This window comes from Streptomyces sp. NPDC055815, assembly GCF_053616475.1.
The window spans coordinates 1-54,237 of sequence record NZ_JBSHDU010000058.1; the positions used below are offsets into that span (position 1 = coordinate 1).

At 71.6% G+C, this 54,237-nt stretch carries 51 protein-coding genes and 2 riboswitches; of the genes, 19 read left to right on the forward strand and 32 right to left on the reverse strand.

Translation table 11 applies throughout. The annotated features are described in order from the left end of the window. Window positions 1–95: 95 nt before the first annotated feature. Together ACWGN5_RS29760 and ACWGN5_RS29765 are read right to left on the reverse strand one after the other, a co-directional pair. On the reverse strand, window positions 96–461 hold the full coding sequence (locus ACWGN5_RS29760) for an Rv2175c family DNA-binding protein (protein ID WP_189802243.1): 366 nt from the start codon (window positions 459–461) through the stop codon (window positions 96–98). Window positions 462–504: 43 nt separating this feature from the next. Continuing rightward, window positions 505–1,719, reverse strand: a complete 1,215-nt coding sequence (locus ACWGN5_RS29765; protein ID WP_453520791.1) for an NAD(P)/FAD-dependent oxidoreductase — start codon at window positions 1,717–1,719, stop codon at window positions 505–507. A gap of 82 nt (window positions 1,720–1,801) precedes the next feature. Next, window positions 1,802–1,914, forward strand: a riboswitch (TPP riboswitch). Here ACWGN5_RS29765 and thiO point away from each other — a divergent pair. The 6 genes from thiO (at window position 1,912) to ACWGN5_RS29795 (ending at window position 7,987) form a co-directional block, all read left to right on the forward strand. Next, window positions 1,912–3,066 (forward strand): glycine oxidase ThiO, encoded by a 1,155-nt coding sequence (thiO, locus tag ACWGN5_RS29770; protein WP_453520794.1) that lies wholly within the window; start codon window positions 1,912–1,914, stop codon window positions 3,064–3,066. It overlaps the preceding riboswitch by 3 nt. Next, window positions 3,063–3,263, forward strand: coding sequence for a sulfur carrier protein ThiS (gene thiS / locus ACWGN5_RS29775; protein ID WP_453520797.1), 201 nt, complete (start codon window positions 3,063–3,065; stop codon window positions 3,261–3,263). The genes thiO and thiS overlap by 4 nt, the downstream gene beginning before the upstream one ends. Window positions 3,264–3,266: 3 nt before the next feature. Then, window positions 3,267–4,061 (forward strand): thiazole synthase, encoded by a 795-nt coding sequence (locus ACWGN5_RS29780; protein WP_453520800.1) that lies wholly within the window; start codon window positions 3,267–3,269, stop codon window positions 4,059–4,061. Between the two features lie 390 nt (window positions 4,062–4,451). Next, complete coding sequence (gene pknB / locus ACWGN5_RS29785) at window positions 4,452–6,347, forward strand: Stk1 family PASTA domain-containing Ser/Thr kinase (protein WP_453520802.1); 1,896 nt, start codon at window positions 4,452–4,454, stop codon at window positions 6,345–6,347. A gap of 6 nt (window positions 6,348–6,353) precedes the next feature. Then, window positions 6,354–7,214, forward strand: coding sequence for a deoxyribonuclease IV (locus tag ACWGN5_RS29790; RefSeq protein WP_453520804.1), 861 nt, complete (start codon window positions 6,354–6,356; stop codon window positions 7,212–7,214). Window positions 7,215–7,564: 350 nt separating this feature from the next. Continuing rightward, window positions 7,565–7,987, forward strand: coding sequence for a DUF4396 domain-containing protein (locus ACWGN5_RS29795; protein WP_453520873.1), 423 nt, complete (start codon window positions 7,565–7,567; stop codon window positions 7,985–7,987). Window positions 7,988–8,024: 37 nt separating this feature from the next. On the opposite strand, the gene ACWGN5_RS29800 is transcribed toward ACWGN5_RS29795, so the two are convergent. Further along, window positions 8,025–8,681 carry a sulfite oxidase-like oxidoreductase gene (locus ACWGN5_RS29800; RefSeq protein ID WP_453520806.1) on the reverse strand — a complete coding sequence of 219 codons (657 nt, stop codon included), beginning with the start codon at window positions 8,679–8,681 and terminating at the stop codon, window positions 8,025–8,027. Window positions 8,682–8,859: 178 nt separating this feature from the next. On the opposite strand from ACWGN5_RS29800, the gene bfr reads away from it, so the two are divergent. Beyond that, a complete protein-coding gene (bfr, locus tag ACWGN5_RS29805; protein WP_369143780.1) occupies window positions 8,860–9,336 on the forward strand; it encodes a bacterioferritin in 477 nt (158 codons plus the stop codon). A gap of 43 nt (window positions 9,337–9,379) precedes the next feature. On the opposite strand, the gene ACWGN5_RS29810 is transcribed toward bfr, so the two are convergent. Further along, a complete protein-coding gene (locus tag ACWGN5_RS29810) occupies window positions 9,380–9,628 on the reverse strand; it encodes a (2Fe-2S)-binding protein (RefSeq protein WP_369143781.1) in 249 nt (82 codons plus the stop codon). Window positions 9,629–9,750: 122 nt separating this feature from the next. Then, on the reverse strand, window positions 9,751–11,097 hold the full coding sequence (locus ACWGN5_RS29815) for a class II 3-deoxy-7-phosphoheptulonate synthase (protein ID WP_453520810.1): 1,347 nt from the start codon (window positions 11,095–11,097) through the stop codon (window positions 9,751–9,753). A gap of 161 nt (window positions 11,098–11,258) precedes the next feature. On the opposite strand from ACWGN5_RS29815, the gene ACWGN5_RS29820 reads away from it, so the two are divergent. From ACWGN5_RS29820 to ACWGN5_RS29830, 3 genes are all read left to right on the forward strand, one after another. Then, on the forward strand, window positions 11,259–14,063 hold the full coding sequence (locus ACWGN5_RS29820; RefSeq protein ID WP_453520812.1) for an N-acetylmuramoyl-L-alanine amidase: 2,805 nt from the start codon (window positions 11,259–11,261) through the stop codon (window positions 14,061–14,063). Between the two features lie 93 nt (window positions 14,064–14,156). Continuing rightward, entirely contained in the window at window positions 14,157–14,216 is a 60-nt protein-coding gene (locus tag ACWGN5_RS29825; RefSeq protein WP_382859564.1) for a trp operon leader peptide, read from the forward strand. Between the two features lie 104 nt (window positions 14,217–14,320). Further along, a complete protein-coding gene (locus ACWGN5_RS29830) occupies window positions 14,321–16,189 on the forward strand; it encodes an anthranilate synthase family protein (RefSeq protein ID WP_453520813.1) in 1,869 nt (622 codons plus the stop codon). Here ACWGN5_RS29830 and ACWGN5_RS29835 read toward each other — a convergent pair. The 4 genes from ACWGN5_RS29835 to ACWGN5_RS29850 form a co-directional block, all read right to left on the reverse strand. Continuing rightward, a complete protein-coding gene (locus tag ACWGN5_RS29835; RefSeq protein ID WP_453520815.1) occupies window positions 16,186–17,184 on the reverse strand; it encodes a 2-hydroxyacid dehydrogenase in 999 nt (332 codons plus the stop codon). The genes ACWGN5_RS29830 and ACWGN5_RS29835 overlap by 4 nt on opposite strands. 79 nt (window positions 17,185–17,263) lie before the next feature. After that, the gene (locus tag ACWGN5_RS29840; protein ID WP_453520876.1) at window positions 17,264–17,911 is read right to left on the reverse strand and encodes a response regulator; all 648 of its coding nucleotides are present in this window, start codon (window positions 17,909–17,911) and stop codon (window positions 17,264–17,266) included. Window positions 17,912–17,931: 20 nt separating this feature from the next. Next, window positions 17,932–19,143 carry a MacS family sensor histidine kinase gene (gene macS, locus ACWGN5_RS29845; protein ID WP_453520816.1) on the reverse strand — a complete coding sequence of 404 codons (1,212 nt, stop codon included), beginning with the start codon at window positions 19,141–19,143 and terminating at the stop codon, window positions 17,932–17,934. 33 nt (window positions 19,144–19,176) lie between these two features. Beyond that, entirely contained in the window at window positions 19,177–19,923 is a 747-nt protein-coding gene (locus ACWGN5_RS29850) for a lysophospholipid acyltransferase family protein (RefSeq protein ID WP_453520878.1), read from the reverse strand. A gap of 174 nt (window positions 19,924–20,097) precedes the next feature. Here ACWGN5_RS29850 and ACWGN5_RS29855 point away from each other — a divergent pair, with 174 nt between their 5' ends. Then, window positions 20,098–20,880, forward strand: coding sequence for an alpha/beta hydrolase (locus ACWGN5_RS29855; RefSeq protein WP_453520819.1), 783 nt, complete (start codon window positions 20,098–20,100; stop codon window positions 20,878–20,880). After that, window positions 20,873–21,511, forward strand: coding sequence for a hypothetical protein (locus ACWGN5_RS29860; RefSeq protein ID WP_453520822.1), 639 nt, complete (start codon window positions 20,873–20,875; stop codon window positions 21,509–21,511). Before ACWGN5_RS29855 ends, ACWGN5_RS29860 begins: the two co-directional genes overlap by 8 nt. A gap of 87 nt (window positions 21,512–21,598) precedes the next feature. On the opposite strand, the gene ACWGN5_RS29865 is transcribed toward ACWGN5_RS29860, so the two are convergent. The 6 genes from ACWGN5_RS29865 to ACWGN5_RS29890 form a co-directional block, all read right to left on the reverse strand. Further along, a complete protein-coding gene (locus ACWGN5_RS29865; RefSeq protein WP_453520824.1) occupies window positions 21,599–22,345 on the reverse strand; it encodes an endonuclease/exonuclease/phosphatase family protein in 747 nt (248 codons plus the stop codon). A 77-nt stretch (window positions 22,346–22,422) separates the two neighbouring features. Next, the gene (locus tag ACWGN5_RS29870) at window positions 22,423–23,364 is read right to left on the reverse strand and encodes an ROK family glucokinase (RefSeq protein WP_369143790.1); all 942 of its coding nucleotides are present in this window, start codon (window positions 23,362–23,364) and stop codon (window positions 22,423–22,425) included. Window positions 23,365–23,430: 66 nt separating this feature from the next. Next, window positions 23,431–23,910 carry a DUF5304 domain-containing protein gene (locus tag ACWGN5_RS29875; RefSeq protein WP_453520825.1) on the reverse strand — a complete coding sequence of 160 codons (480 nt, stop codon included), beginning with the start codon at window positions 23,908–23,910 and terminating at the stop codon, window positions 23,431–23,433. Window positions 23,911–23,954: 44 nt separating this feature from the next. After that, on the reverse strand, window positions 23,955–25,076 hold the full coding sequence (locus ACWGN5_RS29880; protein ID WP_453520826.1) for an ArsA-related P-loop ATPase: 1,122 nt from the start codon (window positions 25,074–25,076) through the stop codon (window positions 23,955–23,957). Between the two features lie 298 nt (window positions 25,077–25,374). After that, window positions 25,375–25,815 carry an SRPBCC family protein gene (locus ACWGN5_RS29885; protein ID WP_369143793.1) on the reverse strand — a complete coding sequence of 147 codons (441 nt, stop codon included), beginning with the start codon at window positions 25,813–25,815 and terminating at the stop codon, window positions 25,375–25,377. 90 nt (window positions 25,816–25,905) lie between these two features. Continuing rightward, window positions 25,906–26,673: a metallophosphoesterase family protein gene (locus tag ACWGN5_RS29890; RefSeq protein ID WP_453520829.1), complete on the reverse strand. Its 768-nt coding sequence runs from the start codon at window positions 26,671–26,673 to the stop codon at window positions 25,906–25,908. A gap of 255 nt (window positions 26,674–26,928) precedes the next feature. On the opposite strand from ACWGN5_RS29890, the gene ACWGN5_RS29895 reads away from it, so the two are divergent. Next, the gene (locus tag ACWGN5_RS29895) at window positions 26,929–28,725 is read left to right on the forward strand and encodes an AMP-dependent synthetase/ligase (RefSeq protein WP_453520831.1); all 1,797 of its coding nucleotides are present in this window, start codon (window positions 26,929–26,931) and stop codon (window positions 28,723–28,725) included. Between the two features lie 106 nt (window positions 28,726–28,831). Here the strand turns inward: ACWGN5_RS29895 and ACWGN5_RS29900 are convergent, their stop codons facing one another. Further along, window positions 28,832–29,974 carry a glycosyltransferase family 4 protein gene (locus ACWGN5_RS29900; RefSeq protein WP_453520833.1) on the reverse strand — a complete coding sequence of 381 codons (1,143 nt, stop codon included), beginning with the start codon at window positions 29,972–29,974 and terminating at the stop codon, window positions 28,832–28,834. Between the two features lie 18 nt (window positions 29,975–29,992). Here ACWGN5_RS29900 and ACWGN5_RS29905 point away from each other — a divergent pair, with 18 nt between their 5' ends. Then, on the forward strand, window positions 29,993–31,336 hold the full coding sequence (locus ACWGN5_RS29905; RefSeq protein ID WP_453520835.1) for a glycosyltransferase 87 family protein: 1,344 nt from the start codon (window positions 29,993–29,995) through the stop codon (window positions 31,334–31,336). On the opposite strand, the gene ACWGN5_RS29910 is transcribed toward ACWGN5_RS29905, so the two are convergent. After that, complete coding sequence (locus tag ACWGN5_RS29910) at window positions 31,297–32,643, reverse strand: MATE family efflux transporter (protein WP_453520838.1); 1,347 nt, start codon at window positions 32,641–32,643, stop codon at window positions 31,297–31,299. The genes ACWGN5_RS29905 and ACWGN5_RS29910 overlap by 40 nt on opposite strands. Before the next feature lie 101 nt (window positions 32,644–32,744). On the opposite strand from ACWGN5_RS29910, the gene ACWGN5_RS29915 reads away from it, so the two are divergent. Continuing rightward, complete coding sequence (locus ACWGN5_RS29915) at window positions 32,745–33,317, forward strand: PadR family transcriptional regulator (RefSeq protein ID WP_453520841.1); 573 nt, start codon at window positions 32,745–32,747, stop codon at window positions 33,315–33,317. Here the strand turns inward: ACWGN5_RS29915 and ACWGN5_RS29920 are convergent. The 5 genes from ACWGN5_RS29920 to ACWGN5_RS29940 all read right to left on the reverse strand — a co-directional run bounded on the left by ACWGN5_RS29920 (window position 33,274) and on the right by ACWGN5_RS29940 (window position 38,666). Next, a complete protein-coding gene (locus tag ACWGN5_RS29920; RefSeq protein WP_453520844.1) occupies window positions 33,274–34,488 on the reverse strand; it encodes a hypothetical protein in 1,215 nt (404 codons plus the stop codon). The genes ACWGN5_RS29915 and ACWGN5_RS29920 overlap by 44 nt on opposite strands. Before the next feature lie 25 nt (window positions 34,489–34,513). Further along, window positions 34,514–35,533: an NlpC/P60 family protein gene (locus ACWGN5_RS29925; RefSeq protein WP_453520846.1), complete on the reverse strand. Its 1,020-nt coding sequence runs from the start codon at window positions 35,531–35,533 to the stop codon at window positions 34,514–34,516. Between the two features lie 197 nt (window positions 35,534–35,730). Then, on the reverse strand, window positions 35,731–36,768 hold the full coding sequence (locus ACWGN5_RS29930) for an NlpC/P60 family protein (protein WP_453520881.1): 1,038 nt from the start codon (window positions 36,766–36,768) through the stop codon (window positions 35,731–35,733). Window positions 36,769–37,025: 257 nt separating this feature from the next. Then, entirely contained in the window at window positions 37,026–38,390 is a 1,365-nt protein-coding gene (locus ACWGN5_RS29935; protein WP_453520848.1) for an NYN domain-containing protein, read from the reverse strand. A 33-nt stretch (window positions 38,391–38,423) separates the two neighbouring features. Continuing rightward, on the reverse strand, window positions 38,424–38,666 hold the full coding sequence (locus tag ACWGN5_RS29940; RefSeq protein WP_055644001.1) for a hypothetical protein: 243 nt from the start codon (window positions 38,664–38,666) through the stop codon (window positions 38,424–38,426). Between the two features lie 159 nt (window positions 38,667–38,825). Between ACWGN5_RS29940 and ACWGN5_RS29945 the strand changes: the two genes are divergently transcribed. Continuing rightward, the gene (locus ACWGN5_RS29945; RefSeq protein WP_453520850.1) at window positions 38,826–39,560 is read left to right on the forward strand and encodes a rhomboid family intramembrane serine protease; all 735 of its coding nucleotides are present in this window, start codon (window positions 38,826–38,828) and stop codon (window positions 39,558–39,560) included. Then, window positions 39,557–39,838 (forward strand): Lrp/AsnC family transcriptional regulator, encoded by a 282-nt coding sequence (locus ACWGN5_RS29950; protein WP_017238849.1) that lies wholly within the window; start codon window positions 39,557–39,559, stop codon window positions 39,836–39,838. Before ACWGN5_RS29945 ends, ACWGN5_RS29950 begins: the two co-directional genes overlap by 4 nt. 71 nt (window positions 39,839–39,909) lie before the next feature. Here ACWGN5_RS29950 and ACWGN5_RS29955 read toward each other — a convergent pair whose 3' ends face one another. The 6 genes from ACWGN5_RS29955 to ctaE form a co-directional block, all read right to left on the reverse strand. After that, complete coding sequence (locus ACWGN5_RS29955; protein ID WP_453520853.1) at window positions 39,910–41,307, reverse strand: aminotransferase class V-fold PLP-dependent enzyme; 1,398 nt, start codon at window positions 41,305–41,307, stop codon at window positions 39,910–39,912. Window positions 41,308–41,490: 183 nt separating this feature from the next. Next, a riboswitch (SAM riboswitch) is annotated at window positions 41,491–41,606 on the reverse strand. A 75-nt stretch (window positions 41,607–41,681) separates the two neighbouring features. Continuing rightward, a complete protein-coding gene (trpD, locus tag ACWGN5_RS29960) occupies window positions 41,682–42,746 on the reverse strand; it encodes an anthranilate phosphoribosyltransferase (protein WP_453520856.1) in 1,065 nt (354 codons plus the stop codon). A 131-nt stretch (window positions 42,747–42,877) separates the two neighbouring features. Beyond that, entirely contained in the window at window positions 42,878–44,500 is a 1,623-nt protein-coding gene (gene qcrB / locus ACWGN5_RS29965; protein WP_453520858.1) for a cytochrome bc1 complex cytochrome b subunit, read from the reverse strand. Next, the gene (gene qcrA, locus ACWGN5_RS29970; protein WP_453520861.1) at window positions 44,497–45,549 is read right to left on the reverse strand and encodes a cytochrome bc1 complex Rieske iron-sulfur subunit; all 1,053 of its coding nucleotides are present in this window, start codon (window positions 45,547–45,549) and stop codon (window positions 44,497–44,499) included. Before qcrA ends, qcrB begins: the two co-directional genes overlap by 4 nt. Beyond that, window positions 45,546–46,355, reverse strand: a complete 810-nt coding sequence (qcrC, locus tag ACWGN5_RS29975) for a cytochrome bc1 complex diheme cytochrome c subunit (protein WP_453520863.1) — start codon at window positions 46,353–46,355, stop codon at window positions 45,546–45,548. The genes qcrA and qcrC overlap by 4 nt, the downstream gene beginning before the upstream one ends. 73 nt (window positions 46,356–46,428) lie before the next feature. After that, on the reverse strand, window positions 46,429–47,049 hold the full coding sequence (gene ctaE / locus ACWGN5_RS29980; protein ID WP_369143808.1) for an aa3-type cytochrome oxidase subunit III: 621 nt from the start codon (window positions 47,047–47,049) through the stop codon (window positions 46,429–46,431). Between the two features lie 202 nt (window positions 47,050–47,251). Here ctaE and ACWGN5_RS29985 point away from each other — a divergent pair, with 202 nt between their 5' ends. Further along, the gene (locus ACWGN5_RS29985; RefSeq protein ID WP_123451510.1) at window positions 47,252–47,653 is read left to right on the forward strand and encodes a response regulator transcription factor; all 402 of its coding nucleotides are present in this window, start codon (window positions 47,252–47,254) and stop codon (window positions 47,651–47,653) included. 22 nt (window positions 47,654–47,675) lie between these two features. Here ACWGN5_RS29985 and ACWGN5_RS29990 read toward each other — a convergent pair whose 3' ends face one another. The 4 genes from ACWGN5_RS29990 to ctaC form a co-directional block, all read right to left on the reverse strand. Beyond that, on the reverse strand, window positions 47,676–48,929 hold the full coding sequence (locus ACWGN5_RS29990) for an Ig-like domain-containing protein (RefSeq protein ID WP_453520866.1): 1,254 nt from the start codon (window positions 48,927–48,929) through the stop codon (window positions 47,676–47,678). A 122-nt stretch (window positions 48,930–49,051) separates the two neighbouring features. Further along, entirely contained in the window at window positions 49,052–49,450 is a 399-nt protein-coding gene (locus ACWGN5_RS29995) for a cytochrome c oxidase subunit 4 (RefSeq protein ID WP_086822830.1), read from the reverse strand. Continuing rightward, window positions 49,447–51,183: an aa3-type cytochrome oxidase subunit I gene (ctaD, locus tag ACWGN5_RS30000; RefSeq protein ID WP_453520869.1), complete on the reverse strand. Its 1,737-nt coding sequence runs from the start codon at window positions 51,181–51,183 to the stop codon at window positions 49,447–49,449. Before ctaD ends, ACWGN5_RS29995 begins: the two co-directional genes overlap by 4 nt. Beyond that, a complete protein-coding gene (gene ctaC, locus ACWGN5_RS30005; protein WP_453520871.1) occupies window positions 51,180–52,145 on the reverse strand; it encodes an aa3-type cytochrome oxidase subunit II in 966 nt (321 codons plus the stop codon). The genes ctaD and ctaC overlap by 4 nt, the downstream gene beginning before the upstream one ends. 458 nt (window positions 52,146–52,603) lie before the next feature. On the opposite strand from ctaC, the gene ACWGN5_RS30010 reads away from it, so the two are divergent. Beyond that, window positions 52,604–53,989 carry an aminotransferase class V-fold PLP-dependent enzyme gene (locus ACWGN5_RS30010; RefSeq protein ID WP_453520872.1) on the forward strand — a complete coding sequence of 462 codons (1,386 nt, stop codon included), beginning with the start codon at window positions 52,604–52,606 and terminating at the stop codon, window positions 53,987–53,989. The last annotated feature ends 248 nt before the right edge of the window (window positions 53,990–54,237 follow it).

Genomic DNA, 54,237 nt, shown 5'->3' on the forward strand with positions numbered 1-54,237 from the left:
GCGCGGGGGCCGGGGCGCCGGCCCGGTTTGGGGCCGGGGCGCCGCGACACCCGCGGGTGGTGTCTTCGGTGCGTCCGCGCGTCAGCGCGCGGACGTCAGATGGCGAGCGCCTGGGCGCGGCGCTTCACCTCCGTGCCGCGGTTCTCGTTGAGCGCCTGGGCGGGCGTGCCCGGCAGGCTCTCGTCCGGAGTGAAGAGCCACTCCAGCATCTCCTCGTTGGTGAAGCCGTCGTCCCGCAGCACGGTCAGGAGCCCGACGAGGCCCTTGACGATCTTGTCGCCCTGGATGAAGGCGGCGGGGATCTGCAGGGCGTTGTTCTCGCCGCGGCGCACGGCGATGAGCTGGCCTTCCTTGATCAGCTGTCGCACGCGCACCACGTCCACGTCGAGCATCTCCGCGATGTCGGGCACGTAGAGCCAGGCGGGGACGAGCGCATCGATCTTTACGTCAATCTCGGTCACAGGACAAGCCTGCCATCCCGGACTGACAGCCGGTAGTCGGGCCCTACCGGACTGCCGCCTTCAGGGGGACGGACGGGTCCGCGGCGCGCTCCGGGTCGACCGGGACGGCGGCCTCGATGAGCTTGCGGCCCTGGGCCAGGTCGCGGGGGCGGCCGACCGCGAGGAGGGCCACCGGCACCCCGGCGCGCAGCCAGAGCACGGACCAGGCCTCGTCGGCCGGGGCGCCGCGCCACAGCAGCTCGTCCGCGTGCGCGTGGTGCCCGGCGTACTGGACGAAGCGGCCGAACTGCTCGGACCAGAAGTACGGCACCGGGTCGTACGGCGCGTCGGCGGCCCCGGTGATCGACGCGGCGACCGCGCGGGGGCCCTGGAGCGCGTTGTCCCAGTGGTGGACGAGGAGGCGCTCGCCGTAGCGGGCGGAGGGGAAGGAGGCGCAGTCGCCGACGGCGTACACATCGGGCAGGGAGGTGCGCAGCCGGTCGTCGGCGGTGATGGCCCCGCTCGGGTCGAGGGCGATGCCGGAGCCGGTGAGCCAGCCGGTGGCGGGGCGGGCGCCGATGCCGACGACGACGGCGTCGGCGGCGAGCTCGCGGCCGTCGGCGAGGACGACACGGCCGGGCTCGACGGTGTGCACGCGCGCGTGGGTGAGGAGTTCGGCGCCGTTCGCCCGGTACCACTCGGCCATGGGGGCGGTGACCTCGGCGGGCAGGGCTCCGGCGAGGGGGCGGTCGGCGGCCTCGACGACGGTGACGGCGCAGCCCGCCTCGCGCGCGGCGGTGGCGAACTCGGCGCCGATCCAGCCGGCGCCGACGACCACGACGGAGTGGCGGCGCTCCAGGACGGGCCCGAGGCGCACGGCGTCGTCGAGGGTGCGGAGGAGGTGGACCCCGGGGACGCCCTCGGCGCCGGGCAGGGTGACGGGGTGGGCGCCGGTGGCGACGACGAGGGTGTCGTACGCGACGGGCCCGGCCTCGGTGTCGATCTCGTGGTCGGCCGCGCGCAGCCCGGTGACGTCCAGGCCGAGGCGGAGCTCGATGCCGAGGTCCTCGAAGTCGATCTCGAAGGCGGAGTCCTCGGCCTTGCCGAGGAGGATCGCCTTGGAGAGCGGTGGCCGGTCGTAGGGCTGGTGGGGTTCGGCCCCGATGAGGGTCAGGGGGCCGGTGAAGCCCTGCTCGCGCAGGGCGACGGCGGTCTGGACGCCCGCCATTCCGGCGCCGACGATCACCACGTGCTGCTGGGCCTGCTTCTGCTCGCTCACCCGACCACCTTACGCATCTGACGGACCGTCAGGAAGGGAGGGGTCTGTGGCCCGGTATCGGCGCGGGCTAGTCTGGCGGGCGTAAAGCACTCGCGGGAGCCCGGACGCACCGGGCTGAGAGGGAGGCTGGCCGGCCTCCGACCGTACGAACCTGATCCGGGTCATGCCGGCGAAGGGAGGGGCTGGACGCCCATGCGTTCTTCCGATGTCCTCGTGGTCGGGGGCGGCATCATCGGCCTGGTCACGGCCTGGCGGGCCGCGCAGCGCGGACTGCGCACCGCCGTCGTCGACCCGGACCCGGGCGGCGGGGCCGCACGGGTCGCGGCCGGCATGCTCGCCGCCGTCACCGAACTCCACTACGGCGAGGAGACCCTGCTCGGGCTCAACCTCGCCTCCGCCGCGCGCTATCCCGCGTTCGCCGCCGAGCTGGCGGAAGCCGCCGGCCACGACGTCGGCTACCGGGCCTGCGGCACCCTCGCCGTCGCCCTCGACGCCGACGACCGGGCCCATCTGCGCGAACTGCACGCCCTGCAGACCCGCTGCGGGCTCGTCTCCGAATGGCTCAGCGGCCGCGACTGCCGCCGCCTCGAACCGATGCTGGCCCCCGGCGTGCGCGGCGGGCTGCGGGTCGACGGCGACCACCAGGTCGACCCGCGCCGGCTGGCCGCCGCGCTCGTCACGGCCTGCGAGCGGGCCGGGGTGGTCTTCCACCGGGCGCTCGCGGAGCGCCTCTCCGTCGTCCGCGACCGGGCACGCGGGGTCCACCTCACCGGCGGCGAGGAGCTGACGGCCGACCAGGTCGTGCTCGCCGCGGGCAGCCTCAGCGGGCGGCTCGCGGGCGTGCCGGAGGAGGTGCTGCCGCCGGTCCGCCCCGTGAAGGGCCAGGTCCTGCGGCTCCGCGTCCCCGCCCCGTACGCCCCCTTCCTCTCCCGCACCGTGCGGGCCGTCGTCCGCGGCAGCCACGTCTACCTGGTGCCCCGCGAGAACGGCGAGCTCGTCGTCGGCGCCACCAGCGAGGAGCAGGGCTGGGACACCACGGTGACCGCGGGCGGGGTGTACGAACTCCTTCGCGACGCCCACGAGCTGGTCCCCGGCCTCACGGAGCTGCCGCTCACCGAGACCTGTGCCGGGCTGCGCCCCGGCTCCCCCGACAACGCGCCGCTGCTCGGCCCCACCGCCCTGCCCGGCCTGCACCTGGCCACCGGCCACTACCGCAACGGGGTGCTGCTCACCCCCGTCACCGGCGACGTCATGGCCGAGGCGCTCACCACGGGCGCCCTCCCCGACGAGGCACGCCCCTTCACCCCCCGCCGTTTCTCCCCTGTACGTCAGGAGCAGCCCGCATGAACGTGTCCGTGAACGGAGAGCCCCGCGTCCTGGCGGGCCCCGTCGCCCTCGACGCCCTCGTCGCGACCCTCACCACGGCCCCGTCCGGAGTCGCGGCGGCACTCAACGAGACGGTCGTACCGCGCGGCGAATGGTCCACGACGCTGCTGGGCGAAGGCGACCGGGTGGAAGTCCTCACGGCAGTACAGGGAGGCTGACGGATGTCCGACGACGTCTTCACCCTCGGCGGTACGGAGTTCTCCTCCCGCCTGATCATGGGCACCGGCGGCGCCCCCAGCCTCGACGTCCTGGAACGCTCCCTCGTCGCCAGCGGTACGGAACTGACGACGGTCGCCATGCGGCGCCTGGACCCGACGGTGCAGGGCTCGGTCCTCTCCGTCCTGGAACGCCTCGGCATCCGGGTCCTGCCGAACACGGCGGGCTGCTACACGGCGGGCGAGGCCGTGCTCACGGCACGGCTGGCGCGGGAGGCGCTGGGCACGGACTGGATCAAGCTGGAGGTCGTCGCCGACGAGCGCACCCTCCTCCCGGACGGCGAGGAACTCCTCGCCGCGGCCGAGACCCTCGTCGACGACGGCTTCACCGTCCTCCCCTACACCAACGACGACCCCGTCCTGGCCCGCAAGCTGGAGGACGTCGGCTGCGCCGCGATCATGCCGCTCGGCTCCCCCATCGGCTCCGGACTCGGCATCCGCAACCCGCACAACTTCCAGCTGATCGCGGAACGCGCCGGCGTCCCGGTGATCCTCGACGCCGGCGCGGGAACGGCCTCCGACGCGGCGCTCGCGATGGAGCTGGGGTGCGCGGCGGTGATGCTGGCGTCGGCGGTGACGCGGGCGCAGGAGCCGGTGCTCATGGCCGCGGCGATGCGGCACGGGGTGGAGGCGGGTCGGCTGGCGTTCCGGGCGGGCCGCATCCCCCGCCGCCACTTCGCCGAACCGTCCTCCCCCACAACGGGCCAGGCCCACCTGGACCCAGAACGCCCCGCGTTCTAACACCGGCCCGCCCCGTTGTGGGCAGGCGTTCCGCAAGGGGCGGAACGGGTGGGCACAACGGAACGGCGCCCTTGCCGGCGCCAGAGGCTTCCGCGCCTGGACCCGCACCCGGTGTGCACCGCCGCTCGGGGTGCGGGTCCAGGCTCGGAACGCGGAGGCGCCGCTGGAGCGCGCCGTCCCGTGTGCCCACCCGTCCCGCCCCAGCGGGACGATTGCCCACACGGCGGTGGGCCGGGGCGCCGCCCAGCCCGGGGGCGGGCCCACACGGGGCGGGGGCGCCGCCCAGCACGGGCGCGGGTCCCACACGGGCGCGGGGGCGTGCGTCACAGGTGCGCTGCAGTGGGCGGTGACGGGACCGGCACCCCGTACCGCCCTCGTAGACTCGTCGCCGTGGACACGACCCTTCAGGACCCCCTCGTCGGGCGGCTGCTCGACGGCCGCTACCGCGTCGACGCGCGCATCGCCGTCGGCGGGATGGCCACGGTCTACCGGGCCGTCGACACCCGCCTCGACCGCGTCCTCGCGCTCAAGGTGATGCACCCCGACCTCGCCACCGACGCCGCCTTCGTCGAGCGTTTCATCCGCGAGGCGAAGTCCGTCGCCCGGCTCGCGCACCCGAACGTCGTCGGCGTCTTCGACCAGGGCGCCGAGGGCGCGTACGTCTATCTGGCGATGGAGTACGTCGCCGGCTGCACCCTCCGCGACGTCCTGCGCGAGCGCGGCGCCCTGTCGCCCCGTGCCGCGCTCGACATCCTGGAGCCGGTGCTCGCCGCGCTCGGCGCCGCGCACCGGGCCGGGTTCGTGCACCGGGACATGAAGCCGGAGAACGTCCTGATAGGGGACGACGGCCGGGTGAAGGTCGCCGACTTCGGTCTCGTACGGGCCGTGGGCTCGGCGACCGCCACCACCGGCGCGGTCCTCGGCACGGTCTCGTACCTCGCGCCGGAGCAGATCGAGCACGGCACCGCCGACACCCGCGCGGACGTGTACGCCTGCGGTGTCGTCCTCTACGAGATGCTCACCGGCGGCAAGCCGCACTCCGGCGACACCCCCGCCCAGGTGCTCTACCAGCACCTGAACACCGACGTCCCCGCCCCCTCGGCCGCCGTCCCCGGGCTCGCCCCGGAGCTGGACGACCTGGTCGCGGCGGCCACGGCCCGCAACCCCGAGCTCCGCCCGTACGACGCCGTCGCCCTGCTCGCCCTGCTGCGGGAGGCCCGCGCCGGGCTCGGCGACGAGCAGCTGGACGCGGTGCCCCCGCTGGCGCGCGCCGAGGCCCGGGACACCGCCGAGGACCGGACGAGCGTGATCGCCCGCCCCGTACCGGCGGAGACCGAGCACACCAACCGGCTGCCCGCCCCGGAGACGCCTCCCGCCGCCAGGACCGCCCGCCGGTGGCCCCCTCGCGGCCCCCTCCTCGTCGTCGCCGCCGTCCTCCTCGCCCTCGGCCTCGGCGCCGGCGTCTGGTACATCAATTCCGGCCAGTTCACCCGCGTCCCCGCCGTCCTCGGCCAGTCCGAGGCCGCCGCGACGAAGCGGATCACCGACGCCGGTCTCGACGTCGGCGCCACGAAGCGCGATTTCAGCGACGTGTACGCGCGCGGGACGGTCATGGCCGTCGACCCGGCCCCCGGTGAGCGCGTCCGGGGCAACGCCACGGTCACCCTCACGCTCTCCCGCGGCCCGGAGATCGTGAAGGTCCCCAACCTCAAGAACAAGCCGCTCCCGGAGGCCAAGCGCGCCCTGGAGCAGGAGGGCCTGTCGCCCGGAGTGATCACCTACGCCTTCAGCGACTCCATCGCGCAGGGCGCCGTGATCAGCTCCGACCCCGAGCCCGGCACCGAGCGCAGCCCCGACTCCGCCGTCGCCCTCGTGGTCAGCAAGGGCTCCCCGATCGACGTGCCCGACGTCAGCGGCGAGACCGTCGCCGACGCCACGGCCGCCCTCCAGGAGGAGGGGCTCACCGTCAAGGTCGCGCCGGAGCGGATCAACTCCCCGGAGGCGGCCGGCACCGTCGCGGCCCAGTCCCTCGCCGGCGGCAGCCGGGCCGCCGAGGGCGACGTCATCACCCTCACCGTCTCCAAGGGCCCGAAGCTGGTCGAGGTCCCGGACGTGACCGAGGAGACGACCGCCGACGCGCAGGACGCGCTGGAGGCCGCGGGCTTCGAGGTGGAGGTCAAGAAGTCCTTCCCCTACCTCGGCGACAAGGTCGCGAGCCAGTCCGTGAAGGGCGGCGAGACCGCGCCCGAGGGCTCCACCATCACCATCACGATCAAGGGACTCTAGAGACTCATGCGCAACCCCGTCGGCGGCCATGTCCCCGTGGCCGGTGGCCTCGCCACGGTCGGCCTCGGCTACGCCCGCGAGCTCGGCGCCGAGACCGTCCAGGTCTTCGTCGCCAACCCGCGCGGCTGGGCGACCCCGGCCGGCAACCCGGCCCAGGACGAGCGGTTCCGGGCCGAGTGCGAGGCCGAGTCGATCTCGGCGTGGGTGCACGCCCCGTACCTGATCAACTTCGGCTCCCACACCGAGGCCACGGTGGAGAAGTCGGTGGAGTCGCTGCGGCACTCGCTGCGCCGCGGCCGGGAGATCGGCGCCAAGGGCGTCGTGGTCCACACCGGCTCGGCGACCGGCGGCCGCCCGCGCGAGGTGGCCCTCTCCCAGGTGCGCGAGCGGATGCTGCCGCTCCTCGACGAGCTGACCCACGAGGACGATCCGTACCTGCTCCTGGAGTCCACGGCGGGCCAGGGCTTCTCGCTCTGCTCGCGCACCTGGGACTTCGGGCCGTACTTCGACGCGCTCGACCACCACCCCAAGCTGGGCGTCTGCCTCGACACCTGCCACATCTTCGCCGCCGGGCACGATCTGGCGGGCCCGCACGGGGCTTCGCAGACGCTGGACCTCCTGGTGAAGACGGTCGGCGAGGGACGCCTGAAGCTGATCCACGCCAACGACTCGAAGGACGTCGTGGGCGCGCACAAGGACCGTCACGCGAACATCGGGGCGGGTCACATCGGCGAGGAGGCGTTCCGGAAACTCCTGGGGCACCCCGCCACCGAAAACGTACCGCTGATCATCGAGACCCCGGGCGGCAAGGAAGGGCACGTCGCCGACATCGAGCTCCTGAAGAAGCTCCGCGAGCGCCGAGGATGATCATTTCCTGTTGAGGAATACCCTAGGGGGGTATACGGTTCTTATCGACGACAGGGCCGTACACCCGAGGCTGGGGGCACCTCATGCAGCACGAAGCGCACGCACACCACGACCATTCCGGCCACGAGGGCCAGCAGGGGCATCAGGGCCACGAGGCCCACGCCGGCCACCAGGGTCACCACGAGCACCACGGGGACCACCAGAGCCACGGCGACCACAGCGCTCACGCGGGCCACGCGGGCCACTCGGAGCACAGCGCCCACGACGCCCACGCGGGTCACGCCGCCCACTCCGGTCACGACGCCCACGCCGGGCATCACCACGCCCCCGGCGGCTCCGTCTCCTGGTCCATGGCCGCCAAGGCCACCCTGCACTGCCTCACCGGCTGCGCCATCGGCGAGGTCCTCGGCATGATCATCGGCACCGCGCTCGGCTGGGGCAACATGCCGACGATGGTCCTCGCGATCATCCTGGCGTTCTTCTTCGGCTACGCGCTCACCCTGCGCGGCATCCTGTCCGCCGGCGTCGATTTCAAGACGGCCTTCAAGGTCGCCCTCGCCGCCGACACCCTCTCCATCGCCGTCATGGAGATCATCGACAACAGCGTCATCGCCCTCTGGCCCGGCGCCATGGACGCGCACCTCGACGCGCCGCTCTTCTGGATCGTGCTCGCGATCTCACTGGGCGTCGCCTTCGTGCTGACCACCCCGGTCAACAAGTGGATGATCGGCCGTGGCAAGGGCCACGCGGTGGTCCACCAGTACCACCACTGAACCACCGGCGAACCGCCGTCGAGACGGTCCGGAGCCGCTACAGCTCCGGGCCGTCTCCGGGTTCCTCCTGGTACGAGTAGCGCTGCTCACGCCAGGGGTCGCCGAGGTTGTGGTAGCCGCGCTCCTCCCAGAAGCCGCGCCGGTCGGCCGCCATGTACTCCACGCCCCGGACCCACTTGGGCCCCTTCCAGGCGTACAGGTGCGGGACGACGAGCCGCAGCGGGAAGCCGTGCTCGGCGGTGAGCAGCTCCCCGTCCTTGTGGGTGGCGAAAATCGTACGGTCCGCGGCGAAGTCGGCCAGCCGCATGTTCGCGCTGTAGCCGTACTCGGCCCAGACCATCACATGCGTGACATGGGGTGCGGGCGGGGCGAGCTCCAGGATCGTGCGGGCGGGGACACCACCCCATTCGGCCCCGAGCATGCTGAATTTCGTGACGCAGTGCAGATCGGCCACGACCGTGGAGAACGGAAGGGCCGAGAACTCCTCGTGGTTCCAGCACCGCTTGTCGCCGTCGGCCGTCGCCCCGAAGACACGGAACTCCCAGCGGTCCGGCTTGAACTTGGGGACGGGCCCGTAATGGGTGACCGGCCAGCCGCGCTGGAGGCGCTGCCCCGGCGGCAGATCCGGCGGAAGGTCCGGTGAACGATCCGGCTGACCCGCTTCCCGGTGTACTCCGCTCTCCGGCTGACCCATGCCATCCATGGTGACAGACGGCGAGGGGTGGTCATGACCAAGCGACCACCCGGGCGACCCGATTCGGGCAACTCCGACTAAGCCTGCACTTACTGGACGCCCCCCATTCGGGGTGCGAGGATGCGGCCATCCCGCCTAGTGACGGCATGGACACGTACCGTGGAAGGATCCTGAAGCGATGCAGGGCGACCCCGAGGTCCTCGAGTTCCTCAACGAGCAGCTGACCGGCGAGCTGACGGCCATCAACCAGTACTGGCTGCATTACCGCATCCAGGACAACAAGGGGTGGACGAAGCTCGCCAAGTACACCCGCGAAGAGTCCATCGACGAGATGAAGCACGCGGACAAGCTGACCGAGCGCATCCTGATGCTCGACGGCCTGCCCAACTACCAGCGGCTCTTCCACGTGCGGGTCGGCCAGACGATCACCGAGATGTTCCAGGCGGACCGCCAGGTCGAGGTGGAGGCGATCGACCGCCTCAAGCGCGGGATCGAGGTCATGCGCGCCAAGGGGGACATCACGTCCGCGAACCTCTTCGAGGAGATCCTCGCCGACGAGGAGCACCACATCGACTACCTGGACACCCAGCTGGAGCTGATCGAGTCCCTGGGCGAGTCGCTGTACATCTCGACGCTCATCGAGCAGCCGAGCTGAGGCCTGTCCGACCGCCGTGGCCGCCGAGGCCGCTCCAGGGGCTCTAGGCCGCTTCCCGGAGCTCCGCGACCGTCTCCGCCGTCAGGGCGGGCATGCCCTGGTCCACGAGCTCGCGTCGAGGGCAGTTGCCGCGCCCGAGAATGGCTTGAATGCGACGGACGCAGGAACCGCAGTCCGTGCCGGCCTTGCAGGCGGAGGCTATCTGGCGCGGCGTACAGGCGCCCGCGTCCGCATGCTCCTTGACCTGCTTCTCCGTGACACCGAAGCATGAGCAGACGTACACGCGGTTCACCTCCCGCCGAGATCGTTAAGGCTAACCTAACCTTACCCGGCGCCTCGGAGGCGTAAAAGCCCTCGATACGACGATGGGGCACGGATCACAGCGATCCGTGCCCCATCCCCGTAGGAACCTACTTACTGATCGCGGTACATCTCCGCCACCAGGAACGCCAGGTCGAGCGACTGGCTGCGGTTGAGCCGCGGGTCGCAGGCCGTCTCGTAGCGCTGGTGCAGGTCGTCGACGAAGATCTCGTCGCCGCCGCCCACGCACTCGGTGACGTCGTCACCGGTGAGCTCGACGTGGATGCCGCCCGGGTGGGTGCCGAGCTCCTTGTGGACCTCGAAGAAGCCCTTGACCTCGTCGAGCACGTCGTCGAAGCGGCGGGTCTTGTGGCCGGAGGCCGCCTCGAAGGTGTTGCCGTGCATCGGGTCCGTGACCCAGGCGACGGTCGCGCCGGAGGCGGTGACCTTCTCGACCAGCTCGGGGAGCTTGTCGCGGACCTTGTCGGCGCCCATGCGGACGATGAAGGTCAGCCGGCCCGGCTCGCGGTCCGGGTCGAGACGGTCGATGTAGGTGAGCGCCTCGTCGACCGTGGTGGTCGGGCCGAGCTTGATGCCGATCGGGTTCGCGATCTGCGAGCAGAACTCGATGTGGGCGTGGTCGAGCTGACGGGTGCGCTCACCGATCCAGACCATGTGGCCGGAGGTGTCGTACAGCTTGCCGGTGCGCGAGTCCGTACGGGTCAGGGCGCCCTCGTAGTCGAGCAGCAGCGCCTCGTGGGAGGCGTAGAACTCGACGGCCTTGAACTCGGCCGGGTCGGTGCCACAGGCCTTCATGAAGTTCAGGGCGTTGTCGATCTCGCGGGCGAGCGCCTCGTAGCGCTGGCCCGAGGGGGACGACTTCACGAAGTCCTGGTTCCAGGCGTGCACCTGGCGCAGGTCGGCGTAGCCACCGGTGGTGAAGGCGCGGACCAGGTTGAGCGTGGAGGCGGAGGCGTTGTACATCCGCTTCAGCCGCTCGGGGTCCGGGATGCGGGCCTTCTCGTTGAAGTCGAAGCCGTTGACCGAGTCGCCGCGGTAGGTCGGCAGGGTCACGCCGTCGCGGGTCTCGGTGCCCTTGGAGCGGGGCTTCGAGTACTGGCCGGCGATGCGGCCGACCTTCACGACCGGCACGGAGGCGGCGTAGGTGAGGACGGCACTCATCTGGAGCAGCGTCTTGAGCTTGGCCCTGATGTGGTCGGCGGACACGGCGTCGAAGGCCTCGGCACAGTCGCCGCCCTGGAGCAGGAACGCCTCGCCACGGGCGACGGCTCCCATCCGGGCGCGCAGCTGGTCGCACTCGCCGGCGAAGACGAGCGGAGGATACGACTCGAGGTCCGCGATCACATCGCGCAGAGCCTCGGCATCGGGGTACTCGGGCTGCTGCGCCGCGGGCAGGTCTCGCCAGGTCGCCTTGGCGACGGCGTGGGTATCAGCGTTCACGGTCACATGCACCACATTACGGGGTTCTTCGTCCCGTCCCACGCCTCTGCCCAGTGGCTGAGACGCATGCCCGATATGTCACACGAGGATCTTCATGCCATCGAGTGGTGTTACCCTCTGGCCCGTTTAACAAGAGCAAAGTCGAATTCACAGGGGTGGGCGTGACCCAGAGGCACCGCAGGGATCGCAAGAAGAAACGACTCTTGTACGGAGCGGCGGCGGCCGTCGTCGCCACCGCCACCATCGGCACCATCGCGGTCGCCTCACCGGGCCTGCTCGGCGCGGGGGGCGACGGCACGTCCGGGGGTGACCCTTCCCTCCAGAAGCAGTTCGCAAACGCGGCGCGCGAGTTCGACGTGCCGCAGAGCGTGCTGATGGCGGTGTCGTACCGCCAGACGCGCTGGGAGTCGCACGACGGCGTGCCCAGCACCACGGGTGCGTACAACGTCATGGGGTTGACGAAGGTCGACCCGGAGGACGTCGAGCAGGACACCGACGAGCAGCTGCTCGACCTGATGAACCGGAGCGGCGACCCGCGCATCGAGAAGCGGTTCGACGGGAAGAAGGCGCTGGCCTCCCTCCCCAAGAAGGAGATCGACACCTCCGACCCGACGCTGCACACGCTCGACAAGGCCGCCGAGCTGATCGACGGCTCGACCGAGTCCGTGCAGAACGACACGGCCGCCTCGATCCGCGCCGGCGCCGCCCTCCTCGCCGAATACCAGAAGCAGGCCGGTGCCGAGCTGTCCGACGACCCGGGCGCCTGGTATCCGGCTGTGGCCCGCTACAGCCAGTCCGAGGACCGGAAGGGCGCCGACCTCTTCGCGAAGCGCGTCTTCGAGTCCATCAAGACGGGCGAGAGCGAGGTCACCGCGGACGGCGAGCAGGTCGTCCTGCCGGCGGACCCGTCGGTGAAGCCGGTCAAGCCGTCGAACGTGCCGCTGGCAGCGAGCTTCACGGCCACCACGGAGACCCCGGCGGTCGAATGCCCGTCCGGCCTCGCCTGCACGTACATCCCGGCCGCCTACTCGCAGAACGACGGCAACTACAACATCGCGAGCCGTCCCACGAACGGCTTCGACGTCCGCCAGATCGTCATCCACGACATCGAGGGCAACCACGACGGGGCCGTCAACGTCTTCCAGAACCCGCTGAGCTACGCGAGCGCCCACTACATCGTGCGTGCCGACGGTCGCGTGACGCAGATGGTGGAGACCAAGAACGAGGCGTACCACGCCGGCAACAAGACCCTCAACATGCACTCGATCGGCATCGAGCACGAGGGCTACGCCATCAAGGGTGACGCGGGCTGGTACACCGAGCCGGAGTACGAGTCCTCCGCCGCCCTCGTGAAGTACCTGGCGGCGAAGTTCTCCATCCCGCTGGACCGCGAGCACGTCATCGGCCACGACGACGTGCCGAGCATCCTGGACACCAAGATCCAGGATCACTGGGACCCGGGCCCGTTCTGGGACTGGAACCACTTCATGACCCTTGTGGGCGCTCCCACCGGTGCCGGTGGCGCGGGCGGCCTCCTCCAGGCCGGGCAGCTCGTCCGGATCGTCCCGCCGTTCACCTCCGCCAACCAGCAGCAGATGAAGTACACGGAGGACGGCGTCACCAAGACCACCGTGGCGCTGCCGGTCAACTTCGGCTACCTGTACTCGGAGCCGGTGGCCGACCAGACGAAGGCGCTGACCGACCCGTACTTCTCGTCGAACTGGCAGTACGGCTCCAACTGGGCGAACAAGGTCACGGCCGGCAGCACCCATGTCGTCGCCGAGTCGCGGAGCGACTGGACCGCCATCTGGTACGGCGGCAAGAAGGCCTGGTTCTACAACCCCGGCGGCCAGTACACGGCTCCCGTGGGTGTGAAGACGGCGATCACCGCCAAGGACGGCGCCACCTCGATTCCGGTCTACGGCCGCGCCTACCCCGAGGATGCCGCCTACACGGGTACCGGTGTCCCGGTCCAGGGCAGCAACAGCGCGTCGCTGACGAAGTACAGCCTTCCGGCCGGGCAGGCGTACGTGAAGGCCGGCGAGGCTGTCGCGGGCGACTACTACTACAGCGCCTACAACACCGACGGCACCCGCGTCGTCGGCACGACCAACATCTTCATCCCGATCCGGTACAACCACCGCATGGCGTGGGTGAAGGCGAGCGACGTCAAGGAGGTCGCCACCAAGCCCGCCGTCACGGCGACCAACCGCTACAACCTCCTCGCCCGTGACACCTCCGGTGTGCTCTGGCAGTACCAGGGCACCGGCAGTGCCTCCGTGCCGTTCCTGGCGCGGTACCGGGTCGGGTCCGGGTGGGGCGGCTACAACGTGGTCACGCCGCTGACCGCGCTCCGGGCCGACGGCACCGGGGACATGATCGCGCGGGACGCCAACGGCGCCCTCTGGTACTACCAGGGCAGCGGCAACCCGTCCTCGCCGTTCAAGACGCGCGTGAAGGCCGGCACCGGCTGGGGCGTCTTCAACCAGGTGATCGGCGTGCGGGACCAGACCGGCGACGGCAAGCCCGATGTGATCGGGCGCGAGAGCTCGGGCGTCCTCTGGCTGTACCCGGGCACCGGCAACCCGAGTTCCCCGCTCGGGCCGCGTGTGAAGGTCGGCACCGGCTGGCAGGGCTACAACGCGATCATCAGCACCGGTGACCTCACGGGTGACGGCAAGGCGGACCTCCTCGGCCGCGACGGCTCCGGCGCGTTCTGGCTGTACAAGGGCACCGGCGTCGCCACCGCTCCGTTCGGCCCCCGCGTCAAGGTCGGCACCGGCTGGCAGGGCTACAACAGCATCGTCGGACCGAGCGACCTGACGAAGGACGGCCGGGGCGACCTGATCGCCCGGGACGGCACCGGCGCTCTCTGGCTGTACAACGGCACCGGCAGCGCCACCGCGCCGTTCGGCAACCGCGTCAAGGTCGGCAGCGGCTGGCAGATGTACAACCTGATCTTCTGATCGGGCAGTCCGCTCGGCCTCGGGGCCCGGCACGCACCGTCCACGGTGCGGACCGGGCCCCGTTCCGTTGCCGGGCTGGGTTACAGTGCACGCATGTCGTACACCTCGCAGATCCAGAACTGGTGGTGGACCGCTCATCCGGCGGCCCACTGACTGCGCGTACACCGACACACGCAAAGGCCGCCCGAGGGGCGGCCTTTCTCGTACCCGGGCCGTTCCTCCTCTCCGTACTCCACTCGGAAGGAACGACCCGCCCCATGGACCTTTCCCGTCTCCTCGACCCCTCCTGCCCTCCCTTCGCGCTGCTGCGCCGGCGCACCCCCGGGCGTGACCACGACACCGTCGAGCTGCTGATCGGCCGGGTCCACGAGGCCGAGCGGCTCGCGGAGCTGCCCGTGGGCCCGCTGCCGACGCTCGCGCTCGTCCCGTTCCGGCAGCTCCGCGAGCGCGGCTTCGACGTGCGGGACGACGGCACCCCGCTCTCCGTGCTCGTCGCCGACGAGGCGTACGAGCTGCCGCTCGACGAGGCCCTCGCCGCGCTGCCCGCCCATGAGGTACGGGTGGAGGGCGGCGGGTTCGACGTCTCCGACGAGGACTACGCGCGGACCGTGCGGCGGGTCATCGACGAGGAGATCGGCTCCGGCGAGGGCGCGAACTTCGTGATCCGGCGCACCTACACCGGCGAGATCCCGGGCTTCGGGCGCGCCGACGCGCTCGCCCTGTTCCGGCGGCTGCTCGCGGGCGAGCGGGGCGCGTACTGGACGTTCGTGGTCCACACCGGGGACCGGACGCTCGTCGGGGCCAGCCCGGAGGTCCATGTGCGGATGTCGGGCGGAACCGTCGTGATGAACCCGATCAGCGGCACGTACCGCTACCCGGCCGGGGCCGCCCCGACCGCCGAGGACCTGCTCGCCTTCCTCGCCGACCGCAAGGAGACCGAGGAGCTCTCCATGGTGGTGGACGAGGAGCTGAAGATGATGTGCACGGTCGGCGACAGGGGCGGGGTGGTGGTCGGGCCGCGGCTCAAGGAGATGGCCTATCTCGCGCACACGGAGTACGAGTTGCGCGGCCGGTCCTCGCTGGACGTGCGGGAGGTGCTGCGGGAGACGATGTTCGCGGCGACCGTGACCGGCTCGCCCGTGCAGAACGCCTGCCGGGTGATCGAGCGTCACGAGGAGGGCGGCCGGGGGTACTACGCGGGCGCGCTCGCGCTGCTCGGCACGGACGGGAACGGGGCGCAGACGCTGGACTCCCCCATCCTCATCCGTACCGCCGACATCGACGCCGCCGGGCGGCTGCGGGTGCCGGTGGGGGCCACGCTCGTGCGGCACTCGGACCCGGCGGGCGAGGTCGCCGAGACCCACGCGAAGGCGGCGGGGGTGCTGACGGCGCTCGGCGTGCGGGAGGGGCGGCCGCGCGACGAGAGCGTGGTGCCGCCGCGGCTCGGCGAGGACCCCCGGGTGCGGGCCGCGCTCGACGCGCGCCGGGCCGACCTCGCGCCGTTCTGGCTGAAGATGCAGGTCCGCTCGGCGGAGCTGTCCGGGCACGCGCTGGTGATCGACGCCGAGGACACCTTCACGGCGATGCTGGCGCACGTCCTGCGCTCCTCGGGCCTTGAGGTGTCGGTGCTGCGGTACGACGAGCCGGGGCTGCGGGAGCTCGCGCTCGCCCACGAGGGTCCGGTCGTCCTGGGCCCCGGCCCGGGGAACCCCTCCGATGCCGCCGACCCGAAGATGCGCTTCCTGCGCGGCCTGACGGCGGAGCTCGTACGGGGGCACCGGCACGGCCTGCTCGGCGTCTGCCTCGGGCACGAGCTGATCGCGGCCGAACTGGGCCTGGACATCGTCCGCAAGCGGACCCCGTTCCAGGGGGCGCAGCTGCGGATCGACCTCTTCGGCCAGGAGCAGACGGTCGGCTTCTACAACAGCTTCACCGCGCGCTGCGACGACCGGACGGCGACCGAGCTGGCGCTGCACCGCATCGAGGTGAGCCGGGACGCGGAGACCGGCGAGGTGCACGCCCTGCGCGGGCCGGGCTTCGCGGGGGTGCAGTTCCACCCGGAGTCGGTGCTCACGACGGACGGGGCGGCGCTGACGGCCTCGCTGCTCGCGGGTGTTCTGGTCTAGGAGGCCCTCGGGACCAGGACGTTCTCGCTGCGTCGGCCGGCGGTGTGGTCGAGGACGTTCTGGACGGTGGTGTGGATGATCTGGCCGACCGCGTCGGTCGTGTAGTACGCCTGGTGGGAGGTGACCACCACGTTCGGGAAGGTGACCAGGCGGGCCAGGGTGTCGTCCTCGACGACCTCCAGGGACTTGTCGAGGAAGAAGAGCCCGGCCTCCGCCTCGTACACGTCGAGGCCGACACCGGCGAAGCGGCCCGCGCGGAGCTCGGTGACGAGGGCCTCGGTGTCGACGAGGCCGCCGCGGCTGGAGTTGACCAGGAGGGCGTCGTCCTTCATGGCCTTGAGGGCGCGGGCGTCGACGAGGTGGTGGGTCGCCTCCATGAGCGGGACGTGGAGGCTGATGAGGTCGGCCTCGGCGAAGAGGCGTTCCTTCTCGACGTACTTCATGCCGAGTGCGACACAGGCGGGGTTCTCGGCGACGTCCCAGCCGAGGAGGTGCATGCCGAAGCCGTGGGCGATCCGGGTGAAGGCCTCGCCGATCTTGCCGGTGCCGAGGACGCCGACGGTGCGGCCCCGCAGGTCACGGCCCATCAGTCCGTCGAGCCGGAAGTCGAAGTCGCGGGTCCGGTTGGAGGCGCGGACGATCCGGCGGTTGACGGCCATGGCGAGGGTCCAGGCGAACTCGGCGACGGAGTACGGCGAGTAGGAGGAGACCCGGGCGACGGTGAGGCCGAGGCGCTCGGCGACCTCCAGGTCGATGTTGTTGAAGCCGGTGGAGCGCTGGGCGATCATCTGGGTCCCGCCGGCCGCGAGGGTCTGCAGGACCCGGTGGTTCAGGCTGCAGTTGACGCTGGTGGAGACGGTCTCGTAGCCGGCGGCGATGGGCGCGGTGTCCTCGCTGAGGAAGACGCTCAGGCAGCGGACGTCGTGGTGGCCCTCGAAGGCCTTCTCGATGAGGGGCTTCTCGTCCGCCTGCACGCCGAATGCCAGGATTTCCACGGTCTTCCCCTCAACGTCACGATGGGCCGCATACGCACGCTATGCGCGAATATACGGCCCTTCCTGACGCCCGGCCGCCTCAGGCGTCGTCGAGGCCGCGCTCGATGGCGTACCGGACGAGCTCCACCCGGTTGTGCAGCTGGAGCTTGCCCAGGGTGTTCTGGACGTGGTTCTGCACCGTGCGGTGCGAGATGACCAGGCGCTCGGCGATCTGCTTGTAGCTGAGGCCCTTCGCGACCAGCCGCAGGACCTCGGTCTCGCGGTCGGTGAGCTGCGGGGCCTTCGGCTCGTCGGTGCCGGCCGCCGGGGCGGGCTCGGAGGCCAGGCGGCGGTACTCGCCGAGGACCAGGCCGGCCAGGCCCGGGGTGAAGACGGGGTCGCCGACGGCCGTGCGGCGCACCGCGTCGATCAGCTCCTCCGTACTGGCCGACTTGAGGAGGTAGCCGGTGGCGCCCGACTTGACCGCCTCCAGGACGTCGGCGTGCTCGCCGCTCGCCGAGAGGACGAGGACGCGCAGCTCGGGGCGGCCGCCGACGAGCTCCTTGCAGACCTGGACGCCCGGCTTGACGGGCAGGTTCAGGTCGAGGACGAGGACGTCGGGGCCGGCCGCGCCGGCCCGGCGCACGGCCTGCTCGCCGTCGCCGGCGGTGGCGACCACGTCGAAGCCCGCCTCGGCGAGGTCGCGGGCGACCGCGTCCCGCCACATCGGATGGTCGTCGACGACCATCACCTTGATCCGCTGCTCGCTCACTTCTCCCCTGCCTTCCCCCGTGGAACCTTCAACTCGACTTCCGTGCCCTGCCCCGGGACCGAGATCAGCTCGGCCGATCCGCCCAGATCCCGCAGTCTCCCCCGGATGGACAGGGCGACGCCCATCCGGCCCTCGCCCCAGGCCTCCGCGAGGCGGCCCTCCGGGATGCCGGGGCCGTCGTCCCTGACGGTGACGATCACCTCGTCCGTCCAGTCCTCGATCAGGATCCACGCGTGCGCGTCCTCCCCGGCGTGTACCCGCACGTTGTCCAGGGCGGCTCCGACGGCGTTGGCCAGTTCGCGGGCGGCGGCCGGCGGCAGCGGGACCGGGGCGCCCGGCTCGGAGAGGGTGACCTTGGCCCCGGCGCGCGGGGCGAGCAGGACGCGGAGGTCGACGGGCGCGTCGTCGTCGGGCTCGTCGTCGACCTCGACGACGCGGACGAAGGCGCCCTCGGACTCGTCCTCCGAGACCAGGCTGGGCCGGGTGAGCCCGCCCGCGACGAGGGTGCGGAGGGCCACCTCCTGCTCCCCCGCCATCCTGGCGATCTCGGCGGCCTCGCCTCCCATCGCCATACCGCGCCGCTGCACCATCGCGAGGACCTGGAGGACGCTGTCGTGGATGTCGCGGGCGAGCCGCTCCCGCTCCCGGGTCGCGGCCTCGATCTCCAGGGCGCGGGCGAGGGTGCGCTCGGAGGCGCGGGCGACCTCGACGACGTAGCCGATGGCGATGGAGGCGACCCAGACGAGGAGCACGTTGTGGAAGGTGTCCTGGCTGGGGTGCCCGCGCTCGATGATGTTGGCGACGGCGACCAGGGAGGAGGCGACCCCGGCCCAGCGCCAGCCGCCCTTGAGCGCGAACGCGAGGACGGAACCGGCGGTCCATATCGACGGCAGGGTGGGGCCGTCGGACGACTGGGCCTGGGCGTCGACGAGCGGGGTGAGGAGGATGCCCACGAGGGCGACGGCGAGGTCGGCGACGAGGAAGCGCTTGGTGCAGTTCGCAGCGGTCGCCACCTTGGGGAGGGTGGCGAGGGTCCAGACGCACAGCACCGCCAGATAGGCGACGGCGATCCAGGGCCGCTCGTACCGCTCCCGGCCGAACACGAAGATCAGCACCGCGTAGACCATCGTCAGGACGCGGTAGCCGGTCAGCGCCCGCCACAACGGCTGCTCGACCGACATGCGCACGACACGCTCGCGCTTGGCCAACTCCCCCACCCCCGGAAAACCCCTCGCGGGGACTTACGCGCCGGACTCTTCCCGAGCGGCGATCTCTGCCTTGACGGCCTCCTTGGCCGCCTTCTCCGCGTCCGCGATCTGCCGCTTGGCGGCGGTCGCGTAGATGTCGACGTACTCCTGGCCGGACAGCTTCATGATCTCGTACATGACCTCGTCGGTCACCAAGCGGAGGATGAAGCGGTCGCCCTCCATGCCCTGGTAGCGGGTGAAGTCCAGCGGCTTGCCGATCCGGATCCCCGGGCGCATCAGCTTGGGGACGATCTTGCCGGGCGGCTGGATCTTCTCGGTGTCGATCATGGCGACCGGGATCACGGGCGCGCCGGTGGCCAGGGCCACGCGCGCGAGACCGCCGGGCTTGCCCCGGTAGAGGCGGCCGTCGGGCGAGCGGGTGCCCTCGGGGTAGATCCCGAAGAGGCCGCCGCCCTCGATGACCTCGATGCCGGCCTTGATGGCCGCCTCGCCCGCGCCGCGGGCACCCGAACGGTCCACCGGGAGCTGGCCGACGCCCTTGAAGAAGGCGGCGGTGAGCTTGCCCTTCACACCGGGGGTGGTGAAGTACTCGGCCTTGGCGATGAAGGTGACCTTGCGGTCCAGGACGGCGGGCAGGAAGAAGGAGTCCGAGAAGGACAGGTGGTTGCTCGCGAGGATCGCGGGTCCCTCGGCGGGGATGTTCTCCAGACCCTCCACCCACGGCCGGAAGGCAAGCTTCAGGGACCCTCCGAGGGAGAACTTCATCGCGCCGTAGATCAACTCGCCAAGCCTTCCGTGTGCCGTCGCCACGACTTTATCCCGTACCGGCGCACGGCCCCCGCTACGGCCCTGGTCGGTGTCGGTCCGGTCGCGTACCGTGAAGGTCCTTCCCCATTTATCGTCGCTCCGGCGCACCCCGAGGACGCCGGAGTCGCAACCGAACAGGAGACCCCGGTGCCGGTCCTTCCCGGAGCCGAGCCGTACCGCCATGAAGGCGGAGAGGTCGGCGTCCTTCTCTGTCACGGATTCACCGGTTCCCCGCAGTCGATGCGCCCGTGGGCCGAGTACCTGGCCGAGCGCGGCCTGTCGGTGTCGGTGCCGCTGCTGCCCGGTCACGGCACCCGCTGGCAGGACATGCAGCTGACCACCTGGCACGACTGGTACGCGGAGGCGGACCGGGCCCTGCGCGAGCTCCTGGAGCGCTGCGAGACCGTCTTCGTCTTCGGCCTCTCCATGGGCGGGGCCCTCACGCTGCGGCTCGCCGCCCAGCACGGTGACGCGGTGCGGGGCATCGTCCTGGTCAACCCGGGCAACAAGGTGCACGGCCTCGCCGCGCACGCCCTGCCGGTCGTCCGGCACCTGGTGCCGTCCACGAAGGGCATCGCCAGCGACATCGCCAAGGAGGGCGTGACCGAGGTCGGCTACGACCGGGTGCCGCTGCACGCCGCGCACTCCCTGCGGCAGCTCTTCCGGACGGTGGACGCGCAGCTTCCGCAGGTCACCCAGCCGGTGGTACTGCTCCACAGCCCGCAGGACCACGTCGTGCCGCCCGCCGACTCGGCCCGGATCCTCTCCCGCATCTCCTCGACGGACGTGCAGGAGATCCTGCTGGAACAGAGCTACCACGTGGCGACGTTGGACCATGACGCGGAGCGGATCTTCGACGAGAGCCTGGCCTTCGTCGAGCGTCTGGCCCCGGATCTGGTCGACGGGAAGGGGAGCAGGAGCGGTGGCTGAGCAGCAGGACGGCCCGGAGCGGGAGCCGCAGCCCATCGACGAGGAGGCGGCCTGGGCCGCGATCGTCGCCGGGTACGGCGAGGAGCCCGCGGACCCTCCGGGGACGAAGCCGTTCCGGCCCGTCGAGAACCTGTCGCTGCCCGAGCCCGAGGACGAGGACGGGCCCGACGAGGAGGTCCGGCCCGTGAAGGGCACGACCTGGAAGCCGAGGCCGAAGCCCGCGCCCGAGGACCCCGAGGCGGACGAGGACCCGGAGGCGGGCCCCGAGAAGCCGGCGCTCGGCAGCTCGATCGTGTTCGCGCCCGGGGTGCGGACCGGCGGCCCCCGGGACTACTCCCCGGCCGAGCCGGACGAGGAGGCCGGCGGCGCCGACGAGGGCCACTTCGTCCCGCCGGAGCCGCCGCCGCTGCCCGAGGCCGACACGACGACCAAGTTCGCCTGGCTCGCGGTCGTCGGCGGCCCCGTCCTGATGCTGCTCGCCGTCCTGCTCCAGTGGGACATGACCTGGTGGCTGACGACGCTCTGCGTGGGCGGCTTCCTGGGCGGCTTCGCGACCCTGGTGGCCCGCATGAAGCACGACGACGACGATGACGACGGCTTCGACGACCCGGGCCGCGGGGCGGTCGTCTGATTCTCGACGCCGCCCTCGCACCGCTCGGCGCCGGGCCGCCTCCCGGCCGCCGGGCAGGTGGCCGGGCAGGTCGTGCCGGGTGCGGCCTCAGGGCGCGGCGGGCACCCTGACCGCCGCGAGGACCGGAAGATGGTCGGTGGCGGCCCGCAGGTCCGCCCGGTCGAGGTCCGTCGGGACCCCACAGCCGAGGAACTCGACGCCGGGGGTCGCCAGGATCGCGTCGATGCGCTGGTGGGGGTCCGCGGGCGTCGAGGTGTACTCGGCGCCCCAGGGGCTGACCGCCCAGCCGTCCTGGAGCTCCTTCGTGAGCCGGGTGAAGGCGGGGCCTCCGGGGCGTTCGTTCAGGTCGCCGGCGACGAGGGCGTGCGGGGTGCCGAGGGCGGCGACCCGGTCGAGGACCATCCCCGCCTGGGCGTACCGCTCGTCCTTCCGCAGGCTCAGATGGCAGCTGACGAGACCGAGCCGGGCCCCGGCGAAGCGGACGACGGCGGTCGCGAGGCCGCGCCGGTGCAGGCCGGGCGTCAGGGGCAGCAGGACGTCCTCCGTACGCTCCACCGTGGCCCGCAGGGAGCAGAGCAGGAGCGGTCCGGCGGCGGTCGCGCCGCCGCTCAGGACGACGAGCTCGCTCTTCGCGGCGAGCCGGGCGGCGTGTTTGCGCCAGCGGAAGAAGCGCGGGGCCTCCTGGACGAAGACGAGGTCCGGGGCGCAGGCGCGGATCACCCGGGCGAGGGCGTCCTCGTCGTCGCGCATCGAACGGACGTTGTAGCTCAGGACCCGGAGGACGGCCGAACCATCGCTCTCGGTACGGGAGTTGGGCAGCTCACTGATCGCCATGACGGTCAACATACGACGACCGCCCGCCGGGTCCGAGAGGACGCGGCGGGCGGTCGTCGTATGCCCCGGTACGGGGGTCAGCCCTGGCGGGCGAGGTCGGCCGCGCCGACCAGGCCGGCCTTGTTGCCGAGCTGGGCCGCGAGGACCTGCGCGTGCGGGCGCCACTGGCCGCCGATCAGCCAGCGCCGGAAGGACTTGCGGATCGGGTCGAGGACGAGGTCGCCCTCGTCCGAGACGCCGCCGCCGACGATGAACGCCGAGGGGTCGAAGAGCGAGGCCAGGTCGGCGAGACCGGCGCCCGCCCAACGGGCCAGCTCGCGGAAGGAGTCGACGGCCACCGGGTCGCCGGCGCGGGCGGCCTGGCTGACGTGCTTGCCCTCGATGCCCTCCGGGGTGCCGTCACCGAGGCCGAGGAGGATCTCCGCGCGCTCCGGGGTGGCGTTGGCGCGCTGCTTGGCGTACCGGACGAGCGCACGCCCCGAGGCGTACTGCTCCCAGCAGCCCTGGCTGCCGCAGCCGCACAGCAGACCGTCCGGGACGACCCGGATGTGGCCGAACTCGGCGGCCACGCCGAAGCGGCCGCGGCGCAGCTTGTTGCCGATGATGATGCCGCCGCCGAGGCCGGTGCCGAGGGTGATGCAGATGACGTCCTCGTGGCCCTTGCCGGCGCCGAACTTGTACTCGCCCCAGGCCGCCGCGTTGGCGTCGTTCTCGACGACCACGGGCAGGCCGACCCGCTGCTCGACCTTGTCCTTGAGCGGCTCGTGCCGCCAGTCGATGTTCGGCGCGAAGAGGACGGTCGCGCGCTTGTCGTCGACGTAACCTGCGGCTCCGATGCCGACGGCCTCGATCTGGTACCCCTTGCCGGCCTCGGAGACCGCGGCGCAGATCGCGTCGACGATGCCCTCGGGGGTCGGCGGGGTGGGCACGGTGTGGGTGTCGAGGATGTTGCCCTCCTCGTCGACCACGCCGGCCGCGATCTTCGTGCCGCCGATGTCGACGCCGATGGTGAGTCCCATGTGTCCCTCAGTTTTCGGTCGAGCCCCGCTAAGGCCCACCGTACCCGAGCGGGGATCGCCCGCCGATCAGTCGAGGTCGATGTGCTGGCCGGTTCCCGGCCCCTCGTCGCCCTTGCGGTCGTCCTTGCGGTCGCCCTCCGGTGGCGTGTCCGCGTCCCGGCGCGGATCGTCGGCGTCGGGTACGGAGCCGCCGCGGGTCCAGCGGCTCTCGTGGCCCTCGACGGCGGAGCGGTAGGCGGCGAGCAGCTCGCTGCCGGCGGCGGCGAGGTGGTCGAAGACCTGCGGGTTGCGCTCGATGACGGGCTCGACGACGGCCTTCGCCTGGTTGACGAGCTGCTGCACGGTCTCCACGGCGGTCTGCGCGGCCTGTCCGCCGAGGAGCGGGTTCCCGAGGCCGCCGGAGACCTTGTCGGCCACGGCCTCGAAGAGCTTGCGGAACTCCTCCGCGGGCGAGCCGGGCTCGGCCGCGCGCTGCGCCCTGCGGCGGGCCTTCTCCGCCTCCAGGTCCTCGGCACAGGCCTTGGCCCAGGCGTCCGAATCGCTCATGGCGTACTCCTCAGTGGCTGCGTACTTCGACGGTACACGCCGTCTCAGGGGGTACGGGGCCAGAGCCCGGGGTCGGGTGTGAAGCGGACCCGGAGGTCCCCGTCGACGAGCCCGGCGCCGGTGACGGTGCAGCGGCGCAGGGCGCCCGGCAGGGGCACGCCGCGGCGGAACGCGCCGACGGTCAGGAGCAGTTCGTCGCCGCGGCGGACGAGGGAGAGCTCCTCCTTGACGGCCCCCGGCAGCGGGATGTGCCAGACGAGGACGCCGTCCTCCTCGCGGCGGTCCTCGACGGCCCACTCCGGTACGGGGTCCGTCTTCTCGGCCCTGGCGGGCGAGAGGAGCACCAGGTCCTCGGCCCCGCGCGGGGCCCTGCCCAGATGCGGCAGCTCGTACAGCTCGCCCGCGCCGGCGGTACGGAGCTCCGCGAGGTGCCGGTGCTGTTCGGCGGTGAGGCCGGCGAGCCAGGGGTCCTCGGAGGTCGCGGGGAGTATCCGGTTGGCGACGACGGCGTCGAGGGCGAGGCGGTGGACGGCGAGGCCGAGGCGCGCGGTCCGCAGGGCACCGGCGGCGGCGGGGCCTGGTTCGAGGACGAGCCGGACGGTGGTGCCGGGGGCCTCGACGACGGCCTGGACGGCGGCGAGCTCGGCCTCCCAGCGGGCGGTCGTCTCGTACAGCCACTGCGCGGGCATGGGGACGCCGGCGAGCTGGGCGAGCATCGGGCGCAGCGCGCGGGCGGCCTGGCGCTCCGGGGGCAGGAGGCGGCGCAGATAGCGGCGGAGCTGACCGGGGAGGGCGAGGAGGGCGAGGGCCTCGTTGAGCGGGGGCAGATCGACGACGGCCAGCTCGTGGTCGCCCTCTCCGGCGTCCCTCAGGGCCCTGAGCAGGGCGAACTGCCGGCTCCCCGGGAGCTCGGTCAGCTCGGCGTCCTCGAAGGGGGCGGCGCCGAGGAGGTCGAGGGCGGCGGAGGAACGCTCCTGCAGGGCGAGGAACTCCCGCCGGAAGTCGGCGCCGGGCCGCGGCCGCAGCCTTTCGACGCCCGGGAGCGGGTCGGCGTCCTCGGAGACGAGCAGCACCCTACGGCCGGCCCGCGCCTCGGCGAGGGCGGTGGCGGCGGCGAGGGTGGTACGGCCGGCGCCGCCGGGTCCGGTGACAAGGATGATCCGCATACGGCGGAACGTTACCGGGGCGCGTTGTGGGCCCGGGCCCGCTGCCGTGTGGGCAATCGTCCCGCAGGGCGGGACGGGTGGGCACACGGGACGGCGCGCCCAGCGGCGCCTCCGCGTTCCGAGCCTGGACCCGCACCCCGATGCGCGGCGCACCCGTGGTGCGGGTTCAGGCGCGGGAGCCTCTGGCGCCGGCAAGGGCGCCGTTCCGTTGTGCCCACCCGTTCCGCCCCTTGCGGAACGCCTGCCCACAACGGGGTGGGCGCCGCCCCGGCGGAACGCGTGCCCACACGGCAGACGCTTACGCGCCCGATTCCACGCGCTGCTTCAGGCCCTGCAGGGCGCGGTCGATGATGACCTTCTCCGCCTTGCGCTTGATCATGCCGAGCATGGGGATCTTGACGTCCACCGTCAGCTGGTACGTCACCTCGGTGCGGTCGTCGCCGAGGGCCTTCAGCAGGTACGAGCCGTCGAGCGAGCGCAGCATCTGGGACTTGACCAGGGTCCAGGAGACCTCGTTGTCCCCGGTCCAGGTGTACGCCAGGGTGTGGTCGTCCTTGATGGCGCCGGCGTCCAGGAGCAGCCGGACCTTCTCCGCGCGGCCGGCCTCGTCGGACGAGAGGACCTCGGCCTCCTTGACCTCGCCGGTCCACTCGGGGTAGCGGGCGAAGTCGGCGATCACGCCCATGACGTCGGCCGGCGCCGCCTCGATGGTGATGCTCGAGCTGGTGTGTTCGGCCATCGCGGTGGCTCCTCCACTGTGCGGTCCGGCGGAAGTAAAAGGGGCACAGACGTGCCGACGGAAGGCTATCGCGCCCCCGCGGCCGCGCCGTCACCACTCCAGGGCGTAGGGCCTCCCGGTCGAGGCGAAGTGGCCGACGTTCACGCATTCCGTGCGACCGATCCTCATCCGCCGGGCGAGCGGCTGGTGGACGTGGCCGAAGAGGGAGTAGCGGGGCCGGACGCGGTGGATGGCGTCGAGCAGCGCCCGGCTGCCGCGCTCGAAGCGGCGGGCGACGGTGTCGTACGTCAGTTCCGGCACCTCCGGCGGGATGTGGGAGCAGAGGACGTCGACGTCGCCGAGGGCCTCGACCTTGGCGGCGTACTCCTCGTCGGAGATCTCGTAGGGGGTGCGCATGGGCGTGCGGAGCCCGCCGCCGACGAAGCCGAACACGAGCCCGCCGAGCTCGATCCGCTGCCCGTCGAGGACGGTCGTCCCGGGCCCGGCGAACTCGGGCCAGAACCGCGGGATGTCGACGTTCCCGTAGGTGGCGTACGTGGGGGTGGGGAAGGCGGCGAAGAGTTCGGCGTACTGGCGGCGGACCGCGGCCTCGATGGCGGTCTCGCGGTCGACGTCGAGCGCGGCCCAGAGGCTGCGTCCCAGGTCGCGGGCCTCGTCGAAGCGGCGGGCGGTACGGAGCTCGACGAGCCGGTCGGCGTTCTCGGTGCCGAAGAGGTCGGGGAAGATGCCCCGGCTGTGGTCGGCGTAGTCGAGGAAGAGGACCAGGTCACCGAGGCATATGAGGGCGTCGGCGCCCTCCCCCGCCTTGGCGAGGTCGCCGGCGTTGCCGTGCACGTCACTGACCACATGGACTCGCATGAGCCCACCTTAGGGGGTGTCACCTGCGGTTACTTGGGAGTCGTGAAACCTGTGGATTACTGTGCGCAGAGCACCGTCACGCATGTGTGACGCACGGAACATCTGGCCGGGACCCCCTATCGGGAACCATGTACTGGTGGGTAACGTCCGAGCGGTCCAGTCGTGCTCACCCCCACTGAGCACCTGCCCGATCATGGACTTCACCGGTGCATCACACAGAGCCGTGGCGCCGGCGCCCGATGAGGAGCAGCAGTCTTGCGCGAGTTCAGCCTTCCGGCCCTGTACGAGGTCCCCACGGACGGCAACCTGACGGATCTCATCCGCCGCAACGCCTCCCAGCACCCAGACGTCGCCGTGATGGGGCGCAAGGTCGACGGCGTCTGGACCGACGTCACCGCCACGCAGTTCCTCGCCGAGGTCCGGGGGGTCGCCAAGGGTCTGATCGCCTCCGGTGTGGAGCCGGGCGACCGGGTCGCGCTGCTGTCCCGTACGCGTTACGAGTGGGTGCTCCTCGACTTCGCGATCTGGAGCGCGGGCGCGGTGACCGTGCCGGTGTACGAGACGAGCTCGCCGGAGCAGATCCAGTGGATCCTCGGTGACTCGGGCGCGACGCTCGTCCTGGTGGAGAGCGCGGGACACGAGGAGTCGGTGGCGTCCGTCCGGGCGAACCTCCCGGGCCTCAAGGGCGTCTGGCAGATCGAGGACGACGCGCTCGCGCGGCTCACCGCCGCCGGCGAGGCGGTCTCCGACGAGCTGCTCGACGAGCGGATGTCGGCGGCGAACGCGGACGACCCGGCGACGATCGTCTACACCTCGGGCACGACGGGCCGCCCCAAGGGCTGTGTCCTGACGCACCGGGCCTTCTTCGCCGAGTGCGGCAACGTGGTGGAGCGGCTCAAGCCCCTCTTCCGTACGGGCGAGTGCTCGGTGCTGCTGTTCCTGCCGGCCGCGCACGTCTTCGGGCGGCTCGTCGAGGTCGCGTCCGTGATGGCGCCGATCCGGCTCGGCTGCGTCCCGGACATCAAGAACCTCACGGACGAGCTGGCCTCGTTCCGGCCGACGCTCATCCTGGGCGTGCCGCGCGTCTTCGAGAAGGTCTACAACTCGGCGCGGGCGAAGGCGCAGGCCGACGGCAAGGGCAAGATCTTCGACAAGGCCGCGCACACGGCCATCGCGTACAGCCGGGCGATCGGCACCCCGCAGGGCCCGTCCTTCGGTCTGCGGCTGAAGCACAAGGTCTTCGACAAGCTGGTCTTCAGCAAGCTGCGGGCGGTGCTGGGCGGTCGCGGCGAGTACGCCATCTCGGGCGGCGCCCCGCTGGGCGAGCGGCTCGGCCACTTCTTCCGGGGCATCGGCTTCACGGTCCTGGAGGGCTACGGCCTGACGGAGTCGTGCGCGGCGACGGCGTTCAACCCGTGGGACCGGCAGAAGATCGGCACGGTCGGTCAGCCGCTGCCGGGCTCGGTGGTGCGGATCGCGGACGACGGCGAGGTGCTGCTGCACGGCGAGCACATCTTCACGGAGTACTGGAACAACCCGACGGCGACGGCCGAGGCGCTCGCGGACGGCTGGTTCCACACGGGTGACATCGGCACCCTCGACGAGGACGGCTACCTCGCGATCACCGGCCGCAAGAAGGAGATCCTGGTGACGGCGGGCGGCAAGAACGTCGCCCCGGCGGTCATCGAGGACCGGATCCGCGCGCACGCGCTGGTCGCGGAGTGCATGGTGGTCGGCGACGGGCGTCCGTTCGTGGGCGCGCTGGTCACGATCGACGAGGAGTTCCTCGGCCGCTGGGCGAGCGAGCACGGCAAGCCGACCGGTTCGACGGCGGCCTCCCTGCGGGAGGACGCGGAGCTCGTCGCGGAGGTCCAGCGGGCGATCGACGACGGCAACGCCGCGGTGTCCAAGGCGGAGTCGGTCCGCAAGTTCCGTATCCTTCCGGCCCAGTTCACGGAGGAGGCGGGGCACATCACCCCGTCCCTGAAGCTGAAGCGGAACGTGGTGGCGAAGGACTTCGCGGACGAGATCGAGGCGATCTACGCCAAGTAGGAGCGCGTACGAAGGGGCCCGGGGCGATCACATCGCCCCGGGCCCCTTCGCCGTACCGAGCCGGGGCCGGTCCGCCGGCCCCGGGCCCCGATCTGCCGGACCGGCCCTACAGCAGCTCGCGCAGCCGCTCCGCGAGGAGGTCCCAGCGCCAGCGCTCCTCCACCCAGGCCCGGCCCCGCTCGCCCATGCGGGCGCGGAGCTCGGGGTCGAGGAGGAGGGTGGCGACGCGGTCGGCGGTCTCCTCGGCGGACTCGCCGCGGACCACCCAGCCGGTCTCGCCGTCGAGGACGGCGTCGGGCGCGCCGCCGGAGTCGCCCGCGACCACGGGCAGGCCGGTGGCGGAGGCCTCCAGGTAGACGATGCCGAGGCCCTCGACGTCGAGGCCGCCGCGCCGGGTGCGGCAGGGCATGGCGAAGACGTCGCCGGCCCCGTAGTGGGCGGGCAGCTCGGACCAGGGGACGGCGCCGGTGAAGCGTACGGATCCGGCCACGCCGGTCTCGGCGGCGAGACGGCGCAGGTCCTTCTCGTACGGTCCGCCGCCGACGATCAGGAGGACGGCGTCCGGGACCCGGCTCAGGATCGCGGGCAGGGCCCGGATCAGGGTGTCCTGGCCCTTGCGCGGGACGAGCCGGGAGACGCAGACGACGACGGGGCGGTCGCTGAGCCCGAGGCGGGCGCGGACCTCGTCGCCGCCCGAGTCGGGGTGGAAGGTCTTCTCGTCGACGCCGGGCGGGAGCTGGACCATGCGCCGGGCGGCGGCCGGGCTGAGGGCGGTCGCGATCCGGGAGCGGGTGTACTCGCCGAGATAGGTGATCGTGTCCGTGCCCTCGCCGATGCGGCCCAGGAGCTGCCGGGCGGCCGGGAGCTGGGCCCAGCCGGCCTCGTGCCCGTGGGTGGTGGCGACGAGCCGCTTCGCGCCCGCCCTGCGCAGGGCGGGGGCCATCAGGCCGAGCGGCGCGGCGGCGCCGAACCACACGGACTCGCAGCCGTGCTCGCGGAGGAGCGCGGTGGCGCGGGCGGTGACCCGAGGAGTCGGCAGCAGCATGGTGGTGCGATCCCGCACGACCGTGAAAGGCTGTTCGGCATCGAACGCCGCCGTCGCCTCGATCCCTTCGCGGCTGCGCTTCCACGTGGAGGCGTAGACCACGATCCGGTCGGGGTCCAGGCGGAGTGCCATGTTGTGCAGGAAGGCCTGGATTCCGCCGGGACGCGGCGGGAAGTCGTTGGTTACGATCAGGGTCTTGTGCATCGTGGCCGACAGTACGCGATGCCCACCACCGCCCGGCAACACGACCGCCCCGCCACCGCGGGCCGACAGGACAAGGACGCGACAGTGACGACGGGTGCCGTGGAGAACGGGTCACGCACGGGTCTGAGACTTCCGCTCGGCCTCTGGGGTCTGTCCAGGGTCCTGCTGCTGCTCTGCGTCTTCAAGGTCGTGGTGATCCCCGGCCCCGACATCACCTTCGACGTCCGGGACATCTACCAGGGCTGGTACGAGGTCCTGCGGACGGGCACGTATCCGCTGGACGACGTCACCTGGCAGTACCCGCCGGCCGCGGCGTTCGCGATCCTCGCCCCCGGTCTGCTGCCGTTCCTCGACTACGCGTCCGCGTTCTTCGTCCTCGCCTTCCTCTGCGACGCGCTGGTCTTCGGGCTGCTCCTGCACACGGGCCGCCGCGCGGGCCGCTCCTCGCGGGGTGCCTGGTTCTGGCTCGCGGGCGTCCCGCTGCTCGGCCCGACGGCGTACGCCCGGTACGACGTGATGGTCACCGCCGTGGCGGTGGCGGGGCTGCTCGCGGCGGGCCGGAGCCCGCGCGTCCTCGGCGCGCTCGCCGGTTTCGGCGCGGTCCTGAAGGTGTGGCCGGTGCTGCTGCTCGCGGGCACGCCGAAGGGGCGGGCGACCCTGCGGTCCTGGTCGGTGGCGGTGGGCGCGGGGGCCGCGGTCCTGGCGTTCTGCGTGGTGTGGATGCCGGGGGCGCTGGCCTTCCTCGGCTTCCAGCGGGACCGGGGCACGGAGGTCGAGTCGCTGGGCTCGATGGTCTTCCACGTCGTCCGGCACTTCGGCTGGGAGGGCGAGGCGATCATGAACTACGGGTCGATCGAGTTCCTCGGCCCGTACGTGTCGACGGTGTCGACGGTCGCGCTCGGCCTCACGGTCGCCGCCTTCGGCTGGCTGCTGGTGTGGCGGATCCGGGCGCGGGCCTTCGCCTCGTCGACGGTGGCGGACGCGGCCTTCGTGGCGGTGCTGCTGTTCACGACGACGAGCCGGGTGCTCTCCCCCCAGTACATGCTGTGGCTGGTCGGTCTGGCCGCGGTGTGCCTCGCCTTCCGGTCGAGCCGGATGCGGAAGCCCGCGCATCTGGTGCTGTGGGCGACGGCGGTGACGCAGTTCGAGTTCCCGGTGTGGTTCTCGCACGTGACGCGGAGCGATCCGCTGGGCGTGGCGGTGCTGTTCACGCGGAACGGTCTGCTGATCGCCGCCACCCTCATCGCGTGCCGGATCCTGTGGCGTCACACGGTGACGGAGCCGCGTCTCGCCGAGGCCGGCGAGGCTGCCGCCCAGGAGGCTCAGCCGGAGCGCGAGAAGGCCCTGTCCGGCTCGTTCTGAGTCCTCCCGGGGGCCGCCGTGACCGTACGGCGGTGCAGCAGGCCGAGGGCCGCGCACTGGGCCGCCATGGCGAGGGCCATCGCGAGGCAGATCCCGGGGAGGCCGAGCCCGGCGCCTGAGAGGGCGTACGCGAGGGGGAGCTGGACGAGGACGCCGGCGACGGTGATCCGGGCGAGGTACGGGCTGGCTCCGGTGCCCTCGAAGACCCCGGCGAGCGCGATGTACCCGGCCATGAGCAGCAGATAGGGGCCGAGGCAGCGCAGGAAGAGCGCGCCCGCCTCCGCCACGGCGGGCCCGGCGCCGAAGGCGCGCATGACGGGGCCGGCGGCGAGGAGCAGCAGGAGCGCGGCGCCCGCGCCGAGGGTGCCGCCGAGGAGGAGGGCCTGCCGGCCGACGGCCCGCCGTTCGTCGCTGCCCGCGCCGAGCAGGTGGGCGCTGTGGATGGAGGCGGCCTGCCGGACGGCGTAGAAGGCCATGGTCGCCACGTACATGGCCTTGGTGGCGATGCCGTAGGCGGCGATCTCGGTGACGCCGAGCCGGGCGACGACGGAGACGAGCGCGAGGGCTCCGGCCATCCGGACGGCGAAGTCGACGGCCATGGGCAGTCCGGTGGCGGCGGTGCGGCGCAGCGCGGCGGCCGTGGGCAGGGCCGCCCGGGCCGCCCGGGCGGCCTTGAGGAGCGGGTCGCGGCGCAGGGCGAGGAGGCCGGCTGCGAGGGCGACGCCGCGGCCGGTGACGGTGGCGAGGGCGGCGCCCTGCACCCCGTACGCGTGGATGAGCAGCGGGTCGAGGACGAGGATCAGCCCGTTGGCGAGGAAGGCGAGCCGCATGGGGGTGCGGGTGTCGCCGGCGCCCTTGAGGATCCCGTCGAGGACGTTGGTGGCGAAGAAGACGGCGGTGCCGGGGAGCGAGATCGCGAAGTAGGCGGTGGCCAGGGCGTGCGCGGGGTGGTCGGAGCCGCCGAGCAGGAGGGCGGCGAGCGGGTCGCGCAGCAGGTAGCCGCCGAGGGCGACGGGCGGTACGAGCAGGGCGCAGAGGGCGGTGCCGCCGCGGACGGCCGCGCGGACGGCGCCGGGGTCGTCGGCGCCGCGGGCGCGGGCGACGAGGACGGTGGTGCCGGAGCCGGCCATGAGGACGACGCCGAGCAGGAGGTTCTCGACGTTGGTGGCGACGGCGACGGCGGCGACGGCGTCCCCGCCGAGCCGGGCGACCCAGATCATGTTGATGACGCCGGCGGCGACTCCGGCGAGGAGTTCGAAGTAGACCGGGCGGGCGAGCCGGACGAGTGTGCGGCGGTGCGAGGACATGACGAAGAGACCCCTCTTTCCGATGTACCTCGATTAGAGGTACATCGGAAAGAGGTAGCATGGGGGGCGGTCCCCCGACAAGCGCGAAGGAGTGGTGCCCGGTGCTGGAGCTGTCGATCCTGGGCTTCCTGTACGAGAAGCCGCTGCACGGCTACGAGCTCAAGGAGCGCATCCAGGGCCTGAGCGGCCACGTCCGCCCGGTCAGCGACGGCGCCCTCTACCCGGCCATCACCCGGCTCGTGAAGAACGGCCTGGTCGACAGCCGTACGGAGCCCGGCGCGGGCGCGGCCCCGCGCCGCACCCTCTCGCTCACCCCCGAGGGCCGCCGGGAGCTCCTCGCCCGGCTGCGCACGCCCAAGGACGCCGAGATCACCGACGGCCAGCGCTTCTTCACCCTGCTCGCCTTCCTGCGGCACCTGCCCGACCCGGCGGACCAGGCGGCCGTCCTCCGCCGCCGCCAGGAGTTCCTGGACACCCCGGCCAGCTTCTTCTACGAGGACGGGGCCCCGGTCACCGTCGAGCGGGCGCCCGACCTCTTCCGCCAGGGGATGCTGCGGATCGCCCGCGCGACGGGCACGGAGGAGAAGGCCTGGCTGAAGGAGGCCCTGGCGGAGCTGGAGGGCACACGCCCTAGCCGAGCCGCTCCGCCAGGTACGCCCGCCAGTCGGCGGTGAACTCCTCCGGCGTGGTGCCCAGGACCTCCCGGAGCGCCTTCTCCACCGCGCCGTCCCGGCCCGGGTGCGCACCCACCGCCCGGTAGAACGCGGTCAGCTTCTCCTCGCCCCAGCGGCCCGCGATCAGCTCGCAGGCCAGCCAGCCGCCCTCGTAGGCCCGGGCCAGGGCCTCCGCGTCCCCGCCGAAGGAGAAGGCCTCGTCCACGGGGAGCTCCGCCGGGAGGTCGCCGGCCAGCACCGCGCGGCGCAGCTCGGGGGCGGCCTGGGCGGCGGTGCGTTCGGTCCCCCGGTAGGCGACCCAGTCGGCGAAGCCCTCGGAGAGCCAGACGGGGGTGGCCTTCGTCGTCTGGGCGCGGGTGGCGACATGGGTGGTCTCATGGGTGAGGACCAGCTGCCGGCCGAAGGCTCCCAGCACCGTGTACGCGTCCGGGTTCACGATCACCCGGTCCGCGGGCGCGTGGGGGCCGCCGCCGGTCCGGCCGGTCGTGACGGCCGCGATGCCCCGGTAGGAGGCGGCGGGACCGCCGAGGAGCCGGCCCATCGCCTCGATCGATCCGGGCACGAGGACCACGACCCGGCCCGCCCAGTTCCCGTGCCAGGCCTCCCCGACCGCCGGGACCGCCCGGTCCGCGGCCGCCGCGATCTCCCGCAGCCGCTCCTGGCTCTGCCCCACGCCGAGGACCAGGCTGCGCCTGCCGGTCACGGCCGTGACCTCGCCCTGCTGCCACAGCTGCTGCGGGGCGCCCTCGGCGGCGCGGTCGCCGGTCACGTACCAGCGCCCGTCCCGCTCGGCGAGGTCGAGGACCCGCTCGGTGGTGGCGGGCCCGGAGTCGTAGCCCTTGATCCGGTAGCCGAGCTCGGCCCTGGCGATGACCCGGCCCTCTCCGGCCCGGTCGACATCGGTGACCCGGTAGCTCCAGCCGCCCAGCGGGACCTTCGCGAGCCGTTCGAACTCGGTGCGCGCGGCCGGTACGAGCGCGGGGTCGAGGGCCTCCAGGTAGCCGGCCTCGTCCCGGTCGAGCAGGGCCCTCGCATGCCGGTCGAGCAGGCTCTGGACCTCCCCGGAGGCCGGGCCCACCGGGGCGGGGGCCGCGCATCCGCCGAGGGCGAGCACCGCGGCCAGCAGCCCCGCCGCCGCACCGCGCACCGCTCCACTCCGCCTGCCCGCCACGCCCCCGATCGTACGGGGGGCGCTGTCAGACGCGGGTCACTGTGACGTGGGACATCATGTTCACCGGGTCGTAGCGGACCCGGGCGCCCGGGTAGGGGGCGTGGATGACCTGGCCGTTCCCGGCGTAGATCGCCACATGGCTGGCGTCGCCGCGGTACGTGACGAGGTCGCCCGGTTGCGCCTGGGAGAGCGGCACCTGGCGGCCGGCGTACCGCTGCGCCGATGAGGTGCGGGGCAGGCTGATCCCGGCCTGCCGGTACGACCAGACCATCAGGCCCGAGCAGTCGAAGGCGGACGGGCCGGTCGCCCCCCACACGTACGGCCTGCCGATCGCGCTGCGGGCGGCGATCACCGCGGCGGCGGCCCGCGAGGGGCCGAGGTCGGCGAGCGGCGGCAGCTCCTCGGCGGGCGCGTCGGCGCGCTCGCCGGTGCGGGAGGCGCGGTCGTAGTCGGCGCGCTCCTCGACGGTGAGGGAGGCGAGCACCCGGCGGGCCTCGGCGAGCTTCCGCTCGACGGTGCGCTTGTGGCGGGCGACCTCGGCCCGGCTGCGCTCCAGTTCGCCGAGGGCCGCGCGGGCCTCGCTCCGCTTCTGGTTCAGGGCGCGCTGCTCGCGCAGGAGTTCGCCGAGTGCGGCGCCCTGGCGGGCGGTGACCCGGTCCAGGGCGGTGGCCCGGTCCAGGTAGCTGTCCGGGTCGGAGGAGAGCAGCAGGGCGAGGGCGGGGTCGATGCCGCCGGAGCGGTACTGGGCCCCGGCGACCGAACCGAGCGCGCCCCGCATGCGGTTGATGCGCTCCTGGCCGCGGGCGAGGCTGTCCTGCGCCTGCGAGACGGTCCTGCGCAGCGCGTCCGCCTTCTCGTCCGCCCGGTTGTAGCCCTCGGTGGCCTTCTCGGCCTCCTCGAAGAGGCGGTCGACCGTGGCGCGGGTGGCCGCGGGCGTGGCCCCGGGGTCGGCGCTCGCGGGGACAGCCCCGAGGGACGCCGCCGCGGTGGCCGCGGCGGCGGCGGTGAGGACGGTGACCCGGGCGGGTCGGCGGTGGGACGCCACGGATCGCGCTCCGTTCGGCTCGACGCAGACTGGCGCGGCAGACAGTAGCCGCTGATCAGTCCTCGTCCAACGAAGCCGCCGGGCACACAAAGTGACGCCCCGCCGGAGAACACAGGTCACCGGCGGGGCGTCAGGTCAGTGCGCGTCGCGGCGAACCACCCGATTGGGCGGTGTGCCGCAGCGGTTCACGGGGTGGGTCAACCGGCGATCCGGACGCCGAACTGGAAGGTGCCCATGTAGTCCATGGACTCGTAGCGGACGACCGCGCCCGGCTTGGGGGCGTGCAGGATCGTGTTGTTGCCCGCGTACAGGCCCACGTGCGACAGGCTGTTGAAGAAGACCAGGTCGCCCGGCTTGAGCTGGCTGCGGCCGATCTTCACGCCGTCGTTCTGCTGGGTGTAGGTGGTGCGGGTGAGGGTGACGCCGGCCTGACGGTAGGACCACATGGTCAGACCGGAGCAGTCGTACGAGTTGGGGCCCTCGGCACCGGAGACGTACGGCTTGCCGAGCTGGGTGGCGGCGGCGGAGAGCGCGGCGGCGCCGAAGCCGTTCGCGGGGACCTCGCTGCCGAGGTTGACGCGCTCGGCGGCGCCGCGGCTGGCCCGCTGCTCCTGCTCCTGCATCTTGGCGCGCTCGGCGGCGGTGAGGCTGTTGAGGAGCTTGCGGGCCTCGGCCAGCTTGCCCTGGTACTTGGCCTTCTTGGCGCCGAGGGTCTTGCGGACGTCCTCGAGGTCGGCCAGCTTCGAGGTGGCCTCGGCCCGCTGCTGGGCGAGCGTGCGCTGCTTGGCCTGGATCGAGGTGAGCACGTCGGCCTGCTGGGCGCTCAACTGGTCGATCGCGGACGCCTTGTCGAGGTAGGTGTCCGGGTCGGAGGAGAGGAAGAGCTGGAGCGCGGGGTCGATGCCGCCGGAGCGGTACTGGGCGCTGGCGACCGAACCGATCTGGTCGCGCAGGGTGTTGAGCTCCTGCTGACCGCGGGCCACCTTGTCCTGGAGGGCGCCGATCTCCTTCTGCAGCTTCCCGCGGCGCTCGTCGGCGAGGTTGTACTGCTCCGTGGCCTCTTCGGCCTCGTGGTTGAGGGCGTCGACCTTCGCCTTGACCTCGTCGATCTTGGGCTTGGCGGGGGCCGCCTGGGCGCCGGACTGGGCGGTGAGGGCCACGGCGGCGGCCGCGGTGACGGTGAGCACGGTCACACGGGTGCGGCTCGGCTGCTTGGGTCGACGGTGGGACGCCACGAAGGCGAGCTCCTTCTTCCTCAGAGCCGCCCAACCGGTCACGGGCAGGCGGTTCCTCCGCCGCCACCCCGGATGGGTGATCAACCGCGCGAAGGTTCGATGCCCGACCCTAGTGACCAAGTTGTGATCAGTTCAAATCCCGCTGGCAAAATTCTCGCCCACGCACCACTTTATTTACATTCATCACACGGCCTGTGATGGGCACTTGACGGTGCGCCATCCAGAATTCGGGCATAACGCCCAGGAGTTGCGATGCGTTACGAGAGGCGCGAAAGCCGCTTCAGCAACAAGGCGGACGCCACCGGCCGCGCCCCCGCCTTCGCGACGCCGTCGGCCACCTCGCGGTCGGTGGAGACCACCACGACCGGACGGCCCGGCGGCTCCGCCCTGACCAGCTGACGGATCAACTCGTCCGCCGTGACACCGGGCTTGGAGAACAGCACCCGCACCCCGCGCGGCGGGGCGAGCAGCACCGGGGCCGCCAGCTCCGCCCCGTCGAAGACACAGGTGACCTCGGCGCCCGAGCGGGCCGCAAGCGCCGAGAGCCCGCCGAGCAGCCGCAGCCGCTGCTTCTCCAGCGGCATCGTCGGATAGCCGGTCTTGGTGACGTTGTAGCCGTCGACGACCAGATGCGCCTGCGGCAGCGCGAGCAGCTGGTCGAGCAGCGCCGGGTCCGTCTCGGAGAGCGCCCGCGCCGCGATGTCCTTCGGCGACATCCGCCCCGGCTCCACCGCGTCCACGGTGTCCGCCGGGTGCACCGAGACGGGCGGCAGCGCGAGTTCGCGCCGCAGCCCCTGGGCCGCGTCGAGGACCGTGTCGAGCAGCAGCCGCAGCCGCATGTCCTCCACCGAGCGGCCCTCACGGGCGGTCCTGCGGCTCGCCTCCAGGGCCGCCTCGACCTCGCCCAGCCGCGCCTTGAGCCGCCGGGTCTCGCTCTCGGCGGCCGAGACCTGGGCCGCCGACTCGGCCCGCGCGGCCTCGATCTCGCCCCGGACCTTGCGCAGCGCCGCCTCGCCGCGCTTGACGTCGCTCTGGGCGCTGCGCAGCTTGCGCTGAAGCGATTCCGCTTCCTTCCGGGCGGCGTCCAGATCGCGCCTGAGCTGCTCGGTCTCGCCCCGGGAGCGGTCCTGGGCCGCGGCCAGCTCCTCGCGCAGCCGCTCCAGCTCGCGCCGGCCGGCCTCGTCGGCCCGCTCGGCGTCGGCCCGCTGGGCCTCCTCGCCGGCGGCGGCGACGAGCTTGACCCAGCCGGGCGGGCGCAGCACATAGGCGGCCGCCGCCACGTCGACGGGGTCGGCGGCCGCGGGCGGGGCGCCGGTCTCCACGGCTCCGGCCAGCTCGGGCTGGCCCTGCTTGAACCGTTCGCCGATCCGCTGCCGGAAGAGCGGGTCGCTCTCCAGGGCGGCGGCCATCGCGTTGCCGGCGAACTTGGCCCGCCGGCTCGCGGTGAAGCGGGCGTACTGCCGCAGGGGCGCGGGCAGCTCCGCGACGGTGAGCCCGCCGAAGGCGTCCGCGACCAGCGCGACGACCCGTCGCCGTACACCTTCCGGCAATGGGTGGTCGAGCGTCTCGGCAGCGTCACCTGCCGCGCCGGCCGGCTCACCACCGTGCGCGGGCTGCTCCACGATCCGTCACCCCTATGTCGTCCGCGCCGTCCCTCAGGAAGCGGCGCCCGGCCTGTCCACCAGTTCGATCTGGTCCACCGCGTTGCACCAGCGGCAGCGGACCGACTCGATGGTCTCACTGACCACCTGCCGCTCCTCGACCGTCGGATCCCCGGCGAGGTCCAGATGGACGTACTCCACGACCTTGGACGAGCGGGTCACGTCGAAGCGGGTCAGATTGCCGCAGAGCGTGCAGCGCCAGCGGGTCTCGTCGGTCGGCAGGGGAACCGTCGTCATCGGTGCCGTCCTTCTTCCTGTTGCGTGGTACCAGGTGCGGGTGCCGCGGTGCGCCGTCGAACTGCGGTGGTGGTGCCCGTAACCCTACGGCCTCGCGGGGAGGGCGGGGCACGGCGAGGCACTCTGTCCACTTCGGCCCCGGTACGCCATGATCTGTCCATGATCGACTGGCGAGGTGCGGCCCTCGGTGCCTGGCGGGGCACCCGCAGCGGACCCACGGTGACGTACGGACTGATCGCCGCCTGCTGCCTGCTCTTCGCCCTCAGTCCGGTCTCCGGACTCAACCCGGGGTACGGCACGGGCGACGAGCTCCTGGCCGCCCAGGGCGCCTACTTCCGCCGCTGGGGCGTCGTCCCCGCCGAGCTGACCGGCGGCGACCCGCGCGCCCTGCTCACCCCGCTGACCGCGCTCTTCGTCCACGGGAGCTGGCTCCACCTCCTGGGAAACATGCTGTTCCTGTACGTCTTCGGCGCCATGGCCGAGGAGCGCATGGGCGCCGTCGAGTTCTGCCTCTTCTATCTGGGCACCGGCTACATCGCCCTGTCCGGCTACGCGGTGGCGCACGCGGACAGCGAGCAGACCCTGGTCGGGGCGTCCGGGGCGATCTCCGCGGTGCTCGGGGCCTTTCTCTTCCTCTTCCCCCGATCCCGGGTCACCAGCCTCTTCCCCTTCCTGTTCTTCCTGCCGCTGCGCTTCCCCGCCTGGATCGTGCTGATCTTCTGGTTCACGCTCCAGTGGCTGGCCGCGCGGGCGGCGGGCGCGGGGCCGGGCGTCGCCTATCTGGCCCATGTCGTGGGCTTCTCCGTCGGCTTCCTCTACGCCTGGGTGCGCTTCCGCGGTGGGGATAGAGTGAAAGCCCAAGCCGCGGCGACCGAGGGAGAAAGCCAGCCGTGATCACCGCGATCGTGCTCATCAAGACCAGCGTGGACCGCATCCCCGAGATCGCCGAGTCGATCGCCGCGCTCGACAGCGTCAGCGAGGTCTTCTCGGTCACCGGTACGTACGACCTGATCGCCATGGTCCGGGTGCCGCGCCACGACGACCTGGCGGACGTGATCCCCGGCCGGATCAGCAAGATCCCGGGCGTCGAGGCCACGGACACGCACGTCGCCTTCCGGACGTACTCCCAGCACGACCTGGAGGCGGCCTTCGCCATCGGTCTGGAGTCCTGACCCCGGACCCGCGGCACGACTGAAGGGGGCCTCCCGACCGGGAGGCCCCCTTCACCCGTACGAGTGAGCAATCAGCCGCGGTCCGGGACGCAGCGGCCGTCCTCGGTGCGGTACTTCCACTGCGCGCCGTCCCGGACGAGCTCCTTCACGGCGCCGACGAACCGGTCCACGTGCTCGTCCGGCGTACCGGCGCCGAAGCTCACCCGAATGGCGTTGAGGGAGCGCTCGCCGGGCGCGGCCTCGGGGGCGCCGCACTCCCCCGGGTCCTGCGGGTCGCTGCCGAGCAGGGTGCGGACCAGCGGGTGGGCGCAGAACAGGCCGTCGCGGACGCCGATGCCGTACTCGGCGGAGAGCGCGGCGGCGAAGTGGGAGCTGTTCCAGCCCTCCACGACGAAGGAGATGACGCCCACGCGGGGCGCGTCGTCGCCGAAGAGCGAGAGCACCCGCACCTCGGGCACCTCGGCCAGGCCCTCGCGGACCTTGGCGATCAGGAGCTGCTCGCGGGCGACGAGGGAGTCGAAGCCGGCCTCGGTCAGCGCCTTGCAGGCGGAGGCGATCGAGTAGACGCCGATGACGTTCGGCGAACCGGCTTCATGTCGGGCCGCGGTGGTGTGCCACTCCACGTCCACACCACCGTCGGCCCGACGGGCTACCTTGCGGGACGCTCCACCGCCCGCGAGGTAGGGCTCGGAATCCTGCAGCCAGTCGGCACGGCCGGCGAGGACGCCGGAGCCGAAGGGCGCGTACAGCTTGTGCCCGGAGAAGGCGACCCAGTCCACGTCCAACTCCCTTACGGAGACGGGGTGGTGGGGGGCCAGCTGGGCGGCGTCGAGCACGATCCGGGCGCCGTGCGCGTGCGCGGCGGCGGCGAGCTCCTTCACGGGCCACAGCTCACCGGTGACGTTGGAGGCGCCGGTCACGCAGACGAGGGCGGGACCGTAGGGGTCGCGGTCGGCGAGGGCGCGCTCCAGGGTCTCGACGGCCTGCTCCGGGGTGCGCGGCGCGTTGAGGTAGGTGACGCGGGCGTCCCTCCAGGGCAGCAGGGAGGCGTGGTGCTCGGTCTCGAAGACGAAGACCTGGCAGCCGGCCGGGATCGTGGCGGCGAGCAGGTTCAGCGAGTCGGTGGTGGAGCGGGTGAAGACGACCTGGTCGTCCGGGCGGCAGTCGAGGAACTCGGCGACGGTGACGCGGCTGTTCTCGAAGAGGTCGGTGGAGAGCTGGGAGAGGTAGCCCGCTCCGCGGTGGACGCTGCCGTAGTACGGGGCGTACGCGGCGACGTCGTCCCAGACCCGCTGGAGGGCCGGCGCGCTGGCCGCGTAGTCGAGCGCCGCATAGGTCACCTCGCCGCCGGTGACGAGCGGGACGGTCACGTCCCGGCCGAGGACCGGCAGCGGGGCGGCGCAGCAGGGGTCGGCGGACTCGGCGGCGACGGCGGTCTCGACGGTGGCGGCGTTCGGGCATGCGGACATGGCGGTATCTCCCGGCATAAAAAGGGCGCGAAAAGGCGTGAAAGGGCCCGCAGGGCAGCGCGAAGAAGGGTGCCGCGTACGGGCGGAAAAGGTGGAGAGAGGGGCCGAAGGGGCCCTAACGCATTCGCTTGCTCACGAGACACCGCTCCCTAGAGGACCAAGGACCCCAGGGTGGTGCGCAGGGGTCCGCGCTTGCCGCAGGCTTCTGCCGTACGACCTGGTCTTCACCCGGGGCACCCCGCCACGGACGGAGGGTTGCCGGACAGCCAGCCGGGGCTTGAGGGCTGTCGCTCATGACCTGATACAGAACGTAGTTCAGCTGATCGACGACGCGCAACCCCGTCCGCATGCCGGACGGGGCCGCGTGTCGCGCGTCAGCGGTGGGTGGCGGCGATCCACCGCTCCAGGGACCGCTGGGCCGCGCCGGAGTCGATCGCCTCCGCGCCCTTCGCGATTCCCGCGGCCAGCTGCTCCGCGAGGGTGCCCGTGCCGGGGTCGAGGGCGGTGAGCGCCGCCGCCGCGTTGAGCAGCACCGCGTCCCGTACCGGACCGGTCTCCCCCGCGAGCAGCCGGCGGGCGACGTCGGCGTTGTACGAGGCGTCCTCGCCGCGCAGCGCCTCCAGGGTGACGAGGTCGATGCCGACGTCCCGCGGGTCGAAGCGCTCCTCGGTGACACCGCCGTCCCGGACCACCCAGACCCGGGAGGTGGAGGTGGTGGTGAGCTCGTCCAGGCCGTCGTCGCCACGGAAGACCAGGGCCGAGTTGCCGCGCTCGGCGAGGACCCCGGCGACGATGGGCGCCATCCGCGGGTCGGCGACGCCGACGGCCTGGGCCCGCACCTTGGCGGGGTTGGTCAGCGGGCCGAGGACGTTGAAGGTCGTCCGGATGCCCAGCTGGCCGCGGGCCGCGGCGACGTGCCGCAGCGAGGGGTGGAACTTGATCGCGAAGCAGAGGGTGATGCCCGCTTCGTCGGCGACCTCGGCGACCCGCTGCGGGGTCAGGTTCAGATTGACGCCGAGCTTCTCCAGGACGTCGGAGGAGCCGGAGGCGGAGGATGCGGCGCGGTTGCCGTGCTTGACGACCTTGGCGCCGGTCCCGGCGACCACGATCGACGCCATCGTGGAGATGTTCACCGTCTTGGCGCCGTCACCACCGGTGCCGACGATGTCGACGGTCCGCCCGGGCACCTCGATGACGTTGGCGTGCGCGTACATGGTCCGGACGAGGCCGGCGATCTCCTGCACGGTCTCGCCCTTGGCGCGCAGCGCGACCATGAAGCCGGCGATCTGCGCGTCGGTCGCCTCGCCGCTCATGATCAGGTCCATCGCCCAGGCCGTGTCGTCGGCGGAGAGGTCGTGGCCGTCGAGCAGGCCGTTCAGCAGGACGGGCCAGGAGCGGCCCGCCGACGTAGGTCCTCCAGCGGGGGTCGCAGCGCTCATGGCAGCTCCTGATGATCACGTGACGGATACACACCCACCCTATCGAGGTCCGGGGACGGCAAAGAGCCCCGTCCATCGAATGGACGGGGCTCTCGCCGTGGCGACCTCTACAAGGTCAGGTGTTCAGGTGATCAGTGGTGGCCGTGGCCGCTCTGGATCTCCTTGTACTCCTCGACCGTGGGCTTGGCGATCTGGCTGTCGTCGCCGTAGTAGCCCTTGTTGAGCTTGACCCGGAGCTTCTCCATGCGGCCGATCTTGCGCTCCACGCCGTTCTCGTCGACGGCCGGCGGAAGCTCCGCGGCCTCGTACTGCTCGTGCGCCGTGAGGCGGTGCAGCTCGCCCTGGCTGAGCGGCTCGTGGACCTCGACGAACTCACCGTGCGGGAGGCGCTTGATGATGCCCGACTCGCGGCCGTGCAGCACCTTGTCCTTGTCGCGGCGCTGGAGGCCGAGGCAGATCCGCTTGGTGGCGATGAACGCGATGACCGGGCCGAGGAAGAAGAAGATCCGCACGAACCAGGTGATCGAGTTGATCGACAGGTGGAAGTGGGTCGCCCAGAGGTCGTTTCCACCACCGATGAGCATGACCATGTACGCGGTGATCCAGGCGACACCGAAGGCGGTGCGCGTCGGAGCGTTGCGCGGGCGCTGCGCGATGTGGTGCTCGCGCTTGTCGCCGGTGATCCAGGACTCGATGAACGGGTAGACCGCGATGGCCGCGAGGACCGCCGGGAAGATCGCCAGCGGGATCATCACGCCGAGGACCAGCGTGTGGCCCCACAGGTTGATCTCCCAGCCCGGCATGACACGGATCAGACCCTCGGCGAAGCCCATGTACCAGTCGGGCTGGGCGCCGGTGGACACCTGGTCCGGGCGGTACGGGCCGATGGCCCAGATCGGGTTGATCGAGGCGATCGCCGCGATGATCGCGATGACGCCGAAGACCAGGAAGAAGAAGCCTCCGGCCTTCGCCATGTACACGGGCAGCAGCGGCATGCCCACGACGTTGTCGTTCGTCCGGCCGGGGCCGGCGAAGTGCGTGTGCTTGTGGACGAACACCAGGATGAGGTGGGCGACCACGAGACCCAGCATGATGCCGGGCAGCAGCAGCACGTGCGCCGAGTAGAACCGGGCGACGAAGTCGCCGCCGGGGAACTCGCCGCCGAACAGGAACATCGAGAGGTACGTGCCGATGACCGGCACGGACAGGATCGCGCCCTGCATGAAGCGGACACCGGTGCCGGAGAGCAGGTCGTCCGGGAGCGAGTAACCGGTGAAGCCGGTGAACATGCCCAGGAAGAACAGCAGGAAGCCGAACAGCCAGTTGATCTCACGCGGCTTGCGGAACGCGCCGGTGAAGAACACGCGCATCATGTGCACGAACATGCCGGCGAGGAAGATCAGCGCCGCCCAGTGGTGGATCTGCCGGATCAGCAGACCACCGCGCACCTCGAAGGAGATGTGCATGGTCGAGTTGAACGCCTCGGACATCAGCTGTCCCTGGAGCGGGACGTACGGTCCGACGTACTCCACCTCGTTCATCGACGGGTGGAAGAACATCGTCAGATAGACGCCCGTCAGGATGATGATGAGGAAGCTGTAGAGGCAGACCTCGCCCAGCATGAAGGACCAGTGGTCCGGGAAGATCTTCCGCATGTTGGCCTTGGCCAGCGTGTAGATCCCCAGGCGGCCGTCGGCCCAGTCCGCGACCCGCTCACCGGCGGGTGCTTTCTTACTCGTGGTCACGGTGCTCATCCGCGCTCCCAGAAGGCAGGACCGACGGGCTCGTCGAAGTCGCCGAGCGCCTCGAGGAAGCCCTTGTCGTTCACACCGATCCGCAGCTGCGGAAGGGCGTGACCGGCCGGGCCGAAGATGACGCGGGCGCCGTCGGAGAGGTCGAAGGTGGACTGGTGGCACGGGCAGAGCACGTGGTGCGTCTGCTGCTCGTACAGGGAGATCGGGCAGCCGACGTGGGTGCAGATCTTCGAGAACGCGACGATGCCCTGGTGGGACCACTCGAGCTCGCGCTTGTCCTTGATGTCCTCCGGCTGGATCCGGACGATCATCAGGGCGGCCTTGGCGATCTCGGTCTGGAAGTGCTCGTCGTGCTCCGAGAGGCCCTCGGGCATCGCGAAGGTCAGCGAGCCGACCGCGACGTCCTCGGGACGCAGCGGCTCGTGCGTGTTCATGTTGATGAGCTGGAGCCCCTTGGTCCACAGCGTGGACCGGAGCTTCTTCTCGGGCAGCGGGCCCATGTCACGCAGCAGGACGATGCCGGAGAGCGGTACGAGCGACAGCGCGCCGAACATCGTGTTGCGGATGAGCTTGCGGCGGCCCATGCCCGACTCCGCGGCACCGGCCGCGAAGTCCGCCATGACCTTCGCCTTGACCTCGGGGGTCGCCGCCATCGGGTGACGCTCGTCGGCGACCTCGACGTCGGACATCAGGGTGCGGGCCCAGTGGACCGCGCCCGCGCCGATGAAGAAGAGGGCGGCACCGAGGGTCCATCCCAGGGCGAAGTTGAGCGCGGACACGTGGCCGAAGGGCCAGATGTACACGATCTTGTCGACCGGGAAGATCACGTACGAGGCGATGAAGCCGACGGTGGCCAGCATCGACAGCGTGAACATGAAGGCGACCGCGCGCTCGGACCGGCGGGCGGCCCGCTCGTCGATGTCCTGGATGCGGGGCTTGTGGGGCGGAAGGCCCGGGTCGGCGAACGGGTCGTCGGCGACCTTCACCGCGCCGTGCGCGGTGTCCTGCCCTGCCGGCAGGGTCTCTTCTGGAATCTCTTGGCTACTCATGACTTCTTGGCCTTAGCGGTGTGGGCCGCGACCCAGATGGCAACTGCGATCAGCGCGCCCAGGCCGAAGACCCAGGCGAACAGGCCCTCGCTGACGGGGCCGAGGCCACCGAGCTTGAGACCGCCCGGGCTCTCGGACGTGTCGCTGTTGACGGCCTGGACGTACGCGATGATGTCCTTCTTCTCCTTCTCCGGCATGGTCGTGTCGGGGAAGGAAGGCATGTTCTGCGGGCCGGTCTGCATGGCCTCGTAGAGGTGCTTCGGGCTCACGCCTTCGAGGCTCGGGGCGTACTTGCCGTAGGTCAGCGCGCCACCCTCACCGGTGAAGTTGTGGCACTGGGCACAGTTGGTGCGGAACAGCTCGCCACCCTTGGCGATGTCGGCACCTTCCGGGCTGTACTGGCCCTCGGTCGGCGTGATCGCACCGGCACCGAGAGAGGCGACGTACGCCGCGAGCTGATCGATCTCAGCCTGCGAGTAGATGACCTTCTTCTTCGGGACCTGGGCGCCCGGCTGCTGGGCCGGCATACGGCCCGTGCCGACCTGGAAGTCGACCGCGGCCGAGCCGACGCCGACGAGGGACGGGCCGTCAGAGGTGCCCTGACCGCCGGTTCCGTGGCAGCTGGCGCAGCCGACGGAGTAGAGCTTCTTGCCCTCCTCGATGGCGAGGGACTGGGCGGTTTCATCGGCCTTCGCCGTGCCCGCGGGCGCGAACGCGGCGTACAGCCCCCCCGTGGCCGCCAGCGCGAGAAGTAGGACGACGACCGCCGCCAGCGGATGGCGTCGTCGTGCGGAGAGCTTTTTCACGGATTACCCCGGTGTCAGGATCTTCTGCGTCGATGCTTGCTGGATGTCTCGGTCCGCCGTGAGGCGGAGCCGATTACTTGATCATGTAGATCGTGGCGAAGAGGCCGATCCAGACGACATCGACGAAGTGCCAGTAGTAGGACACGACGATGGCGGCGGTTGCCTGCTCGTGGGTGAACCTCTTGGCGGCGTACGTCCGGCCGAGGACCAGCAGGAAGGCGATGAGACCGCCCGTCACGTGCAGGCCGTGGAAGCCGGTGGTCAGGTAGAACACCGTGCCGTACGGGTCGGAGGACAGCGAGAGGCCGTCCACCTTGACCAGCTCGGTGTACTCGAAGACCTGGCCGCCGATGAAGATGGCACCCATCACGAACGTGATGATGAACCACGTCCGGAGCTTCTTCACATCGCCCCGCTCCGCGGCGAAGACGCCGAGCTGGCAGGTGAGGGAGGAGAGCACCAGGATCGTGGTGTTGGTCGCCGAGAAGGGGAAGTTCAAGGCCGAGGCCTTTTCCGCCCAGAACTCGGGACCCGTCACCGATCGCAGGGTGAAGTACATCGCGAAGAGGGCCGCGAAGAACATCAGCTCGGAGCTCAACCAGATGATGGTTCCGACGCTGGTGAGGTTCGGTCGATTGACCGACGGGTGCGCGTGCCCTGTTTCTACTGTCGTTACTGTCGCCACGACCGACATTATGTCGGTCGCTTATCCCGCCCTCACTCCGGGGGGTGCCGTTCGGAGTGTCAGGGGGGCGTGTCCAGCCCGAACGGCCCAGCGCGAAGGCCGCCGAGCACCGTTCGAACAGGTGCTGAACGGGTGTTGACGGGGTGTGGACCGGAGTAGCATCCGGCGCATCGATCGACGACCTTCCCACGGACTTCCCCACGGAGGAACGATGCAGTCGAGTGCCACGGTCCTGGTCTACAGCGATGACGCTAACACCCGCGCGCAGGTGCGGCTCGCGGCCGGACGCAGGCCCGCGACCGACGTTCCCCCGGTCGAGTTCGTCGAGTGCGCCACGCTGCCGGCGGTGCTGAAGCGCCTGGACGAGGGCGGGATCGACGTGTGCGTGCTCGACGGCGAGGCGGTGCCCGCCGGAGGCATGGGGGTCTGCCGGCAGATCAAGGACGAGGTCTTCCACTGCCCGCCGGTCCTGCTGCTGATCGGACGGCCCCAGGACGCCTGGCTGGCCACCTGGAGCCGCGCGGACGCCGCGGTCACCCTTCCGGTGGAACCGGTCGAGTTCGCGGCGTCCCTGGCGGCCCTGCTGCGCTCGCGCCTGTCGATCGACGCCTGAGCCGTCCCCGGCGCGTCGCCCCTCAGATCGAGGGCCTCAGACGGGCCTTCTCGGTGGGGGTCACCGGGTTCCCGGCGGCCTCCACCAGGGCGCTGCCCTGGCGCCACTTGGCCCACTCCAAGTTCCAGTCGCCGAAGCCGTTGCCGAAGGTGTCCATCGCGTCGCCGTAGCTGTTGACGACGCGGACGAGGTCTCCGGGACGGACGGTCTCGTAGAACCAGGCCGCGTTCTCCGTCGACATGCCGACACAGCCGTGGCTGACGTTCTCGACGCCCTGCGAGCCCACGGACCAGGGCGCGGCGTGGACGTACTCGCCGCTCCAGGTGACCCGGGTGGCGTAGTACACCGGCAGGTCGTACGAGTCGGAGCTGCCCTCCGCGATGCCGATGCTGGTGCCCCGCATCCGGACGTAGTACTCCTTGCCGAGCACCACCTTGATGCCGTTGCGGGTGGAGAAGCCGGGCTTGCCGGTGGTCACCGGAATGGTGTTGATCACTTCTCCGTTGCGCTTCACCGTCATGTAGTGCGACGCGGCGTCCGCGACGGCCTCGATCCGGTCGCCGATGGTGAGCTTCAGCGGCTTGGACGCGCCGCCGTAGAGCTTGTCGCCGACCTTGAGGCCGTCCAGGTTGCCGGTCACCTGGACGAGCGCCCCGGCCGGCCAGTACTCCTTCGGACGGAAGTGCAGTTTCTTGTCGTCCACCCAGTACCAGGAGCCCTCGACGGAGGGCGTGGAGCGGACCTTGAGGGCCCGTTCGACGACGGCGCGGGCCGAGCGGTCCTTGACGGGGAGGCTGAGCTCCGCCGTGATGGGCTGTCCGACGCCGTACGTGCCCGCCTCCGGCCCGAAGGTCACGGTGAGGGCCCGTTTGGCCGGAGCCGTCTCGAAAGTGAACGTACGGGCTCCTGGAGCGCCGTCCTCGTCCTCGGTGGCCACCCGGACGGTGTAGCGGGCGCCGGCCGCCAGGGCGGCCGTGGAGCGCCAGCGCTGCCCGTCCGCGGTGAGTTCGCCGGCCAGGTGGTGCCCGGAGGCGTCGGTGGCGGTGACGTCGGTGATCCGGCCGTCGTCGCCCTTGGCGGTGATCTCCAGGGGCTTGTCGGGGTCCGCCTTGGCGCCGTCGGCGGGGGCGTTGACCGCGAGCTGGTCGGCCGCGTCGTAGGCCTTCTCCGACAGCGGGTGGGTGTCCGAGCCGGCGCACGCGGTGGCACCCGCGGTGACGGTGACGGCCAGAAGAGTGCAGCTCAGAACAGTCCGAATGCGCGGCGTGTCGTTCATGACTTCACGCTAGATACGTTCCTCGCGACCGGCGCGCCGAGTGCTGCAAAAGAGGGGCCCGGACGCTTCGGTGACGAAGTGTCCGGGCCCCTCGGTGTGCTCCGGTGCGGAGCGGGGTACCGCTACTGGTTCTGGTTCTCGCCGCGGTAGAACTCGAAGACCCAGCCGAACAGGCCGACGAGGATCAGCGGGGCGGAGAAGTACAGGATCCACCAGCCCATCGCGATGGCGAGGAAGGCGAGCGCACCGCCGACGGCCAGCGAGAGCGGCTGCCAGCTGTGGGGGGCGAAGAAGCCCACCTCACCGGCCTCGTCCGCGACGTCGGCCTCCTTGTCGTCCTGCGCCATCGCGTCGACACGCTTGGCCGTGAAGGCCAGGTAGTAGCCGATCATGATGGCCAGGCCGAAGGCCAGGAAGAGCGCCGTCGTGCCGACCGGCTCCTTGGACCAGACGCCGTAGAGGATCGCCATGGCAAGGATGAAGACGCTCAGCCAGATGAACATCTTGCCCTGGATCTTCACTTGCCGGCCTCCTTGCTGCCCGTGAGGGCCGGAGCCTCGTGCGGCTTGTTCTCGAGCTGGTCGACAGCCGCGATCTCAGGGTGGTGCAGGTCGAACGCCGGGGATTCCGAACGGATCCGCGGCAGGGTGAGGAAGTTGTGCCGCGGCGGCGGGCAGGACGTCGCCCACTCGAGCGAACGGCCGTAGCCCCACGGGTCGTCGACCTCGATCTTCTTGCCGTACTTGGCGGTCTTCCAGACGTTGTACAGGAACGGCAGGATCGACAGACCGAGCAGGAACGAGGAGATCGTCGAGATCGTGTTCAGCGCGGTGAAGCCGTCGGCGTCGAGGTAGTCCGCGTAACGACGCGGCATGCCCTCGGCACCGAGCCAGTGCTGCACCAGGAAGGTGCCGTGGAAGCCGATGAACAGCGTCCAGAACGTGATCTTGCCGAGGCGCTCGTCCAGCATCTTGCCCGTGAACTTCGGCCACCAGAAGTGGAAGCCGGCGAACATCGCGAAGACCACGGTGCCGAAGACGACGTAGTGGAAGTGCGCGACGACGAAGTACGAGTCGGAGACGTGGAAGTCCATCGGGGGCGAGGCCAGGATGACGCCGGTCAGACCACCGAAGGTGAAGGTGACCAGGAAGCCGATCGTCCAGAGCATCGGGGTCTCGAAGGACAACGAGCCCTTCCACATCGTTCCGATCCAGTTGAAGAACTTCACGCCGGTCGGTACGGCGATGAGGAACGTCATGAAGGAGAAGAACGGGAGCAGCACGCCACCGGTGACGTACATGTGGTGCGCCCACACGGTCACGGACAGACCGGCGATCGCGATGGTCGCGGCCACCAGACCGATGTAGCCGAACATCGGCTTGCGGCTGAAGACCGGGATGACCTCGGAGACGATGCCGAAGAACGGCAGGGCGATGATGTACACCTCTGGGTGTCCGAAGAACCAGAAGAGGTGTTGCCAGAGCAGCGCTCCGCCGTTGGCGGCGTCGAAGACGTGGGCACCGAACTTGCGGTCCGCCTCCAGGGCGAACAGCGCGGCCGCCAGGACCGGGAAGGCGAGCAGGACCAGGACACCGGTCAGCAGCACGTTCCAGGTGAAGATCGGCATGCGGAACATCGTCATGCCCGGAGCGCGCATGCAGATGATCGTGGTGATGAAGTTGACCGAACCGAGGATCGTGCCGAAGCCGGAGAAGGCCAGACCCATGATCCACATGTCGGCGCCGACACCCGGCGAGCGGACGGCGTCCGACAGCGGGGAGTAGGCGAACCAGCCGAAGTCGGCCGCACCCTGCGGGGTGAGGAAGCCGGCCACCGCGATGATCGAGCCGAAGAGGTACAGCCAGTAGGCGAACATGTTCAGCCGCGGGAACGCCACGTCGGGCGCGCCGATCTGCAGCGGCATGATCCAGTTCGCGAATCCGGCGAACAGCGGCGTCGCGAACATCAGCAGCATGATCGTGCCGTGCATCGTGAACGCCTGGTTGAACTGCTCGTTCGACATGATCTGCGTACCCGGACGGGCCAGCTCGGCGCGCATGAAGAGCGCCATCAGGCCACCGATGCAGAAGAAGGCGAACGACGTGACCAGGTACATCGTACCGATGGTCTTGTGGTCCGTGGTGGTGAGCCACTTGATGACCACGTTGCCGGGCTGCTTGCGCCGTACGGGCAGCTCGTTCTCGTACGAGTCCTCAGCTGCGGCGGCACCCTGGGTTTCGTTGGGGATGCTCACAGTTGGTGCTTCTCCGCATTCCTAGCCGGGTCCGTCTGCTCGATGCCGGACGGGATGTAGCCGGTCTGCCCCTTCTCGGCCAGCTCCTTCAGGTGCTGCTGGTAGCGCTCCGGAGAGACCACCTTGACGTTGAAGAGCATCCGGGAGTGGTCGACACCGCACAGCTCGGCGCACTTGCCGAGGAAGGTGCCTTCCTGCGTCGGAGTCACCTCGAAGACGTTGGTGTGACCCGGGATGACGTCCTGCTTGAACAGGAACGGGACCACCCAGAAGGAGTGGATGACGTCGCGGGAGGTCAGGACGAACCGGACCTTCTCGCCCTTCGGCAGCCACAGGGTCGGACCCGGGTTGCCGGTCTGCGGGTTCCGGTCGCCGGGGATGCCGGCGTCGTAGACACCGCCCGCGTTCGCCGGGAAGTCCGCGATGTACTTGTCCGGGATCGCGGCGAGGTTCTTGTCCGTCTTGGCGTCGCCCTTCACACCGGGCACGTCCTCGACGTAGTTGAAGCCCCAGCTCCACTGGTAGCCGACCACGTTGACCGTGTGGGGCGGCTTCGGGGTGAGCTCGAGGAGCTTCGACTCGTCGCGCGCCGTGAAGTAGAAGAGCACGGAGACGATGATGAGCGGGGTGACCGTGTACAGGGCCTCGATGGGCATGTTGTAACGGGTCTGCGGAGGTACCTCGACCTTGGTCCTGCTCCGCCGGTGGAAGATGACGGACCAGATGATCAGGCCCCACACCAGGATTCCGGTGATGAGAGCGGCAGCCCACGAACCCTGCCACAGGGAGAGGATCCGAGGCGCCTCTTCCGTGACGGGGGTGGGCATACCAAGGCGGGGGAAGTCTTCCCAGTTGTACGAGCAGCCCGTGGCTGTCGCCAGGATCAGGCCCGCAGTCAGCACCTGCGGCAGCTTCCGCCGCATCGGGCGCCGCGACGAGCGGTCGGAGCCGTTGGGACTCACGTAGCGCCTTCCCGAGAGTCTCGGCCCGCGTTGGTCGGCCACGGCCGTCCGTCTCGCTGGTCGGTCGCCGCCCCGGCCGCGGGCAGGGGTTTGGATGTTTATGCGGACCAAACCCTACTGGACGCTATTTGGGGTCGCGCGGGGAGGGTGCCCAACGCGCCGTCCGAGTCCCCGAAGGGGTGGACTCCAGCCTTCCGGAGGGTTGTCGGGCACGCCCGTTCGGCGGTCTGCCGACGCACCGGGACGGCGTTCTGACGGGGGCTCATCGGGGGCGGGACCCGAGGCTCGGGCGGGGCCCCGTCGTGTGCCGGAGCCCGGGGCGGGAGGGCTCGTCGCGTGCCGGGGCCCGGGGCTCGGGCGGGGCTCCGTCGTGTGCCGGGGCCCGGGGCCGGGGGGCTCGTCGCGTGCCGGGGTGCCCGGAGCCGTGGTGGTGGATCCGGGCGTTCTACCGTGGGTGGATGCCGTACTTCGACGCCGCGTCCGCCGCTCCCCTGCACCCCGTCGCCCGTCAGGCCCTGCTCGCCTCCCTGGACGAGGGCTGGGCCGACCCGGCCCGGCTCTACCGGGAGGGGCGGCGGGCCCGGCTGCTGCTCGACGCCGCCCGGGAGGCCGCCGCGGACGCCGTGGGGTGTCGCCCGGACGAGCTCGTATTCACTCCTTCGGGGACGCGCGCGGTTCACGCCGGAATCTCCGGCGCCCTCGCGGCGCGTCGGCGTGTCGGGAACCGGCTCGTGGTCTCCGCGGTCGAACACTCCTCCGTGCTGCACGCGGGAGAGACGCACGCGGCGGCGGGCGGCACGGTGACCGAGGTGCCGGTGGGCCGCTCGGGCGCGGTGGACGCGTCCGCGTTCGCCGCGGCGCTCGCGTCCGGAACGGCCCTGGCCTGCCTCCAGTCCGCCAACCACGAGGTGGGGACCGAGCAGCCGGTGGCCGAGGTCGCCGAGGCCTGCCGGGCGGCGGAGGTGCCGCTCCTCGTGGACGCGGCCCAGTCGCTGGGCTGGGGTCCGGTGGAGGGCGCCTGGTCGCTGCTCACGGCGAGCGCGCACAAGTGGGGCGGTCCGGCGGGCGTCGGCCTCCTCGCGGTGCGCAAGGGAGTCCGGTTCGCTCCCCAAGGCCCCTCGGACGAACGGGAGTCGGGCCGGGCGCCGGGCTTCGAGAACCTGCCGGCCATCGTGGCCGCGGCGGCCTCGCTGCGGGCGGTGCGGGCGGAGGCGGCCGCCGAGGGGGCGCGGCTGCGGGCCCTGGTGGACCGGATCCGGGCGCGGGTGCCGGAGCTGGTGCCGGACGTGGAGGTGGTGGGCGACCCGGTGCGCCGGCTCCCCCACCTCGTCACCTTCTCCTGCCTGTACGTCGACGGGGAGACGCTCCTGCACGAGCTGGACCGGGAGGGTTTCTCCGTTTCGTCCGGTTCGTCGTGTACGAGTTCGACGCTGACGCCCAGCCATGTGCTGCGTGCGATGGGGGTGCTGAGCGAGGGGAACGTCCGGGTGTCCCTGCCGGTCGGCACGACGGAGGAGGACGTGGACCGCTTCCTCGCCGTGCTCCCGGGGGTGGTGGCGGGCGTACGGGAACGGCTCGGGGCCCCCGGAGCCGTACCGACCGTCCCGGCGCCCTCGGGCTCGCTCGTCGTGGACTCCCTGGGCAAGCGCTGCCCGATCCCGGTGATCGAACTGGCGAAGGTGATCGGGGAGGTGCCGGTGGGCGGGACGGTGACGGTGCTGTCGGACGACGAGGCGGCGCGGCTGGACATTCCGGCGTGGTGCGAGATGCGGGGGCAGGAGTATGTGGGCGAGTCGCCGTCGCCTCGGGGCGGGGTGGCGTACGTGGTCCGCCGCGTGTCGTAAGGCCCCGCGCCCGCGCCGTGTGGGCCCGCGCCCCGCGCCCGTGTGGACCCGCGCCCGCGCCCGTGCGGGCCCGCGCCCGCTGCCCGTGTGGGCCCGCGCCCCGCACCCGTGTGGGCAATCGTCCCGCTGGGGCGGGACGGGTGGGCACACGGGACGGCGCCCTTGCCGGCGCCAGAGGCTCCCGAGCCTGGACCCGCACCCCGGTGCACCGCCGCTGGTGGTGCGGGTCCAGGCGCGTGAGGCGGAGG

Coding starts and splice junctions, on each gene's coding strand:
- thiO (WP_453520794.1), top strand. CDS start 1,912: ATGCGTTCTTCCGATGTCCTCGTGGTCGGGGGCGGCATCATCGGCCTG.
- thiS (WP_453520797.1), top strand. CDS start 3,063: ATGAACGTGTCCGTGAACGGAGAGCCCCGCGTCCTGGCGGGCCCCGTC.
- ACWGN5_RS29780 (WP_453520800.1), top strand. CDS start 3,267: ATGTCCGACGACGTCTTCACCCTCGGCGGTACGGAGTTCTCCTCCCGC.
- ACWGN5_RS29790 (WP_453520804.1), top strand. CDS start 6,354: ATGCGCAACCCCGTCGGCGGCCATGTCCCCGTGGCCGGTGGCCTCGCC.
- ACWGN5_RS29795 (WP_453520873.1), top strand. CDS start 7,565: ATGGCCGCCAAGGCCACCCTGCACTGCCTCACCGGCTGCGCCATCGGC.
- ACWGN5_RS29800 (WP_453520806.1), bottom strand. CDS start 8,681: ATGGGTCAGCCGGAGAGCGGAGTACACCGGGAAGCGGGTCAGCCGGAT.
- bfr (WP_369143780.1), top strand. CDS start 8,860: ATGCAGGGCGACCCCGAGGTCCTCGAGTTCCTCAACGAGCAGCTGACC.
- ACWGN5_RS29830 (WP_453520813.1), top strand. CDS start 14,321: ATGGACCTTTCCCGTCTCCTCGACCCCTCCTGCCCTCCCTTCGCGCTG.
- ACWGN5_RS29840 (WP_453520876.1), bottom strand. CDS start 17,911: ATGGTCGTCGACGACCATCCGATGTGGCGGGACGCGGTCGCCCGCGAC.
- ACWGN5_RS29865 (WP_453520824.1), bottom strand. CDS start 22,345: ATGGCGATCAGTGAGCTGCCCAACTCCCGTACCGAGAGCGATGGTTCG.
- ACWGN5_RS29870 (WP_369143790.1), bottom strand. CDS start 23,364: ATGGGACTCACCATCGGCGTCGACATCGGCGGCACGAAGATCGCGGCC.
- ACWGN5_RS29875 (WP_453520825.1), bottom strand. CDS start 23,910: ATGAGCGATTCGGACGCCTGGGCCAAGGCCTGTGCCGAGGACCTGGAG.
- ACWGN5_RS29880 (WP_453520826.1), bottom strand. CDS start 25,076: ATGCGGATCATCCTTGTCACCGGACCCGGCGGCGCCGGCCGTACCACC.
- ACWGN5_RS29885 (WP_369143793.1), bottom strand. CDS start 25,815: ATGGCCGAACACACCAGCTCGAGCATCACCATCGAGGCGGCGCCGGCC.
- ACWGN5_RS29890 (WP_453520829.1), bottom strand. CDS start 26,673: ATGCGAGTCCATGTGGTCAGTGACGTGCACGGCAACGCCGGCGACCTC.
- ACWGN5_RS29900 (WP_453520833.1), bottom strand. CDS start 29,974: ATGCACAAGACCCTGATCGTAACCAACGACTTCCCGCCGCGTCCCGGC.
- ACWGN5_RS29905 (WP_453520835.1), top strand. CDS start 29,993: ATGCCCACCACCGCCCGGCAACACGACCGCCCCGCCACCGCGGGCCGA.
- ACWGN5_RS29910 (WP_453520838.1), bottom strand. CDS start 32,643: ATGTCCTCGCACCGCCGCACACTCGTCCGGCTCGCCCGCCCGGTCTAC.
- ACWGN5_RS29940 (WP_055644001.1), bottom strand. CDS start 38,666: ATGACGACGGTTCCCCTGCCGACCGACGAGACCCGCTGGCGCTGCACG.
- ACWGN5_RS29945 (WP_453520850.1), top strand. CDS start 38,826: ATGATCGACTGGCGAGGTGCGGCCCTCGGTGCCTGGCGGGGCACCCGC.
- ACWGN5_RS29955 (WP_453520853.1), bottom strand. CDS start 41,307: ATGTCCGCATGCCCGAACGCCGCCACCGTCGAGACCGCCGTCGCCGCC.
- trpD (WP_453520856.1), bottom strand. CDS start 42,746: ATGAGCGCTGCGACCCCCGCTGGAGGACCTACGTCGGCGGGCCGCTCC.
- qcrB (WP_453520858.1), bottom strand. CDS start 44,500: ATGAGCACCGTGACCACGAGTAAGAAAGCACCCGCCGGTGAGCGGGTC.
- qcrA (WP_453520861.1), bottom strand. CDS start 45,549: ATGAGTAGCCAAGAGATTCCAGAAGAGACCCTGCCGGCAGGGCAGGAC.
- ctaE (WP_369143808.1), bottom strand. CDS start 47,049: ATGTCGGTCGTGGCGACAGTAACGACAGTAGAAACAGGGCACGCGCAC.
- ACWGN5_RS29985 (WP_123451510.1), top strand. CDS start 47,252: ATGCAGTCGAGTGCCACGGTCCTGGTCTACAGCGATGACGCTAACACC.
- ACWGN5_RS29990 (WP_453520866.1), bottom strand. CDS start 48,929: ATGAACGACACGCCGCGCATTCGGACTGTTCTGAGCTGCACTCTTCTG.
- ACWGN5_RS30010 (WP_453520872.1), top strand. CDS start 52,604: ATGCCGTACTTCGACGCCGCGTCCGCCGCTCCCCTGCACCCCGTCGCC.